At 65.2% G+C, this 52,127-nt stretch carries 41 protein-coding genes, 1 tRNA gene and 3 pseudogenes; 24 read left to right on the plus strand and 21 right to left on the minus strand.

Annotated features, from left to right (window positions below):
* Positions 1-426: ATP-binding protein (locus RWO33_RS05195; protein WP_116806353.1), on the minus strand; the 426-nt coding region annotated here is incomplete at its 3' end.
* 273 nt (positions 427-699) lie between these two features.
* Here RWO33_RS05195 and RWO33_RS05200 point away from each other — a divergent pair.
* Both RWO33_RS05200 and RWO33_RS05205 read left to right on the plus strand, forming a co-directional pair.
* Positions 700-1,752 (plus strand): DNA-binding protein, encoded by a 1,053-nt coding sequence (locus RWO33_RS05200; protein ID WP_043549781.1) that lies wholly within the window; start codon positions 700-702, stop codon positions 1,750-1,752.
* A 45-nt stretch (positions 1,753-1,797) separates the two neighbouring features.
* Positions 1,798-2,424, plus strand: coding sequence for an SEC-C domain-containing protein (locus tag RWO33_RS05205; RefSeq protein WP_052167764.1), 627 nt, complete (start codon positions 1,798-1,800; stop codon positions 2,422-2,424).
* 3 nt (positions 2,425-2,427) lie between these two features.
* Here the strand turns inward: RWO33_RS05205 and RWO33_RS05210 are convergent.
* The 6 genes and pseudogenes from RWO33_RS05210 to RWO33_RS05235 all read right to left on the minus strand — a co-directional run bounded on the left by RWO33_RS05210 (position 2,428) and on the right by RWO33_RS05235 (position 7,651).
* A tRNA-Ile gene (locus tag RWO33_RS05210) sits at positions 2,428-2,530 on the minus strand.
* Positions 2,531-2,622: 92 nt separating this feature from the next.
* Positions 2,623-3,174, minus strand: coding sequence for a 3'-5' exoribonuclease (locus tag RWO33_RS05215; RefSeq protein ID WP_043549779.1), 552 nt, complete (start codon positions 3,172-3,174; stop codon positions 2,623-2,625).
* Positions 3,175-3,358: 184 nt separating this feature from the next.
* Positions 3,359-3,673: a DUF736 domain-containing protein gene (locus RWO33_RS05220; RefSeq protein ID WP_043212069.1), complete on the minus strand. Its 315-nt coding sequence runs from the start codon at positions 3,671-3,673 to the stop codon at positions 3,359-3,361.
* A 759-nt stretch (positions 3,674-4,432) separates the two neighbouring features.
* Positions 4,433-4,642 (minus strand): hypothetical protein, encoded by a 210-nt coding sequence (locus tag RWO33_RS05225; protein ID WP_043549776.1) that lies wholly within the window; start codon positions 4,640-4,642, stop codon positions 4,433-4,435.
* A gap of 62 nt (positions 4,643-4,704) precedes the next feature.
* A pseudogene (locus RWO33_RS05230) lies at positions 4,705-6,745 on the minus strand (ParB/RepB/Spo0J family partition protein).
* A gap of 78 nt (positions 6,746-6,823) precedes the next feature.
* Complete coding sequence (locus tag RWO33_RS05235) at positions 6,824-7,651, minus strand: DUF932 domain-containing protein (protein ID WP_043549772.1); 828 nt, start codon at positions 7,649-7,651, stop codon at positions 6,824-6,826.
* 713 nt (positions 7,652-8,364) lie between these two features.
* On the opposite strand from RWO33_RS05235, the gene RWO33_RS05240 reads away from it, so the two are divergent.
* Entirely contained in the window at positions 8,365-8,742 is a 378-nt protein-coding gene (locus tag RWO33_RS05240; RefSeq protein ID WP_237761594.1) for a hypothetical protein, read from the plus strand.
* Positions 8,743-8,865: 123 nt separating this feature from the next.
* On the opposite strand, the pseudogene RWO33_RS05245 reads toward RWO33_RS05240, so the two are convergent.
* A pseudogene (locus RWO33_RS05245) lies at positions 8,866-8,952 on the minus strand (DUF2958 domain-containing protein); the annotation flags it as partial.
* A 151-nt stretch (positions 8,953-9,103) separates the two neighbouring features.
* Between RWO33_RS05245 and RWO33_RS05250 the strand changes: the two are divergent.
* The 7 genes from RWO33_RS05250 to RWO33_RS05280 all read left to right on the plus strand — a co-directional run bounded on the left by RWO33_RS05250 (position 9,104) and on the right by RWO33_RS05280 (position 19,768).
* Entirely contained in the window at positions 9,104-10,258 is a 1,155-nt protein-coding gene (locus RWO33_RS05250; protein WP_314102787.1) for an ATP-binding protein, read from the plus strand.
* On the plus strand, positions 10,255-12,480 hold the full coding sequence (locus RWO33_RS05255; protein ID WP_314102790.1) for a S8 family peptidase: 2,226 nt from the start codon (positions 10,255-10,257) through the stop codon (positions 12,478-12,480). The genes RWO33_RS05250 and RWO33_RS05255 overlap by 4 nt, the downstream gene beginning before the upstream one ends.
* Before the next feature lie 54 nt (positions 12,481-12,534).
* Positions 12,535-13,314, plus strand: a complete 780-nt coding sequence (locus tag RWO33_RS05260) for an RNA polymerase subunit sigma-24 (RefSeq protein WP_019184003.1) — start codon at positions 12,535-12,537, stop codon at positions 13,312-13,314.
* Positions 13,311-13,904 (plus strand): hypothetical protein, encoded by a 594-nt coding sequence (locus RWO33_RS05265; protein WP_043549764.1) that lies wholly within the window; start codon positions 13,311-13,313, stop codon positions 13,902-13,904. Before RWO33_RS05260 ends, RWO33_RS05265 begins: the two co-directional genes overlap by 4 nt.
* 3 nt (positions 13,905-13,907) lie before the next feature.
* Positions 13,908-17,336 carry a UvrD-helicase domain-containing protein gene (locus RWO33_RS05270; RefSeq protein WP_043549761.1) on the plus strand — a complete coding sequence of 1,143 codons (3,429 nt, stop codon included), beginning with the start codon at positions 13,908-13,910 and terminating at the stop codon, positions 17,334-17,336.
* Positions 17,337-17,432: 96 nt separating this feature from the next.
* On the plus strand, positions 17,433-18,362 hold the full coding sequence (locus tag RWO33_RS05275) for a multiubiquitin domain-containing protein (RefSeq protein WP_043549759.1): 930 nt from the start codon (positions 17,433-17,435) through the stop codon (positions 18,360-18,362).
* A complete protein-coding gene (locus RWO33_RS05280) occupies positions 18,362-19,768 on the plus strand; it encodes a ThiF family adenylyltransferase (protein ID WP_043549756.1) in 1,407 nt (468 codons plus the stop codon). Before RWO33_RS05275 ends, RWO33_RS05280 begins: the two co-directional genes overlap by 1 nt.
* Positions 19,769-20,308: 540 nt before the next feature.
* Here the strand turns inward: RWO33_RS05280 and RWO33_RS05285 are convergent.
* From RWO33_RS05285 to RWO33_RS05300, 4 genes are all read right to left on the minus strand, one after another.
* Positions 20,309-20,734 carry a DUF1016 N-terminal domain-containing protein gene (locus tag RWO33_RS05285; protein ID WP_058343302.1) on the minus strand — a complete coding sequence of 142 codons (426 nt, stop codon included), beginning with the start codon at positions 20,732-20,734 and terminating at the stop codon, positions 20,309-20,311.
* Positions 20,735-20,809: 75 nt separating this feature from the next.
* On the minus strand, positions 20,810-22,009 hold the full coding sequence (locus RWO33_RS05290) for a site-specific integrase (protein WP_053463563.1): 1,200 nt from the start codon (positions 22,007-22,009) through the stop codon (positions 20,810-20,812).
* A 229-nt stretch (positions 22,010-22,238) separates the two neighbouring features.
* Complete coding sequence (locus RWO33_RS05295) at positions 22,239-24,248, minus strand: M13 family metallopeptidase (protein ID WP_145479832.1); 2,010 nt, start codon at positions 24,246-24,248, stop codon at positions 22,239-22,241.
* A 179-nt stretch (positions 24,249-24,427) separates the two neighbouring features.
* On the minus strand, positions 24,428-26,542 hold the full coding sequence (locus tag RWO33_RS05300) for a M13-type metalloendopeptidase (protein ID WP_314102869.1): 2,115 nt from the start codon (positions 26,540-26,542) through the stop codon (positions 24,428-24,430).
* Between the two features lie 183 nt (positions 26,543-26,725).
* Here RWO33_RS05300 and RWO33_RS05305 point away from each other — a divergent pair, with 183 nt between their 5' ends.
* Positions 26,726-28,321, plus strand: a complete 1,596-nt coding sequence (locus RWO33_RS05305) for an NAD(P)/FAD-dependent oxidoreductase (protein ID WP_314102816.1) — start codon at positions 26,726-26,728, stop codon at positions 28,319-28,321.
* 53 nt (positions 28,322-28,374) lie between these two features.
* Here the strand turns inward: RWO33_RS05305 and RWO33_RS05310 are convergent, their stop codons facing one another.
* Both RWO33_RS05310 and RWO33_RS05315 read right to left on the minus strand, forming a co-directional pair.
* On the minus strand, positions 28,375-30,417 hold the full coding sequence (locus RWO33_RS05310; RefSeq protein ID WP_314102818.1) for a prolyl oligopeptidase family serine peptidase: 2,043 nt from the start codon (positions 30,415-30,417) through the stop codon (positions 28,375-28,377).
* Between the two features lie 77 nt (positions 30,418-30,494).
* Positions 30,495-33,443, minus strand: a complete 2,949-nt coding sequence (locus tag RWO33_RS05315; RefSeq protein WP_260844163.1) for a TonB-dependent receptor — start codon at positions 33,441-33,443, stop codon at positions 30,495-30,497.
* A 433-nt stretch (positions 33,444-33,876) separates the two neighbouring features.
* Here RWO33_RS05315 and apbC point away from each other — a divergent pair, with 433 nt between their 5' ends.
* Entirely contained in the window at positions 33,877-34,773 is an 897-nt protein-coding gene (gene apbC / locus RWO33_RS05320) for an iron-sulfur cluster carrier protein ApbC (RefSeq protein WP_314102822.1), read from the plus strand.
* 39 nt (positions 34,774-34,812) lie between these two features.
* The gene (gene dcd / locus RWO33_RS05325; protein ID WP_145479842.1) at positions 34,813-35,385 is read left to right on the plus strand and encodes a dCTP deaminase; all 573 of its coding nucleotides are present in this window, start codon (positions 34,813-34,815) and stop codon (positions 35,383-35,385) included.
* A 132-nt stretch (positions 35,386-35,517) separates the two neighbouring features.
* Here dcd and RWO33_RS05330 read toward each other — a convergent pair whose 3' ends face one another.
* From RWO33_RS05330 to RWO33_RS05340, 3 genes are read right to left on the minus strand one after another with little or no spacing between them, the layout of a single operon-like run.
* A complete protein-coding gene (locus RWO33_RS05330; RefSeq protein ID WP_186308918.1) occupies positions 35,518-35,685 on the minus strand; it encodes a DUF5668 domain-containing protein in 168 nt (55 codons plus the stop codon).
* 16 nt (positions 35,686-35,701) lie between these two features.
* Positions 35,702-36,124, minus strand: coding sequence for an HIT family protein (locus RWO33_RS05335; protein WP_314102826.1), 423 nt, complete (start codon positions 36,122-36,124; stop codon positions 35,702-35,704).
* Positions 36,121-36,792, minus strand: coding sequence for a dienelactone hydrolase family protein (locus tag RWO33_RS05340; RefSeq protein ID WP_314102829.1), 672 nt, complete (start codon positions 36,790-36,792; stop codon positions 36,121-36,123). Before RWO33_RS05340 ends, RWO33_RS05335 begins: the two co-directional genes overlap by 4 nt.
* Positions 36,793-37,002: 210 nt before the next feature.
* On the opposite strand from RWO33_RS05340, the gene rimO reads away from it, so the two are divergent.
* Together rimO and RWO33_RS05350 are read left to right on the plus strand one after the other, a co-directional pair.
* A complete protein-coding gene (rimO, locus tag RWO33_RS05345) occupies positions 37,003-38,370 on the plus strand; it encodes a 30S ribosomal protein S12 methylthiotransferase RimO (protein ID WP_314102832.1) in 1,368 nt (455 codons plus the stop codon).
* Positions 38,367-39,209 carry a DUF3025 domain-containing protein gene (locus RWO33_RS05350; protein ID WP_314102835.1) on the plus strand — a complete coding sequence of 281 codons (843 nt, stop codon included), beginning with the start codon at positions 38,367-38,369 and terminating at the stop codon, positions 39,207-39,209. Before rimO ends, RWO33_RS05350 begins: the two co-directional genes overlap by 4 nt.
* Positions 39,210-39,369: 160 nt before the next feature.
* On the opposite strand, the gene greB is transcribed toward RWO33_RS05350, so the two are convergent.
* Both greB and RWO33_RS05360 read right to left on the minus strand, forming a co-directional pair.
* Complete coding sequence (gene greB, locus RWO33_RS05355; protein ID WP_314102838.1) at positions 39,370-39,873, minus strand: transcription elongation factor GreB; 504 nt, start codon at positions 39,871-39,873, stop codon at positions 39,370-39,372.
* A gap of 8 nt (positions 39,874-39,881) precedes the next feature.
* Positions 39,882-41,387, minus strand: a complete 1,506-nt coding sequence (locus RWO33_RS05360) for a helicase HerA-like domain-containing protein (RefSeq protein ID WP_314102841.1) — start codon at positions 41,385-41,387, stop codon at positions 39,882-39,884.
* 135 nt (positions 41,388-41,522) lie between these two features.
* On the opposite strand from RWO33_RS05360, the gene RWO33_RS05365 reads away from it, so the two are divergent.
* From RWO33_RS05365 to RWO33_RS05380, 4 genes are all read left to right on the plus strand, one after another.
* Positions 41,523-43,133, plus strand: a complete 1,611-nt coding sequence (locus RWO33_RS05365) for a transglycosylase SLT domain-containing protein (protein ID WP_314102844.1) — start codon at positions 41,523-41,525, stop codon at positions 43,131-43,133.
* Positions 43,134-43,149: 16 nt separating this feature from the next.
* Positions 43,150-43,512 (plus strand): ribonuclease E inhibitor RraB, encoded by a 363-nt coding sequence (locus RWO33_RS05370; RefSeq protein ID WP_314102847.1) that lies wholly within the window; start codon positions 43,150-43,152, stop codon positions 43,510-43,512.
* 494 nt (positions 43,513-44,006) lie between these two features.
* Complete coding sequence (locus tag RWO33_RS05375) at positions 44,007-44,702, plus strand: RHS repeat-associated core domain-containing protein (RefSeq protein WP_314102851.1); 696 nt, start codon at positions 44,007-44,009, stop codon at positions 44,700-44,702.
* Complete coding sequence (locus RWO33_RS05380; RefSeq protein ID WP_314102854.1) at positions 44,686-45,543, plus strand: hypothetical protein; 858 nt, start codon at positions 44,686-44,688, stop codon at positions 45,541-45,543. The genes RWO33_RS05375 and RWO33_RS05380 overlap by 17 nt, the downstream gene beginning before the upstream one ends.
* Before the next feature lie 157 nt (positions 45,544-45,700).
* Here the strand turns inward: RWO33_RS05380 and asd are convergent, their stop codons facing one another.
* Together asd and RWO33_RS05390 are read right to left on the minus strand one after the other, a co-directional pair.
* Positions 45,701-46,543, minus strand: coding sequence for an archaetidylserine decarboxylase (gene asd / locus RWO33_RS05385; RefSeq protein WP_314102857.1), 843 nt, complete (start codon positions 46,541-46,543; stop codon positions 45,701-45,703).
* Positions 46,540-47,190: an SCO family protein gene (locus tag RWO33_RS05390; protein WP_314102860.1), complete on the minus strand. Its 651-nt coding sequence runs from the start codon at positions 47,188-47,190 to the stop codon at positions 46,540-46,542. The genes asd and RWO33_RS05390 overlap by 4 nt, the downstream gene beginning before the upstream one ends.
* Positions 47,191-47,319: 129 nt before the next feature.
* Between RWO33_RS05390 and prmB the strand changes: the two genes are divergently transcribed.
* The 5 genes and pseudogenes from prmB to RWO33_RS05415 all read left to right on the plus strand — a co-directional run.
* Positions 47,320-48,249, plus strand: coding sequence for a 50S ribosomal protein L3 N(5)-glutamine methyltransferase (gene prmB, locus RWO33_RS05395; protein WP_145479865.1), 930 nt, complete (start codon positions 47,320-47,322; stop codon positions 48,247-48,249).
* A complete protein-coding gene (gene aroC, locus RWO33_RS05400) occupies positions 48,246-49,349 on the plus strand; it encodes a chorismate synthase (protein ID WP_145479868.1) in 1,104 nt (367 codons plus the stop codon). Before prmB ends, aroC begins: the two co-directional genes overlap by 4 nt.
* Positions 49,342-50,367 (plus strand): D-glycerate dehydrogenase, encoded by a 1,026-nt coding sequence (locus RWO33_RS05405; protein WP_314102865.1) that lies wholly within the window; start codon positions 49,342-49,344, stop codon positions 50,365-50,367. Before aroC ends, RWO33_RS05405 begins: the two co-directional genes overlap by 8 nt.
* Before the next feature lie 112 nt (positions 50,368-50,479).
* Complete coding sequence (locus RWO33_RS05410; protein ID WP_145479872.1) at positions 50,480-51,505, plus strand: aspartate-semialdehyde dehydrogenase; 1,026 nt, start codon at positions 50,480-50,482, stop codon at positions 51,503-51,505.
* Positions 51,506-51,594: 89 nt separating this feature from the next.
* Positions 51,595-52,127: pseudogene (locus tag RWO33_RS05415) on the plus strand (fimbrial protein FimV); the annotation flags it as partial.

Here is a 52,127-nt window from a genome sequence, read left to right on the forward strand (position 1 = left end):
AAGACCAGAAGTTCTCAGCCCTTTTACAACCGTCCGTGATTTCGGGGTAGAACCCTTGAGCTCAACCAGCAACCGGATGCCGGCGGTGTCTTGGCGCAGCGAGTTGTTGGTGCCGCGCAACGAGGCCAGTGCGGCGTCGCCGCCCAGATAGGCTTCGAGGGAGATCCGCGGCGGCGATGCCGGCGTCCCTGCAGCAAGCGTCGCCAAGTACTCCCGCACTGTGGGCTGGTGAAACAGGTGAGGCGTTAGCTCGTAGGCAAGATTGCGCCCATGCAACTGCCCGGTGACCACCGCGTGGATGGCCTCCAGCAGGGTGGACTTGCCGACCTCGTTGTCGCCCACCACCAGGTTCATGTGGGCGTTGAGCGGCAGGTCCAGATGCCGAAACGACTTGAAGTTTTCGATGACGATACGTTCGATCGGCATGCACAGTCCTTTGATGACCAACGGGCTCGGTGGCGGAGCCTGGCCGCACCCTGGCTGGCCTCCTTTCCGCTCTGGGCCAGACTACCCAGCGATCGCCGGCCTTGGGCGGTTTCGTACTATTTGGGGCGCTGGGAAGGGCATGAATCGGCCTTACGCGGGATAATTCAATATTATCCCGCGTGCGATAAGACCGCCGATTCAATCTGTCGGACCGTTGAATAGTACGTAATTACATGGTATGTAATACATTACGAAATACACGGGAGAGGACGAATGGCTCGTTCCGGCTTGTACAAAAGCGATGTGCAACGGGCCCGAGACAGTCTTCGGGCCGAAGGCAGGAACCCCTCGGTGGACGCGGTACGCGTGGCACTGGGCAATACCGGGTCCAAAACCACCATCCACCGCTACCTGAAGGAGCTGGAAGAGGAGGACGGGCAAGGCGTGGGCGCCAAGATTGCCGTCAGCGACGCCCTGCAGGACTTGGTCAGTCGTCTGGCCGAACGGCTGCATGGCGAGGCCGAAACGATGGTCGCGCAGGCACAGGAACGGTTCCAGGCCGAGCTGCACAAGCGCACCCAAGCCTTGGAACAGGCCCAGCAAGAGGCCGGGAACCTCAGCGCGCAGCTTCAGCGCACCGAGACAGCTCTGCAGACAGAACGCGAGGCGAGCGAAGCCGCCAGGGGCGAGGTGGCGAGCCGAACCACCGAGCTGGCACAACTGCAGGAACGCGTTGCGGGCCTCACGGCGCGGCTGGCAGAGCACGAAAGCCACGCCCGTTCCCTGGAGCAGAAGCACGAGCATGCCAGGGAAGCCCTTGAGCACTACCGCACATCGGTCAAAGACCAGCGAGAGCAGGAGCAACGCCGGCACGAGCACCAGGTGCAGGAACTACAGGTCGGCTTGCGCCAGGCCAACGAGGCGTTGACCGCCAAGAACCATGATCTGGTGCAGCTCAACCGGGAAAACGGCCAGTGGCTGGAGCGTCACACTCGACTGGAAAAGGAGGTGGCGCAGCTGCGCCAGACCATCCAGACGCAACAGGGCGAGCTCGATACGCTGCGCCTGACGGCGGCCGAACACCAGGCGCTGCAGGTGCGCTGGGGCCAAGACGCTCAGAGTTTGGACACCGCTCGGCAAGACCTCGCACAAGCCAGAACCGAGCTGGCCCAGGAGCGCGAACGACGCGAGCAGGCCGAGGCGGAAACGCTGCGCGCCACCGTGCGCCTGAGCACCTTGGAGCCGCTGTTGGCCCAGCTACAGCCGGCCAGTGCCGGCGGCAAAGGCGCCAAGCGGATCTCATCGGAAGAGACGCCGGCGCCATAGCCTGCGAAGAGAACACCCGGCGCAACGATCACAAGGAGCTTTGGCATGAGCGTAGTTACCACCACACCCCCGGAAATCACCCGTGCCGTGCGGCGCTTGACCGAATCCGTCGTGCGCGGCGCAGAGCCGGTCTATCTTGATGTACAGCCGGAAGCCGACGCGATCGTGCACGAGTGCTTTCCCAACGTGCAGGCCAAGGTCGCGCGCGACGGTGGTCAGATGCGGTGCGGGTGGCAGCTGTGGGAATGGCCGCACGTGCTGGTTGAGGCAGAATTCCATGCGGTGTGGGTCAGTCCAGCCGGAGAACTGGTCGACATCACGCCAAAGCCTGAAGGTGAGACACGCATTCTTTTCGTGCCGGATCCGCGAAGACGCTACGAGGGCCTGGCCATCGACAATGTCCGCATGCCATTACGCGATGACCTGCTGATCAAGCACTTCATCCAGATGTCCGAAGCGATTGTCCAGGTGATGAACCGCGGCGAGCGATCATCCCAGTATGGCGAGGTGAGCGTTCCGGCCAATGAAATCCAGCCTCTTCTGCAGGCCAGGGACTTTCTGGGTCAGTCACTCGGTGCGGGACTGCGCGAACATACGCCGTGCCTGTGTGGCAGCGGCAGCAAGTACAAGCGCTGCCATGGCGCGCAAGTAGAAGCATTCTTCCGTCGTTGACGGTGGTGCCCCTGGTCGGAATCGAACCGACGTGTACGCGCTTATCTGGCGCGTGCTCTCACCGGGGTATAAGGCCGGCGCTCTGACCAACATGAGCAACAGGGGCGTGATCGATCGATGCGATCACGCCGGTATTCGAGGGTCGAGCTGGCTCAGGCGGTTCATGGGGCAAGCATACCGGGGATGGACGCCATGCCGCTATCCCCGGGCGCGACGGTAGGAGTGGGCCCACGCCGGAGCAGGAATGCGGTCGGTCGCCACCAGCCAAGCCATCCGCAAGGCCTGCGCATCCACCAAGGCATGGTGGCGCCTGGCCCTATGTTCCGGATGGGCCGCGAACCAATCTTCCACCAGCAATCCCGGAAGGCCTTCCTTGGACATGCGTGTCATGACCGGGGCCGGCCGGGGCCCGCACGCGGCAACCTGGTCATCGGGTAACTCAAACCCATCCAGGGCGTACCGCAGCAGCTGGAGATCGTTCTGGAAATCCGCCATCACTGCCGGCGCGTCGACCTCGCTGAGGAAGGCGCGCAGCTCGGTCGTCAGGGCGGCATCAGGCAGGGCTGCGTCGCCGCGGTCTAGCAGCGGGTAGACGCTTTGACGAACGAAGTCGGTGGGAGCCTCGGGCAGGCTGGCTCGCTCAGCGTAGAAAAGGCGGTCTCCACCTTCGCTCACCAGCGCCAGACTCACCAGCTCGCTGCCCGTTACATCGGCCCACTCGGTGTCCAAGAAGTAGTACGCGGTGGCCATGATTGAATGGTGCCACAGCTCCCTGGGGAAGGGCCGAGTCTGGAAGCGCGGCCGAGGGTAGAATTCAGCGATCCATCAACCGGTTAGCGAAGATCTGGCCGTGTTCGTAACGATTCCCTGCCAACCCTCTAGGCTGTCAGCGAAAGGCGCCCCGCCGCAATGGGCGGGGCGCGGTGGGCGGCCGTCAGGCTGCCTTGGGCTTGCTGCGCGACCAGATCAGGTCGTGCGTGCCGTCCTCGTTCTCGATCAGGCGGGCATAGACCGTCGCCGGGAACGAAGGGTCGTCGATGCTCACGGACAGGTAATCCCGCCCGGCCTCACTGGTCTTCTTCCACGCCGCGCCGATCTCGTGGCCGGCCGCCTGAAGGTGGAAGTCGGGGGCGTTCTCGCTATCGCCCTTGTCGTTGGGAACCAGCTTGACCTTGACGTTGAGGGTCAGGGTGCGGAGCTGGCCGGTGAAGCCGTCTTTCTCTGCGGTGAAGGTGCCGATGTTAGCCATGATGTTTCTCCTTTCGGGTTGAACAAGGTCGCGCCAGTGCGTCCTTGTTGTGATCCGGCCGGCGGGGGATGGGCTGGCCGCACCGCGCAGCGGTCGCAACACCGTGGAGAGCCTGGAAGCGAAAAGAATTTGTCCCGCGAGGAATGCGCGCAGCGCAGGGGAAATTGTTTTCGCTGGAAGGTTGCGGCCATGAAGCCCAAGGCGCAGCCGCTCCCTCGCCAGGATTCACGACAAGCCAAGGACGCACGGGCCGCCCGCTCCCGAATGGAGACGTGGCCGACTCGGCATCCCCGCGTGACGGCTTCACCGGCTTGCGCCCTGACACTGGCAAGGCCAACACCCCAACGACGAGCGAGAACGCTTCTTGCCGCAGATTGCGACGACGTGGTTGAGGCGTGGCGTGGATGCTCCATAGCGAAGCCGGGGGGCGTGTCGGTGAACCGTCCTTCGTGGCGTACAAGCGCGAACCGCCAGCGTCGAGGACGGCACGCTTTGGCACAACCTGCCGCAGCAAGCGGGGGCGTAGCCCCACAAGCCCCGCCCATTGCGGCGGAGCGCCATCGAAACCTTGCCCGCGCCAGCGGGCGCCGATCGCTGTACCGCGTGCAAGGCACTTGCACGTCCACCACGTCGCCGCCTGGTCGAAGGCGGCGACGTGGCGATTGTGCTTTGGACGCTGGAACCGGGCGCGGCCACCGCCGCGCCCGGATTTCCGACCACCGGCCCCAAGGCGGAACGGCTTGGGGCCGGTGCTGCTCGTTATTCCTTGGTTTCGATAATCCACCACATGGCACGCGGCAAGGCGCGGCCTGTGATGGGATGCAAGTCGGTCAGGTCGGCGCAGGCTGTCCAGCCGGGGGGCGGACGGTAGCCGCGCACGTCGCCTTCGCCGTGCCAGCGGCGGGCGCGTACTGCGCCGGGCGCATAGATCGCCGCCATGCGTGGGCGGCTGGTGGTGGTGCGGGTCATGGGGGCTTCTCCTTCAAGCGAAGCGCCCCGATCGAGGCCGGGGCGCTTGCCTTCGGCGCGGGTCAAGCGGCCAGTGCTTCGGCGGGTTCATCCTCCATTGCCTCGGCATCCTCCGGGGCGTCCTGCGCCTGCGTTTCCTCCGGCGCAGCTTCCGGGCCTTCGGTCTTGAAGATGGCGGGCATCCAGCCCGTACCATCGGCCAGCCGTTCCGCCTCGCTGGCAATGTCGGCCTTCTTCAACTTCGCCAGCCGGGCAGCGTGCGACGGTGCGAACTCGCCCACGGCTTCCAGAATCGCGGCCTTCGGCACATGCTGGAAATACCCGTCTGCGGTGGGCTGCCACCATGCGGCCATGTCCAGCCCCACGGCCTGCGCCAGTTCCGCGCCCGGCTGGTGCGCCGTGGCGCGAGGCGTCACCACGTCCACGGTCGCATACCGCCAGCAGCCGCACCAGTTCGCCTTGCTCCATCGCCAGCAGCGCGACGAACAGTTCGGCGCTGTCCTGCGGCAGCGCTTCGCCCGCGACCTGCTGCAACTCGCGCAGGGCGACGGCGGCGGGCGACTCGGGCCAGTCGGGGGCCATGCCTTCCAGCCGGTCTTGCACTTTCAGGCTCACGCCCAGCGGCAAGTCGTGGCCGTAGTGGTTGTCCTGCAAGACGCTCTGCACCATGCCATGCACCAGCGCGGCCAGCGCGACTTGCGGATGGCGGGCGACTTCGATTTGCAGCGCGGCGGTGCGGTGCGCGCTCAAGCGCTGCGCCAGCCGGTCGGACAGGCTCGCGGCCTTGGGCTGCTCGGTGTCCTCGCCTTCGTCGTCGTTCCCTGCTTCGCCTTCCGCGCTGCCGAAACCCTGCCGCAAGCGTTCCAGCGTGCGCAGCGCCTTGGCTTCGGCTTCGCGCAACAGACCGCGATGAATCACGGCTTCGCCGCTGCGGTCGAGGGTGACGATGGCACCGGCGACGGCGCGCACGTCCGGCGCGTAGCCCTGCAAGGCTTCCTCCACGGCTTGCAGTTCCCCGGCGAGCTGTTCGCGGCGCGGTTCCAGCGCCTCGGTCTTGTCCCCGTCCTCGGCGTCGTAGGCGTCTTCAAGTTCGGCGTCGATCTTGTCGAGGCGGGTTTGCAGCGATGCAATGCGGCGGGCTTCGCGGGCGCTCGGTTCGCGGCGCTGGCGCGGCGCGTTCTGGAATGCCTGCCGCTCGGCGTAGCTCATGTGCGGCACGGCTTCCACCCACGCCCAACCCTCGGCGCGCACGTTCCCGGCCAGCGCATCCAGCTTGTCGCGCACCAGCGCTTCCAGCACTGCGGTATCGGTGAGGTAGGTTCCGGCATCGCCTTCCGCGAACAGGTCGCGGCGGATGCCGCCGCCTGCCTGCCGGTAGGCGTCCAGCCCGACGAAGCGCACCAGCGCGTGCGAGGCGTCGATTTCGCGCTCGGTCAGGCGCTCGCGCAGCTTGGACGGGCTGCGCTGCCATTCCGGCGCACCATAGATCGCGGCTTCCTGCGCGGCGTGGTCGTCGGTGATGGTCAGGGCCATCAACTGTTCCAGCGTGACGGCTCCGGCCCGGTAGTCGGCCAGCAGGCGCGGCGAGACGTTGGCCAGCTTCAAGCGGCGCTGCACCACCAGCGGAGTCACACCGAAGTCGGCGGCAATGTCTTCGATGGGGCGGCCTTCCTTGACCAGTGCGGCGAACGCCTCGAACTGGTCGGCCGGGTGCATCTGCTCGCGCAGCAGGTTTTCCGCGAGGCTGACGGTACGGGCCGAAGCGTCCGGCACCAGCAGGCAAGGAACCTCAAAGCCGGCGGCGATGCGCTTCTTCTTCGCCAGCAGCTTCAACGCAGTCAGTCGGCGGTCGCCGGCCACGACTTCGTATTGCTCGCCATCGGCGGTAAGAATGACGACGAGATTTTGCAGCAGGCCAATGCGGGCGATGCTCGCGGCCAGTTCGGGAATGGACAGGCGCGGGGTCTTGCGTGCGTTGCGCTTGGAGCGGCGCGGCAGCAACTGCGACAGCGGAACCAAAATCAGGTTCTTGGTCGGGTCGGCCACTTCCAGCGGCGCGGCGGTTTCGATGGCGCGGGTTTCGGTTTGGGTAACGGCGTTCATGGTGATAACTCCTAGCGGTTGGGATGCAGCAGCGAGAGAAGCGGCAAGGGCTGCTGCCTGCCCCTGCCGCGTGGGGATTCAGGCTTTCAACTGGCGCATGCCATCGGCCAGCAGCCAAAGCGCACGGTTTAGGCGGATGTTTTGGTCGATGCCCTGCACTGGGCGGGTCTGCTGGTGGCGTCCGTTGGCGCTGCGCCCGCGCAGGCCGCCTTGGGTCAGGTTCTCTTGCGTGCGGTTGAACACGCTCCACAAGTCCGGGCGGCGGTCATCAAAGCGGCGCGGCATCAGGACTTGCGATTCCGTGATGGGAGCGGGTTTGTCGGGGTCGTCGTACTTGAGGGCCAGCGCGGCGCGGGCGAACACTTCGGATTCACCATCGTTCAAGGTGATGGCGCGCATGGCATCGCGGGATTCCTGCACACGGTCGAAGCCGCGCAAGACTTCGTAAGCGCCTTCGATGACGGAACCGGCCACGTCGCCTTTGTGGGGCACTCGCACATCGGCCACGGTGTCGCCGCAGACAAGGCCATTGCTGCACACGAACCGAAATATTCCGGCCAGCATCTGATAGCTGCTGGTGCCGTCATGCGAGTTCAGCAGCACGATTTCGTTAGCCTCCGCGCCGTTGATCTGGCTGGCGTGGCGCAGGCGCAGCATGTGCTTGGTGTAGTCGCGGCGGTCGTCGTGGCGCACGCGGGTCTGTGCTGCCATAAAGGGTTCAAACCCTTCCTTGCGCAGTTCCGCCAGCACGGCAGCGGTCGGGATATAGGCGTACCGTTCGGAACGGCTTTCGTGCGGGGCGTCCGCGAAGATGGACGGGGCCACACGGCGGATTTGGTCATCGGACAGCGGGTAATCGCTGCGCAGCGACGGGGAACGGGAAGCGAATCGGGATGCGAGTTGCATTGCATTTCTCCTGATGAAAAGGGTTTCTGTTCAAACCGCACACCGGATTCCTAGATTCGGAGCCCAGCCTTTCGGCTGTTCGGTGCGGTCGGCACGAGGAACCCGGTTGGCCCTGTTGCCACCGTCTTTCCTGAGTTCATCGCCCGCGGCCAAAGGAGCGCGCGGACGGGGGCCGTCAAGGAGCCAAGCGCAGGGTTGGTGCGGCCCGCAGGCGCAGCCGAGGACACGGCCCTGCGCGCCTTGACGGCACATGGGAGCGGGCTACGGTCGCGGGTAAGGTGATGAAGTCAGGGGAGGCGGCTGGACAAGGCAACGGCCATCCCTGTGTGCCGACCGCACGCAAGCGAAGCGCGCAGGCCCGAAGCTGGAAGCCGGGCCGAAGGCGTCAGCCGAGCGGAGCGAGGGAACGATGGAAGCCCGACAGGGGCGAGACTCGCGCAGCGAGGCTCGATGCGCTACGCGCACGACAGCGCGACCGGCCATTGCTCAGATGGCCGGGGACGCCCGAACGCAAAGGGGCCTTTACGATGACGCCATGCCCGAGACAGAACACGCCGATTCCAACGATCCCCTGGAACACATGCTCCAGCGCTCGGAGGCCTTGCACGAACGGTTCAACGAACTGCTCGACGACGCCGAGTTCGACGGCTCTCCACGCGGCGCGACAGCTCTGGGCATGTGCCTAGTCGTCAACGAACACGCAACAGCCTTGCATGCTATTGATGGCGCTGGGCATGCCGACATCAGCCGTCAGCCTGATGCGGCTGCAGTTCAAAGCGCTGACCCGCGCGATGTGGCTCATCTATGCGGCCCCCGAGACAGCGATCGAGAAACTGTCGGCCCCGCTCACACGGGAAGCCGAACAGGCCGCCAAGAATTTGCCCAGCGCAAAGGGCATGATCGATCAGATCGGCAAGCGCGTCGGACAGGATGCGCCGGCAGCAGCCCATCAGACGCAGGTCCACTTCAAGGGCATCTCCTGGAACGCCATGAACTCGTTTATGCACGGCGGCATCCATCCCCTGCGACGCAATGCTGATGGCTTCCCCGTGCATCTGGCCTGGAGGTGCTGCGCAACTCGAACGGCCTGAGGACCATGATCGCCATGATGATGGCCATCCTCACCGGCGATGAAGCCATCACCATTCCGATGAGCAAGGCCCAGCCGGCGTTCGCCGACTGCCCGCCGGACTTGCTCAAGCCCTGATGGCCGGTCATACGACACCCCGCCCGACCAGGCGCGCCTCGCGCGCATAGGCGCTCAGGCGCTTCTCAGCGTGGAATTGCAGATCACGCTAGACGGCAAACCTGCCAGTCGACGACCGCGCTGTGACCGCCACTGCCGCAGCATCTCTTACCACTTGACCTCGCTTTATGAGATAATTACTTTAGTCCATTGAAGAATGTTTATTTTTCAATATAAATCAATGAGTTATCAAGGTTGCGGGCGAAATGAGAGAAGAGCAGTCAGATTTAGCCCAGATGGTCCGCCTGGCTTTGGCCGAGCAGAGTGAGGATGTGCGCCTGTTCACGGCGCGGCTGGTCCGCAAGTACCGAGGGACGGCGCCCGACTTGGCCGAGCAGCTCGAACTGTTCCTGAAGTCGAAGCCAGCACGCAGTGTCTCTCCCATGCGCAAGCTGTCGCCTCAGCCGTCAACGGCCCACGCCTTGCCGGTTGACGACGAATCCCGTCTCTCTCTCCTGAAGGTGTTCAAGGACGAACCGACGAGAGATGCGCCGCTGCTGTCCAGCGATGTCGAGGATTCACTGGGGCAACTCATCGCCGAGCGCCGGCAGAGCGATCGACTTCAGGCCATGGGGCTGACGCCGACCCGCTCGGCCATCTTTGTGGGGCCGCCCGGGGTCGGCAAGACACTCACGGCCCGCTGGCTGGCCGCGCAATTGAAGGTGCCGCTGTACGTGCTCGACCTGACAGCCGTGATGAGCAGCCTGCTGGGCAAGAGCGGCACCAACCTGCGGGCGGCCATCGATTTCGCCAAGCGCGAGCCTTGCGTGCTGCTGCTGGACGAAATCGACGCTATCGCCAAGCGACGCAGCGATGACAGCGACGTAGGCGAACTCAAGCGCCTGGTCACGGTGATCCTGCAAGAAGTCGACGAATGGCCTGCCAGCAGTGTATTGCTGGCGGCCACCAACCACCCGGAACTGATCGATCCGGCGCTGTGGCGACGCTTCGACCTGGTGGTCCAGTTCAAGACGCCCGATGAACAGGCGGTCAAGGAAGCCATCAAGCGATTCCTGGGGCCGGACTACGCCCTTTTTGCCCGTTGGATCGACATCCTGGTGTTTGCATTCGCCGGCCATTCGTTCAGCGACATCGAGCGCGACGTGCAGCGCTTCCGGCGTGCCGTGGCGCTGGGCACGACCACCGACGCTGATCTGGTCGAAGACTTCATGAAGGCGCGTGCTTTGGCGCTCGATAGGCAGGGCCGCATCGACCTGGCAGTGATGCTGGCCAAGCAGACCCGCCTGTCCCAGCACACTGTTTCCGACATCACCGGGGTGAGCCGGGACACGATCCGAAAGTACACCAATGAGACGTCTGCGGTACGAAAGGCCGCACAACGGAGAAAGGCTGACGCATGAGCCAAACCAATTTCCTGATCGGTCGTGGCGAGCTGCTGACCCATGACATCGTCGGCCCGAAGCGCATGCCAGGCAAGGCCGAGGTCTACACGTTCGCGCAGGCGCGGGAGCGAATGGTTCCTCAGTTCCGCAGTGCAAGCAAGGCGCTGGACGAGCTATCTGCTGACGCTTGCCCGGGCGACTTCGCGGTAGCCCGGATGATGATGAATCCCAGCTTCATCGCGCGCTCGTATTTTCCGACAGGACTGCTGCGTAGTACGGGACTGGAGTCCATCGGGAGCCGTACCGTCAAGGTCAAGCCGCAGGCCTGGACCCGCAAGGGGCAGCCGCATGAAACCACAACGACCGAACTGTTTGTCGCCGGCAAGCGCCAGGCTTTCCGCAACCTCTCCCGATGGACGGAAACCATTGAGGCGGAATCCGACGAGGGCGAAGATCTTGCCCACATCGAACAGTTTGCCGCCTTTGCGCCAGCAGAGCGAATCGTGGGCCTCGGCGGCCCGAAGGATCGCTTTTTCGAAGTAGGCCTACATCTGCTACCGGATGAAGACCCGGGCCTAATCCAGAAGGCTTTCGTGAAGTTCGCGCAGCGGGAAGGCGTGAAGGTCCACAGTGAAGTCGATTTCATCGCCGGCAATCTGTGGTTCGTGCCGGTCGAGGGCAAGCCGCGCGACATTGAGCGGTTGGCCAGCTTCGCCTTCGTGCGGGTGATCCGTCCCGTGCCAAAGCTGCGTGGTATCCGTCCCTTGCAACGCAGCGGTGGGCCCTCAGTGGGATGCAGCCTCCCCACCGAACAGGCCCTTTCATCCGAACCTCGTGTCGCCATCCTGGACGGTGGCCTGCCCAAGCACCATCCGATCGGCCCCTGGCTGCGCTCGTACCGCAAGCTCGACGAAGACGCCGACGATGATCCGGACGGTCCGGAGCATGGCTTGGGCGTGACCTCGGCCGTGCTGTTCGGTCCGATCCAGCCCAACGGTACGGCCGGCAGGCCGTTCGCCCCGGTGGACCATCTGCGCGTGCTGGACCAGGAGGCGGGCGGCGAAGATCCATTGGAGTTGTATCGCACACTCGGTCTCATCGAGCAGGTTCTGCTGTCGAGGTCCTACGAGTTCATCAACCTGAGCCTGGGCCCCGATCTCGAAGTGGAGGACCGGGAAGTCCACGCTTGGACGTCCGTTATCGACGAGTTGCTCAGCGACGGCGACACGCTCATGACGGTGGCCGTTGGCAATAACGGAGACCGGGACCGCGAGCTCGGCTACAACCGTGTGCAGGTTCCATCGGATTGCGTGAATGCGCTCGCGGTCGGCGCGGCCGACGACACCGATGCTGGCTGGGCACGCGCGCCCTACAGCGCGATCGGGCCGGGCCGCAGCCCTGGCGTTATCAAGCCAGACCTGATGGCGTTCGGTGGCAACCCAGCAGCCAAATACTTTCACGTGTTGGCGCCGAACGTGAAGCCGGTGCTGACGCCGCAGTTGGGTACCAGCTTCGCGGCTCCGTACCTGCTGCGTAGCGCGGTCGGCGTACGCGCGATCCTGGGCGGAGATCTGACGCCACTCGCCATCAAGGCCCTTCTGGTTCACGCGGCCGATCCTGGCGAGCATGATCCGGTCGAAGTGGGTTGGGGCAAGATTCCTGAGGACACCCTCGACATTATCACCTGCCCGGATGGTGTGGCCCGCGTGGTCTACCAGGGCGAGCTCAAGCCCAGTAAGTACTTGCGTGCCAGCCTGCCGCTGCCCAAGGAAGGACTGCTCGGCAATGTGCGTCTGAAGGCGACGTTCTGCTATGCCTCACCCACCGATCCGCAGGATGCCGCGGCCTACACCAAGGCCGGCCTCGAAGTCGTCTTCCGGCCCAACGACGAGAAGATCAAGGACGGCAAGAGCAACGCGGATACCAAGGGCTTCTTCGACTTGAAGAAGTTCGCCACCGAGCAGGAGCGGCGTTCGGATCAGGGCAAATGGGAAACTGTGCTGCACGGGGCCAAGACCTTCCGTGGCTCCAGCCTCAAGAACCCCGTTTTCGACATCCACTACAACGCCCGCGACGGCGGCGGCCGGGCCACCACTGGTGCCGAGAAGATCCGCTATGCACTGATCCTCTCGGTCGAGGCCCCGAAGCATGCTGATCTCTACAACGACATCTTGCGTGCCTATGCCAAAACCCTCGTGCCGATCCAGCCGCAGGTGTCCTTGCCGATTCGTGTTCGGTGACGGTGGAAAGGAAAACGCAGGTATAGAGCGGGCTGACGGGCAAGGAGAAGATCGATGCCGAAACCCTTGAGAAGCAAGGACAAAAACGGGGAGCCGTTCGCGCGACCACCGGAGATCGACGCCTGTTTGCAGAGGCTGGAGTCGATCGATGCCGCGACACGCCTGCAGGCCTTCACCGTCGCGTCGAGGAAGAGCGACGGCTATGTGCCGTCGGAAGCACTGACATATTTCCTGCGGCGTGCCCATGCGACGGGCGCAAAGGACGAGTTCAAGCAGCTTTTCGGACTGCTCATGAAGCGCGTCGGGCAGTCTCTGTTTGCATCGATCCCGGACTCTCGTATGGCCGGGGCACAAGACATCCGAGAAGAGGTCATGAGCCGATTCGCTGAGCGAATTGCCAAGGACTGCAGCGGCCGCTTCGCTATGCTGGATTTCTTTGAAGTGCGGTTCGACCTAGCATTCGCCCGGTTCCGCAAGACCGTGCTGAGGCAGATTGGTCCGGCCTCGGTCCTTACAGTGCCGCTGTCCACGGATGACGATGAGGGTCAGGACATTTCACCGGAGGTCGAGGCAGCAGCGGCCGACTTCCTCGGAGGCGACCCTCAAAAAATTGACGACCCGGCTTTCCGGTTGGAGTTGGACGCTGCGATTGACGCATTACCAGACGATCAGAGACGGGTCGTTGGCTTGCTACGGCAAGGCTTCCAGATCGACTCGAAGGACCCGAACATCATGACTATCGCGAAGATGCTCCAGTGCGATGAGAGAACCGTGCGCAATCGCCGCGACCGTGCCTACAAGACCCTCAGGTCTGTTCTGCAGGAGGACGCATGAGTACGTCAAAGCCTTTCGCTGCAGACGAGGAATCTGTGCTGATGGCGTTCTCCATGGAGCCCAACCATGGCCGGGAAACGCTTGAACGCTACATTAGGGAGTACCCGCAGCATGCGACCGCGCTGATCGACTGTTCGATCGATCTGCTTTATGAGGCGCCAGAAGGCGATGTTCCGGCGACCGAAGTGCCGGACAGCGCGATTGATAAGGCCTGGCAGCGATTCGAGCGGGCTGTCCAGCAGCCCGATGCGGAGGTTGCGAATCCGTTCACCAAGCTCAATACGAGCAGCTTCAAGTCGCTCGCACGCAGCCTGGACGTCAGCAATCTCTTCCTCATGCGGGTGCGCGATCGGGCCATTCGTACTGCCACCATTCCTGCCCGATTCGTCGAGAAGCTTGCGTCAGAACTGGGTGTCACCGTTCAAGCTGTGAACGCATACCTGCAGGGGCCACCGGGCATGGTTTCCGGACACGCTTTTCGGTCAAATGTGAAGCCGAGTGTGGGCGAGCAGATCACGTTCGACCAAGCTGTTGCGACTTCACAACTCACGCCGGAACAGCAGGCGACGCTAAAGGCACTGTCGGACTGAACGATGGACGCCACCGAGGCCGCTCGACTGGAAGCAGAACGCCTGCACCGTGCGAACGTCGCGGCCGGCGGAGATCCGACCCGGCCTTTAGTGTTTGCGCTTCAGGAAGCCTCAAATCGCGGTTTGGATGTGTACGCGCTGCGAGAAGGAGACCCACAGCTTAAGGGAGGCAAAGCCACGTTCGACTGTCAGGCTGGAGGCATCCTCTACGAGGATCGTGGATCGGACTTCGAGCGTGCGTTTTTGATTGCACACGAACTCGGCCATGTCGTGCTGGAAGGTGGCACACTCGACGTGGTGACGGTGTATGTCGAGCCCGACCGATCGCTGGAGGACGCGCCGGTGGGCGTCGATCGTGTCCTTGACTACGGGGCGCGCGAGCGACGTGAAGTGAAGATGGACCTCTTCGCGCGAGAGTTCCTGCTGCCGCGCTCCGTGTTGCGCGACTTGCATATCTACGACGGGCTGGGATCCGACGCGATCGCGACGCGCTTCGGCGCACCGCTCGCTGTAGTGCAGCAGCAGCTCCTGGATGCACTGCTGCTGCCACCCGTCGGGGAGCCGCACCCCGCGGGCGTCCGCGCGGCGGCGGGTCCGCTCACCCCAGACCACACGCAGGCTCAGGCGGCCGCACATAGGGGCTTGGCATTCCAGCTGCAGGCAGGGCCGGGCACCGGCAAGACGCGGACGCTTGTTCGCCGCATCGAAGTGTTGCTTGCGGATGGCGTCGATCCCACCACGATCCTGGTACTCACTTTCTCCAACAAGGCGGCCAATGAACTGTGCGAGAGGATTGCTGCGAGAAACCCTGTTGCGGCGGCAGCGATGTGGATTGGCACATTCCACGCATTCGGCCTGGACATCGTTCGCCGTTTCCATGACCGACTCGGACTGCCCGCAGACCCGCGTCTGATTGACCGGACGGAGGCCATTGAACTCCTGGAGGACGAGTTTCCGCGGCTCGACCTGAAGCACTATCGCAATCTCTGGGACCCAGCCCTGGATTTGAGCGACATGCTGAGCGCGATCTCACGCGCCAAGGATGAGGTCATCGATGCTGCGGGTTATCGCGCCCTCGCGCAGTCTATGGCGATCCAGGCGGGGGCCGACCAGGACGCCGCGGTCCGCGCGCAGAAGTGCCAGGAGGTCGCCATGCTCTTCGAGGCGTACGAACGGCTGCTGACCGCGCGCCATCTACTGGACTTCGGTGACCTGGTAGCGCTGCCGGTGCGTCTTGTCGAGGGTAGCGCCGAGGTCAGGGACGCACTACGTGCTCGCCATGAGCATGTGCTGGTAGATGAATACCAAGATGTCAACCGCGCCTCGGTCCGGCTCCTGAAGGCCATCGTCGACGGCGGCCGCAACCTGTGGGTTGTCGGCGATGCACGCCAGTCCATCTACCGCTTCCGCGGCGCCTCCGCGACAAACATCGCACGCTTTGCGATCGATTTTCCCGGCGCGCAGGCCGCGCAGCTTGGCATTAACTATCGCTCCGACGAGCGGATCGTCAATGTGTTCACCGAGTTCTCGCGCGGCATGCAAGCATCCGCCGGTGCGTTGCCGCTGAACCTGCAGGCCGAACGTGGCTCTACAGGAGCAGGGGTTGAGCTTCGCGTTGCCGGATCGCCTGGCGATGAAGTCTCCGCGATTGCAGCGTCGATCACGGCCCTGCACGAGCAGGGTATTGCCTATGGTGACCAAGCGGTGCTGTGCGCATCCAACGCGCGCCTGAACGCCATTGCCGAAGGCCTTGAGGCCAGGGGCATTCCCGCGTTGCACTTGGGTAGCTTGTTTGAGAGGCCGGAAATCAAGGATCTGCTGGCGTTGCTCTCGCTGGTGACCGACCCGCGGGCGGCCGCGATGGTGCGCGTGGCAACCATGGCTCGGCACCAAATGCCCTTGAAGGATGTCATGCGGGTCATTGAGCGGCTGCGGACGACGAATCCAGCTTCGCTGGATTGGTTGGCAATACACGCCGGAGTGGATGGCCTGGCAGACGGCAGTCGAGAAGCGCTCTCTCGCCTGTCCGCGCTCTTTGCAGGTGTGAACGCATCGACCGACCCCTGGCTCTTACTTGCTGGATGGACGATCGATGGTCTCGGACTCGCGAAGACGCTTTATTTAGCTGGTGATCCGCAGAGTCGCATGCAATGTCTGGCTATCTGGCAGTTCTTGAACTTCTGTCGCCGGCAGCCAAGAGGCCAAGGCATGCCAGTGGTTCGCCTGCTTGATCGCGTCAGGCGGTTAGTTCTGCTCTCTGAGGATCGTGGATTGAGCCAGTTGCCCCGCAGTGCCGAGAACATCGAAGCAGTGCGCCTGATGACCATCCACGGAAGCAAGGGGCTGGAGTTCGATGTCGTTCATTTACCTGGCATGGTAACGTCCGGCCTACCGCGCAACAACGTGCCGCCGCGTTGTCTTCCGCCGGACGGTCTGATCCATGGTTCGGAGGGACTGACAGGCATCGAGGCGGTGAAGGCCGGCCACGACGAGGAAGAAGAGTGCTTGTTCTTCGTAGCGCTTTCGCGAGCGCGCGATAGGCTGCAGCTGTATGCCTACGCCAGGCAGGCAGATGGTCGTACGCGTAGCGCCTCCAAGTTTATCGCCCCGATCGACCGACTCCTTGTTCGTCCGGTACCGGTGCCGTTGCAAGCCGGCTCGACATCGACGGGCACGCCGCTCGCCATCACATGGCAAGGGCGTCCCCAATGGACCGACATCCAGGTCAACCTCTTCGAGCGGTGCCCGCGCCGCTTCTTGTACACGCACGTGCTGAGGCTTGGAGGTCGGCGAACTGAAACCGCATTCATGAAGATGCACAACGTCGTGAGCGACGTGTTCGATTGGTTGAAACGGGAGCACGAGACGACAAGTCCCACGGTCGACGAGCTGGCAGCACGCTTCGAGGAGGCCTGGTGCTCCAAGGGTGCGACAGAGCATGGATATGCGGAGGACTACCGCCGCATCGGCAAGCGGCTCGTCGATTTCCTCATCGAGAGCCGGAATCGTGACGTGGCCGCGCCGGCGCCACCGATCTCGCTGGGTTGGGCCGAGGGCGAGATCCTCGTAACCCCGGATGGTGTAGCTCACGGAGCCGGTGGCCGGGTCACGGTGCGGCGCGTCATGACGGGCAAGCAGCGCTCGAACGCCTTCGATGATATTGAGTACACAATTCTCCAACTCGCCGCCGTCCAGGCTTATGGACCACATGCGCAGGTCGAGGTGACCTACCTCACCAGCGAAACCATCCAGCCGATGGAAATCACGTCGCGCAAGCTGGAATCCAGGCGCGAGAAGCTGCAGACCTTCCTTCAGGCAATGCAGGCCGGGCAGTTCCCCTCTAAGCCCGAGGCTCGTAGCTGTCCGCGCTGCCCGCACTTCTTCCTCTGCGGCGAGTTGCCCGGAGGGGGGTGGGTACAAGAAAAACTTTGATCGACCTTTCCGGTCTGGCGCTGGGCTGCGATTGACCAAGTAAGGGGCTAGAAAACCTGCAATCCCGCAGATGACGGCTCCCTATGAGGCAATCAAATGCAAACCCAAACCACCAGCGGTGATGACCGCTTCGATGTCGAAGATGTTGCTGCGGCGATCCGCGAAGGCCGCAGCCTGCGGCCAGCGGCGCTCTACCGGATCATCGTCCTGGACGACCAGCTCCACGAACGTCACGTCGATCTCTCCGATCCGGTGCCCACCGGGCGCCAGATCCTCCAGGCCGCCGGATCGCGCCCGGCCGATGAGTACAGCGTTTATGCGATTTTGACCTCTGGCGAATTCGAGGACCTGCGTCTGGACGAAACCTACGATCTGCGCGGCCGCGGTGCGGAACGTTTCGTCATCTTCCAGACTGATCGCGCGTTCAAGTTCACGATCGATGACCGGCAACTGGAGTGGGGCAAGCCCAGCCTCAGCGGCCGCGTGCTCAAGACGCTGGCCGGTGTCCCGCCAGAGACCTACGACGTCTATCTCGAAGTGCGTGGCGGGGGCCAGGACATTCTGATCCGAGACGGCGACCTGATCGATCTGGGTAAGCCGGGCATCGAGCGCTTCATCACGCTGATCCGTGACACCACTGAGGGGCTGCTCACGCTGCCCGAAGCGGACCAGCGCTATCTGAGCAGCCATGGCGTGGCTTTCGAGATGGTGAGCGACGGTGCGCACACGGGCGTCATCTTCAAGCAGTTGCCGCTGCCCTCCGGAAAGCTCAACCACGCCACGGCCGATGTGCTCGTTCTCCTGCCGCCGGGCTATCCCGATGTTGCGCCGGACATGTTCTATTGCGACCCGTGGCTGACGCTGCAAAGCGTTGGGCGCTACCCGACCTGCGCTGACCAGGCCCACGCGTTCCAGGGCCGCAGCTGGCAGCGCTGGTCGCGCCACAACACAGCGTGGCGCCCGGGCATCGACGGCCTGCACACTATGCTCAAGCGCATCGAGCACGCCCTGGCGGAGGCGAAGTGATGTCGCCGGCCGCTCTGGACATCGTCCTGCTGGAGCCGCACGAGGCGGCCCTGCGCTTGCTGCTGCAAAGGGAAAACGGTGCCGAGGCGTCCGCCTACGTGCTGTTCGGCAAGGCTGACATCTCGGCAGACCCCTGGTCGGGAGTGCCTCGCACCAGATTGATCTCGCACGAAGTCATCCCCGTCGCGGCCGATGAAATGGTCTCCGCATCGCCTGTCCATGTCACATGGTCCACCCGCGGCTTCATGCGCATTCTCGGCATCGCGAAAGAACGGGGCTTGGTTGCGGGCCTGGTACACACGCATCCGAACGCGGCAGCGTTCTTCTCCGACCAGGATGACCGAAACGAGTCGGAGCTGGCCCGGACGACGTTCAACAAGGGCGTTTCCGGCCTAGCCAGCATGGTGTTCGGCCGCGATGACGCCATCGCGGGCAGGCTCTGGACTGCACCCGGCAAGACGGTCATGGCATCCTCGATCTCGCTGGTAGGAAGCCAGATCAAGATCGCGCGCACGGTGGCTGCGGCTGACGAAGATCAATTCCTGGCGCGGCAGGCCGCGCTCTTCGGCCAAGGGTTCAATCCAGTCGTGCGCGGGCTGCGGGTGGGTGTCGTAGGGGGCGGCGGCACGGGCAGTGCTGTCGCGATGCTATTGGCGCGGCTGGGCGTCGGCTTTCTGGGGCTGATGGACAAAGACACCATTGATGTCACCAATCTCAACCGCGTGCATGGCTCGCGCACCGCAGATGTGGACGCCGGCTTGGCCAAGGTGGACATCCTCGCGCGCGAGATTCGCGCCGCGGGTCTCGGCACCCAGGTCGTCACCAAAGAGGAGTGGATCGGCCATCCTGATCTGCGCGATCTGCTGCGCTCCTGCGACGTGCTGTTCGGCTGTACCGACGACCATCAGGGGCGGCTGACGCTCAACCGCCTGGCGCACTACTACGGCATCCCGCTGATCGATGTGGGCCTGCGCATGCGCGCGGCACGCAGCGGCGCGGACTACGACATGACGGGGCGCGTGTCGACGATTGGGCCCGGCAAACCTTGTCTCATGTGTCTGGGAGTAGCCGATCCGCGCCGCGCTGCGGCCGAAGGACTCCGGCGCAGCGACCCGGCCGAGTTCGAACGGCGTAAGGCGGAAGCCTATGTGGACGGCGGCGGCGACCCGGCGCCTGCGGTGGTCACGTTCACCACGGCCATCGCCTGCGCGGCCGTCGATGAACTCATTCAGGGACTGACCGGTTTTCGCGGTCCTGCGGGCATGTCGCACAACAGGATTCGCCGCTTTGACCGCGTAGAGGATCGCACCATGACCTGCCGACCCTTGGCGTCTTGCCCGGTTTGTGCCAGCCAGGCGAGCTGGGGACGCGGCGATGTCAACCCATTTCTTGGCGTTATCGGATGACCATGAAGCGACTTATCGCGCGAGCGCTGCGCCGCCTCGGGTGGCTGCAGTACAACCTGCTCGTTTACCCGGTGGCGCAGCATCCGGGCAATAATGCCGTGCCGCCCGGAGAGCTGTGGCTGGTCATCGACACCGGCGTTAAGAAGTGGGCTTGCATGAGCTGCCCCGGCGGTTGTGGCGTGCAGATATCACTTTCCCTTAACCCGGATCGACGACCCCGGTGGTCTGTCGAAACAGACTTCTGGGGGCGACCAACCATGTCGCCCTCCATCCACCAGCATCGGGCATGTTCCTGTCACTTCTGGGTAAAGAAGGGTTTGATCGAGTGGTGCCGGTAGAGACCCACCCGGCACCATGTCTGGCCGATACGCAATCGACGCTGTCGTCGGCAAAGGTGCAGCCTTTGCCAAGCTCCGGGAGAAATCCACCATCCGCTGGTCGACTGCTGTTTAAGATCAGATTCCGAATATTCGTCCTTGAGGTTCAGTGACTCCAACTCATACGAGCTCTTGATTGCATCGTCAGGCTTTGGCGGTGCGCTCATAGAAGTGGCTGCCGATCTGCCATTCGAGCTGGCGCACCGCGCAGCGCCTCGGCCTCGTAGAACCGACGGGCATGGTCATCCTTGACCGCCAGCAGCCGGACATAGGCCGACCACAGCAACGTGAAGACCAGGGCCAGTTCGGAGAGGTCAAATTTCCGAGACAGCGTCTCGGAAATTGCCTCAAGGGGGTAAGCGGCAAAGAAGCGCCGCATGTTTTCCAGGTTGTCCGGGCTGAACCCGCGCCCAAAGCGCGCCGTCAGACCGGCGGACAACCGCGCCATCAACTGCTCGCCGTAACCGGCCCGCCGCCTGCCTTTCTGCTCGGCTTCGACGATCCGGCGGCCAATCTCCCAATAGCTGGCCGTCATCAGCGCATTGACACTGCGCGCCGCTGCTTGGCGCGCGGCATCCAGCAGTTCCACGATGCCGCCGTGGATGCCAGCATAGCCAGCCCCGGTAAGGCGGCGGGTTCCCTACTGCTGCGGGCGTCTTCCTTGTCATGCTGTCACCTCCATAGAACGGGACGCCCCGGTAATCGCCAGCCGCCGATTCGCCACCAGCTCGGCGGCATCCCGCACCGGCTTGTCCTCGGTATGTACGTAGTGCATAAACATCGCCACGGTCTTGTGACCTGTGAGCTTCATGCCCACTTTGGTTGGCACGCCTGAGTTGGCAATGTCGGTCGTCGCTCGATGGCGGATGCCGTGCGTGCCGACGTGCGGCACGCCGGCGGCCTTGAGCACGCGCTTCCAACCGCCGTAGTGTTCTCCATGCGTCAAATGCCGGGCTGGGTCGTTGGGCGACGGCAGGACGTAGGGGCAGCCCTCCCGGCGCGGCGCCGTCGAAAGCAGCCGATAGGCTTCCTCGCTCATGGGCTTGGAGATACCGCCGGTCTTGCTGTCGCGCCAGACGACGCGGCGCTTCTCCAGGTCAACCCAGCCCCATTCGAGCGGGCAGATTTCGGAGCGGCGGGCGGCGAACTCGAATTGCAGGCGGATCGCCAGCGGGATGACGTAGTTCTCCAACCCTTCCGCCTCCAAGTGTTCCAGGTGGCGGAAGATCCGCACCAGCTCATCGTCCACGATGAGCCGGGTTTCCTTGCCGGGCGGAAACATCGGGACGTGACGGCACGGATTGGTGCCGTCCGGGCGCAGCCCCCACACTTCGGCCAGGTTGAACATCTTGCGCAGCACGCCAAAGGCGCGGTTCGCCTCGGCCGGCTTGTAAGCCAGTTTCTTCATCAGCGCGGCCACGTCCGGGCGCTTGACGTCCTGCACCTTCATCCGGCCCAAGATCGGGATGATGCAGCGGTCGATGACCCCCTGATAGCCGCGCTGCGTGCTGGGCTTGTTGCGCTGCTTGGAGTAGTCCTCCATGAAGATGGTGCAATACTCCTTCATGGTCGGTGCCTTGCGGGCGGCATTCTTGGCCGCGCTAGGGTCACCGCCCCGGCGAACCTCGGCCAGCCACTCCTGCGCCATGACGCGGGCCTGCTCGACGGTTAGTTCCCCGTACTGGCCCAGGGCGGGCTTGCGGCGCTCGCCGGCGTTCGTGCGGTACTGGAGCATGAACACCTTGCGGCCTGCCGGGGTGATCTTGCACAGGAAGCCGGGCACCACGGTGTCCCGGAGTTCGACGGCCTGCGCCTGGGGCTTGGCGGCATCGACGGCGGACTTGGTGAGTTTGATTCTTGCCATGATGACTCCTCGGAAACCCCGGTTTCCAAGAGCCACATGGGAGCCACGCGACCGGAAGCCGGGTCAAGTTTCGGAAAGCACCGGCATATGATGGACGCGCCTAAGTCTTTGATAAACCTGCTGTAGCGGGTTTGGGCGCAGTCCAGCGAAGTACCGGGCTGGAGTCATCGTCAAACAAAAAAAGGGGCGCTCGAAGGAGCGCCCCTTTTTGTTTTCACCAGCGCTGGACTCAGCGCCAAACCTTGATCTGCTCAGCGTCCACGCGCTGCATCGGCTGGCCCGGCTTGCAGGTGTAGGTGGCGCCGAAGGCCGGCAGGTTCGACAGCGGGCCATTGGTGCGCCACTTGCCTGGCGCCATGGTGTCCGAGGTCAGGCGCTGCGCCGCTTCGTTCGGCGACAGCTGCTGTGGCCACAGGCTGGCCCAGGCACGGAAGAAGCCCTGCTGGGTGGCCGGCTTGGCGTCCGGTTCCGCTGCGCGGTAGGCCGCCCAGGCCAGTTCCAGACCGGCCAGGTCGGCCAGGTTCTCTTCGCGGGTCAGCTGGCCGTTGACCTTCGCACCCTTGACGCCGGGGAAGTCGTAGCCGCTGAACTGCGCCGCCACGCGGCTGCCCAGCAGTTCCCACGCGGTCTTGTCGGCCGGCGTCCACCAGCTGCGCAGTTCGCCCTTGGCGTCCACCAGCGAGCCCTTGGCGTCGATCGCGCGGGTCAGCTCATGCGCGACCAGCGCGCCGTAGCTGCCGTACTTGTCGGCGTTGTCGGCCTTGGCATTGAACACCGGGCCCTGCAGCACCGCGGCGGTGACGATCAGGCGGTTCTGCGCGATGTCATAGGCCAGCGCCGGCTGCTGCGGCAACACGTCCCAGCGACGTTCGGCGTTGCCCTTTCCGATCCGCTTCATTTCTTCGCGGTGGCGCCAGGTCGAGGCGATCAGCATGTTGCTGCCGAAGCTGCCACGGCCCATCGGCTGCACGCTGTAATCGAGGTCGCGCAGCGGGGTGCCGATCTCGATCTTCAGCGCGGCCAGCTTGGCCTGCGCTTCGGCCTTGGCTTCGGCGCTCAGCCAGCTGCTGGCCTTGACCGATTCGATCTGGGTTTCGCGGATCTTGTCGGCGATCACCGCCGCCTGGCGGCGGTCCTCGGCCGACAGGTGGCGCGCGGCATACTCGCGACCCAGCATCGGGCCGGCGGCAACGTTGATGGCATTGAGCACCTGCTCCCAGCGTGCCGGGGCCAGGGTCTCGCCACGGATCACGCGACCGCGGAACTCGAACTCGGCATCGCGGTAGGCCTTGGACAGGTAGGGCGCCATCGCGTCGCCCACGCGCCAGCGCAGGTAGGCCTTCCACTGCTCCGGCTTGATCCGGGTGACCATGCCGTCGAGCTGCTTGAACAGTGCCGGGTCGGACAGCGAGACCAGGTCATCGCTGACGCCCTGCGCCTTGAGGAACGCCTCCAGCTGCAGGTTGCGGTAGCGGCTGTTGAGCTCCTTGGTGGAGATCGGCGCGTAGTTGTTGAACGGGTTGTTGATGCCGGCCAGCGACTGCGCGTTGCGCGCCAGCTCGGTTTCCAGCGCGATCACCGCCTGCGACTCGGCGTCCAGGTCGGCCGGCTTGGTGCCGGTCAGCGCCAGGATCTGCTTGACGTACGCACGGTAGCGCCCCATCAGGGCCACCGTGTCGGCGTCGGTGCGGGTGTAGAACGCCGGGTCCGGCAGGCCCATGCCACCCTGCATGAAGTAACCGATGTGGCGGTCCAGTGCCTTCAGGTCGATGTCCGGGGCGAAGTTGAACGCAACCGGGATGCCGACCTGGTGCAGCGCGGCGATCGAGGCCGGCACGTCCTTGGCCTTCTTGATCGCATTGATGCGGGTCAGCAGCGGGGCGATCGGCTTGGAGCCGTCGGCCTCCACGGCCGCTTCGTCCAGGCCGCTGGCCCAGAAGTCGCCCAGCAGCTTCTGCACGTTGCCCTGCGGCGACTGCATCGCACCGTCGAGCAGTTCACGCTGCTGCACGCGGGTACGTTCGGCCAGCTGGCCCAGGGCGGTGGTGGCGCCGGACTGCGGCGCCGGGTTGGCCTTCAACCAAGCGGCATTGGTGGCGTCGTGGAAATCGCTGCACTGCGCGCTGACCGCAGGCGCACGGCTGGCGGCCTTCTTTTTCGGGGCGGCGGAGGCGTCGGTGACGACCAGGGTGGCCAGGCCCAGGCCGAGGGCGATGGCGAGCGGACGAAGGTTGGGCATGCGAAGCGAATCCAGGAGGATTGAAGACCGCGGAACTATAGCAAGCCCGCATGAAAACGCGGCATTCACCGACGCCGACGGTAGCCCCGGTCGTTGGCCGGCAACCGACCAAACACGAAGGCCCGGGCGTTTGCCCGGGCCTTCGTGCGCATTCACGCATCACGCAGGAACGTGATGGATTACCAGATCACCACCTGCTTGTCGCCGGCGCGGACCATCGGCGAACCCGGCTTGCACTCGAACGCCTTCGCGAAGGTCGGCAGGTTCGACGGTGCGCCCATGGCACGGAACGCGGCCGGGGCGTGCGGATCGGTCTTCAAGCGGACCGCCGCGTTTTCCGGGGTGTACTTGGTGCGCCACACGGTCGCCCAGTTGAAGAAGAAGCGCTGGTCGCGGCTGAAGCCGTCGACCTTCGGGTCTTCCTTGCCGGCCGATGCCTTCTGCAGCGCATCGTAGGCCGTGGCCAGGCCACCCAGGTCGGCGATGTTCTCGCCCAGGGTCAGCTTGCCGTTGACCGCCTGGTCGCCGACCTTGTACCCGTCGAACTGGTTGACCAGCTTGCCGGTCAGGCCGCTGAAGTTCCTGGTGTCGGCCTCGCTCCACCAGTTCTCGAAGTTGCCGGTCGGCCCGAAGCGGCTGCCCTGGTCGTCGTAGCCATGGGTCATCTCATGGCCGATCACCGCGCCGATGCCGCCGTAGTTCAGCGCGTCGTCGGCCTTCGGGTCGAAGAACGGCGGCTGCAGGATGGCGGCCGGGAACACGATCTCGTTCTGCAGCGGGTTGTAGTACGCGTTGACCGTCTGCGGGGTCATGCCCCACTCGGTCTTGTCGACCGGCTTGCCGATCTTGGACAGCGCGAACTTGTAGTTGAACTCGTTGGCCGCACGCACGTTGCCGAAGTAGCTGTCACGGCCGGTGGTCAGCCCGCTCCAGTCGCGCCACTTGTCCGGGTAGCCGATCTTCGGGGTGAAGGTTTCCCACTTGGCGATGGCCTTGGCCTTGGTTTCGTCACTCATCCAGGTCAGGCCCTGGATGCGCTCCTTGAGCGCGGCGGCCAGGTTCTTGACCAGCTCTTCCATCTTGGCCTTGGACTCGGGCGAGAAGGCGACCTTGACGTACAGCTGGCCGAACGCTTCGCCGGCATCGTTTTCGATGGTGCCGAGCACGCGCTTCCAACGCGGCTTCATTTCCTTCTGGCCGTTGAGGGTCTTGCCGTAGAACTGGAAGTTCTCATCGGCGAAGGCGTCGGACAGGTACGGCGAGGCGCCGTCGATGGTGCGGAAACGCAGGTACGAACGCCATACCGAAGGATCGGTGTCGGCCAGCGCCTTGCTCACTTCCTGGTGGAAGCTGGGAATGGCGAGCGAGAACTTCTCCGGCGCGGCGATGCCCTGCGCCTTGAAGAACTCGGTCCAGCTGAAGTTCGGGGTGAGCTTGTCGGCGTCGGCGACGCTGACCGGGTTGTAGTACAGCGAGACATCGCGCGACAGCTGTTCGCTGGACTTGGATGCCTTGGCCAGGCGGGTTTCGAACTTGACCACATCGGCGGCCTGCTTGGCCGCCTCGGCGGCTGCGACGCCGGAGAGTTCCAGCACCTTGGCCACGTGGGCCTGGTAGGCCTTCAGCTTGTCGGCGTTCTTGGCGTCGGTGTAATAGGTGGTGTCCGGCAGGCCGAGGCCGCCCTGGCTTGCATAGGCGATGTTCTGCGAGGAATTCTTGAAGTCCGCCTCCGGGCCGAAGCCGAACAGAACGTTCTCGCCCTTGGCGGCGCTGGTGCGCAGGTAGTTGGCGACGGCGTCCTTGTCCTGCAGGCCGTCGATCGCGGCCAAGTCGGCCTTGATCGGCTCGATGCCCTGCGCGTTGATCTTGGCTTCGTCCATGCCGGTGGCCCAGAAGTCGCCGACGATCTTTTCAATGCCGGTCGGGTTCTTCACCGCCGCGACCTGTTCGGCCAGCTGGTGCTGCACGGCGACCGAGCGCTCGTCGAGGATGGTGAAGGCGCCCCAGCTGGTGCGGTCGGCCGGGATTTCGTTGGCGGCCAGCCACTTGCTGTTCACGTAATCGCCGAACGCGGTGCAGGCGTCCAGGCTCGTGTCCAGGTCGGACGGGTGGAACGCGTTGTACGCCGGCAGCTTGGCTTCATCGAGCTTGAACTCGGTCGCGGCCGGGGCAGCGGCGGTCGGGGTGGCGGTGGAGGCCGCGCCGTCCGTAGCCGGGGTTTCGGTCTTGCTGCAGCCGACCAGGGCGGCCGAAACGGCCAGGGTCAGCAGAACCATCTTGGGAGTGCGAGAGATCACGTGTTGGCCTCCGGGCCGAAGAATCTTTCAGGATGGCCCCAGCGGGGCCGTGGGCCAGACGATACGCCGCTGGACCGGCCTGCAAGGGTGTCGAAGGTCATGGCCGAAGGCAAGCCGGTGCCCCGCAAGGCATGCCGCCAGCGCGGGACAAGCCACCGGGTGCCGGTGTATACAGCCTGCATGGGCACTTCCAACACGCACGAGTGGGATGCGGTCATCATCGGCGGCGGGCACAACGGCCTGGTCTGCGCGGCCTACCTGGCCCGGGCCGGGCGGCGGGTGCTGGTGCTGGAACGCCGCAGCGTGATGGGCGGGGCCGCCGTCACCGAAGAGTTCCACCCCGGATTCCGCAATTCGGTGGCTTCCTATACGGTGTCGCTGCTGCAGCCGCGCATCATCCGCGAGCTGGCCCTGGCCGAGCACGGGCTGCGCGTGGTGCCGCGGCGGATCAACAACTTCCTGCCTTTGGACGGCAACTACCTGCTCGCCGGCGCCGGCCTGACCCAGGCCGAAGTGGCGCGTTTTTCCGCGCGCGACGCCGAACGCCTGCCGGCCTTCGAACGGCGCCTGGAAGCGTTTGCCGATGTGCTGCGCGACGTGGCCCTGCAGGCACCCCCGAACCTGGGCGAGGGCCATTGGTTGAGCCAGCTGCCGGCGCTGTGGCAGGCCGGGCAGCTCGGTCGCCGCCTGCATGGGCTGCCAGCGGCGCTGCGCCAGGAACTGCTGGACCTGTTCACCATCTCCGCAGCGGAATACCTGGACCGCTGGTTCGACAGCGCGCCGATCAAGGCACTGTTCGGTTTCGACGGCATTGTCGGCAACTACGCCAGTCCCGAAGCGCCGGGCAGCGCCTATGTCCTGCTGCACCACGCGTTCGGCGAAAGCAACGGGGTCAAGGGAGCGTGGGGCCACGCCATCGGTGGCATGGGCGCGATCACCCAGGCGATGGCGCGTTCTGCGATGGCCGCCGGCGCGACGCTGCGGACCGATGCCGGGGTGCGTCGCGTGCGGGTCGAGCAGGGCCGCGCGGTCGGCGTGGAAACGCTGCAGGGCGAGGTGATCCGTGCACGCGCCGTGGTCGCCAACGTCAACCCCAAACTGCTCTACGAACAGCTGCTGGCGCCGGACCAGGTGCCGATCGCCACGCGCGAGCGCATGGCCAACTGGCGCTGCGGTTCGGGGACGTTCCGGATGAACGTGGCGCTGTCGGCGCTGCCGTCGTTCACGGTGCTGCCCGGGGCAGGGGACCACCTCACCGCCGGCATCATCATCGCGCCGAGCCTGGCCTACATGGAGCGGGCCTACCATGACGCCCGCCAGTTCGGCTGGTCGCGGCAGCCCATCGTGGAACTGCTCATTCCCAGTACCCTGGACGATACGCTGGCGCCGCCCGGCCGGCATGTGGCCAGCCTGTTCTGCCAGCACGTGGCACCGGAACTCCCCGACGGGCGCAGCTGGGACGATCACCGGGAAGAAGTGGCCGACCTGATGATCGCCACCGTGGAGCGGCACGCGCCGGGCTTCAGCGCATTGGTGCTCGGGCGCCAGGCGCTGAGTCCGCTGGACCTGGAACGTACCTTCGGGCTGATCGGTGGCGACATCTTCCATGGCGCGCTGAGCCTCAACCAGCTGTTCAGTGCACGGCCGATGCTGGGCCAGGCGAACTACCGGGGTGCGCTGCCCGGGCTCTACCTGTGCGGGGCGGGAACCCATCCCGGTGGCGGCGTCACCGGCGCGCCGGGACACAACGCGGCCAAGGTCATCCTGGCCGGCTGAAACGGGATCGGCCACCCGAAGGTGGCCGATGCCGGTCAACCTGGCTGCAGCGTTTACAAGCCGCCGCCGCCACATCCCTTGCCGAGGTAGTCGTCGATCAGCCGCAGCTGGTCGCCCATGATCGCCCGCGTCCACGCCGGACCGTGGGCGTAGTCGGCGATGGCGTGGTACTCCACCGGCTGGCCGGAGTTCTTCGCCTTGGCCACGAACCACTCGGACTGTTCGATCGGCACGGTGCGGTCGCGGTCGCCGTGGTAGACCATCAGCGGGATCTTCATCTCGCCGGCCTTGTCCAGCGGGTTCAGGCCATCCACCGTCTTGGCCTGGGCCTGGCGGAAGAACGGATTGTTGTAGAACCGCGACCAGATCTTCTTGATGTCCGACACGCCGGCGCCGGCAATGGCGCACTTGTACAGGCCGTTGGGACGCACCGACGCGGCGAACGCGGAATAGCCGCCGTAGGAGAAGCCGAACATGGCGATATGGCCGGGCTGGGCGATCTTCTGCTCGATCATCCAGCGGGCGCCATCATCCTTGTCGTCCTGCATCTTCTGGCCCCACTCGGCGTCGCCGGCCATCCACAGCCTGCGGCTCCAGTCGGCCGAGCCGCGGAACTGCGGGCGCAGCACGGCCATGCAGCGCGACGCCATCAGCGGCACCCACATCGAGCCGTCGAAGTCCATGCCATCGCGCGACCACGGACCGCCGTGCGGGTGCACCACCGCCTTCCACGGACCGGCACCACACAACTCGGTGTTCGGGGTGGTCAGGAACGCCGGGATGTCCAGGCCGTCGCGCGCCTTGTAATAGACCAGGCGGGTGTTGCCCAGTGCGGCCGGGTCGAGCTTGGGGTAGGTCCTGGCCAGCAGGGTGAGCTGGCCGTTGTTGAACAGGTAGTAGGCCGGCGGATCGGCCGGACCGGACACCGACACCAGGAAGGTTTTCAGGTTGGCGCTGTAGTCCAGCAGGCGGATCGCCTTGCCGGTGTCCAGCGTGGTGGTGGCCTGCTGGCCGGTCGCCGGATCGACCAGGGTCACTTCGCTGGAGGTGATCTGCAGGGCCTGGCGCAGGCCCTGTTCCAGTGCCTTGAAGGTGGGGTCGGTCCACTGGATTTCATTCTGCCGCGGGCCGCTGTAGCCAACCCCGAGCAGCGCGCCGAACGGCACCCCCTCCACGCCTCTGTAGCGGTTCAGCACCACGCTGCCGGCATTGAAGAACTTGTGTTCGAACAGCACTTCCTTCTGCTTGCGCGCGCTGATGTCGTACTCGTAGATGACCGTCTTGTCGCGGCCTACGTTGCTCTGGATGAAGGCGATGTTGGGGTCTTCGGCGAAGCCGACCACCTGGGTGATGTCGCGGTCCTTCACGTGCGAACGGAAGTGCTCTTCCCAGGCGTTGCTGGCCGGGTTGCGGAACTCGGTGGCGATGTACGCGCCGGTGGCGTCCAGGTCTTGGCGCAGGCGTGCGCGCAGTTCGCTGTTCAGATCGGTGACGTACCCGGCCACGCGCTCCTCGGTCTTCTGGATGCGCTGCGCGCTGAACGTACGCAGGTTGACCTTGTACACGTCGCCGGAATTGCTGCCCGAGCCGTTGATCACCAGGATGTTGTCGGGGTCGTTGGGGAGGGTGTCGAGCACGGTGGAATTGGACAGCGCCTGCTCGAGCTCTTCATTGCGGCTGGTGGCGCGTGGCGGGTTGATCGGCTCCTTCCACTGCTTGCCTTCGGTGTCGGTGATGAAGAACTTGCTGATGAAGGTCTTGTTGAGGCGGTCGGTGCGCAGGTCGAACGGCTGCCACAGGGTCACCGCCAGCAGCCCGTTCTTGATGAAGCTGACCCCCTGGAACTTCATGCGGCCGGCACCGATCACGGTCGGCGCGGCGTCCAGCGCATCGGTTTTCCAGACCAGGATCACGCGGTCTTCGCCACGCGCCTGCAGGCCTGCGATCTGCTTGCCGTCAGGCGACAGGGAAAGGCTGGAGACGTCCGGGAACGCGGCCAGCTGTTCGATGCTGGGCACGGCCGGCTTGGCCAGCGCGGGAAGCGGGGACGCCAGTGCGATCGCCAACGCGGCGAGGCCCAAGGTTTTCAAACGCATCAGGTACTCCTTCCTGGAACATTCGGTAGGCAAAAAAAAACCGCCGCCCGAAGCCGGGCGGCGGTCCTGTACTGCTATCAGAAGCTCTTGCTGATGTTCACGAAGTAGGTGCGGCCGATGTAGTCGTAGCCGCTGTAAAGCGGGGCGTTGCCGACCCGGTTGTACGCGCCCGACGAGATCACCGGCGGCTCTTCGTTACGCAGGTTGCGCACGCCACCGATCACCGACCAGGTGTCGGCCTTGTACTCGGCCGACAGCGAGTGCAGGAAGTAGCTGGCCACGTCGAACTTGTACACCGAGGTTGCCGGGTCCAGTTCGTAGTAGTCGTAGCTCTGCATGGCGTTGATCCACTCCATGCCGTAACGGACGCGCCACTTGTCCCAGCTGTAGACCACGTCCAGCGTACCGGTCATGTCCGGGGTGTTGAGCATGCCGTTGTAGTCGATCAGCTCGTCGTCCTGGAACAGCTTGTTGGACTGTTCGAGGAAGCGGGTGACCTGGGCGGTGGCACGCAGGCTGCCCGGACCGATGTCGCGGGTGTAGCGCAGGGTCCAGTCAAGGCCGCGCACGTTGTCGTTGGCCAGGTTGACGTAGCTGTCATACACGGTCAGCGCGTTGTTGACCGGGTTGCGCGGGTCGACCAGGCGGCAGAACCCGCCACCGGCGCGGAAGTCCGGGCTGTTGTAGCACAGGTCCAGGATGTTGGCGCCGCCGGCGCGCGCGACACCGTTCTCGACCTTGATGTCGAAGTAGTCCACCGCCAGCGAGAAGTCGCCGACCGAGGCCGGGGTCTCCGGCTGCAGCACGATGCCACCGGTGAAGTTCTTCGAGGTTTCCGCCTTCAGCCCGCTTGCCGCGCCGCCGGCCTGGATGACCGCGACCGACTGGGTGGCATTGAAGTCCGGTGCCAGGCCTTCCGAGGCGCAGTTGATCGCCAGCGGGGTGCCCGGGTCGTTGCCCCAGGTGTTGCAGGGGTCGATCTGGTTGCTCAGGAAGCCGCTGGTGGCGCCCAGGAACTGTTCGAACAGCGCCGGGGCGCGGTACGACGTGCCGTAGGAGGCGCGGAACGACACCCAGCTGACCGGGGTCCACAGGCCACCGATCTTGTAGGTCTCGTCCGAACCGTACGAGTCATAGTCGGTCCAACGCGCGGAGGCGTTGAAGGTCAGTTCCTCTGCACCGGTCACGCCCGACAGCACCGGGATCTCCAACTCACCGAACACTTCCTTCACCGCGTCCTTGCCGCGGGTCGGGGTCGACGAGGTCAGGTTGTACAGGTTGTTGTTGATCGAATCGATCGACGGGGTGTCGTCGATCTTGGCGCGGCGGTACTCGGCACCGATCGCGGCCTGCACGTCACCGTGCGGCAGCGAGAACACCGGGCCGCTGAAGGACACGTTGGCAGTGGTTTCGGTGTACAGCGTGTTGCCGGTCACCGGGCGGAACACATAGTTCACCCAGTCGCGCGGCAGTTCGCCGCCGATCACGGCGCTGGTCAGTCGCGGTGCGGCAACGCAGCCGTTGGACGGGTCCACGCAGCTGAAGCCGCCGGCGCCGTTGGAGACCACGCGCAGGCTCTGGTTCAGGCGGTCGGTCAGGAACGACTGCTGGGTGTAGTCGGCGTCCGAGCGCGCGTGGCTCAGGTAGAAGTCGTAATCCCAGGTGTTGCTGACGTGGCCGCGCACGCCGGCGGTGCCCTTGAAGAAGTCGACCTTCTGCGAGCTCTTGTCGTTGCCGAAACCGATGAAGGCGCGTACGCCCACGCCGCCGCCGAAGTTCGACGAGGCCAGGTTGGCCGGGATCAGCGGGCTGCCGCGCAGGTAATCCAGCGACAGCTGGCGGTAGCCGGTCTGTTCGGATTCACGGCGGCTGCCGAGCAGTTCGCCGTAGAACTCGGCGTCGCCCATGAAGCCCAGGTCGTAGCCACCCTGCAGGTAGGCGGTGTGGGTTTCGGCACCGGAGATCAGCGAACGGTTCAGCGTGCGCGGGTCGAAGGTATCGCGGATGTTGCTGTTGGTGGTCTGGCCACCGCCCACGCCTTCAAAGCCGACCAGGCCGGTGCTGACCGCCGAGTTCGGGCGCCAGCGGTTGAAGGTGGTGCCACGCGCGCCCGCGGCGGCAACGCCGGTCAGGTTCTGGGTACCGATGGTGTTGATGGTGACGCCGTTGGAGCCGGTGCCGGTGATCGGGTAGCACTTGGGCTGGCCGGTCAGCGGGTCGATGGTGTCGGCACCACCCCAGCCGCCGCCGGTGGGCAGGCGACGGTAATCGGTGTTGCAGCGGGTCCATTCGCGGTCGTTGAGGGTCAGCTCGTCGCGGTTGTAGTACTCATACGAACCGGAGATGTGGCCGCGCGCGCCGGTGGTGCCGGCCACGATCGCGTAGCGGCGCTCTTCGCCGCCACCACCGTCGGTCGCGGTCTGGCGCGCTTCGAAGGTGACGCCGTCGATCTTGTTCTTGGTGATGATGTTGATGACGCCGGCGACGGCGTCAGAGCCGTAGATCGACGAGGCGCCGTCCTTCAGCACTTCCACGCGGTCGACGATGGCGTCGGGCAGCACGTTCAGGTCGGTGGCGCCGACCGAGCCGCGCGAGCCGGCCGGGGCGATGCGGCGGCCGTTCATCAGGATCAGGGTGCGGGTCGGGCCCAGACCACGCAGGCCGACGGTGTTGGCGCCCGGACCGCCGTTGGTCACGTAGCCGCCGTACGCATTGTTGATCTGCGCGGCACCGGCGGTGACGGCGGTGCTCTGCAGCACGCCGGCGGTCGACTGGAAACCGGCCAGGGTGGTCTCTTCACGGGTGATGACCTGGACCGGCGAGACCGAGTTGAACACGTCCCGACTGATGCGCGAGCCGGTGACGGTGACCGTCTCGAGGCTGGTGGCCTTTGCCTTGGCGGCGTCTTCCGCCGACTGGGTCGAGGTGGTGCTGTCCTGCGCGAAGGCAGCGCCCGAAGCACCCAGCACCAGCGCGGTGGCCAGCGCGAAGCTCAGCGGATTCCGGCTGAGCGACTTGCGATTCATCATGTAGATCCCCTTGGAACGATCGATTGCGTCAAACACCGGTGACATGGACCAGCAGGCGTCTCCGTGTGCCCTCGAATCAGGTCTTGGCAGTGACTGCCCCCTGTAACACCAGCTTCACGAGCTGATGACCCGAGGTTAACACGGCCTTAACGAGGCCTGTCAACTGTTCATCAGGAAGTCATAAAGACAAGCTAGGCAAAGCCGCGCTTTCGTTCTCATTTGGCTTGCAAGCTATTGTTCTTAAAGATTGTTTAGATGGTTTTAAGTGAAACGAATTTCTCCATACTGTGACGCACGCACGATTTGGGTTGCTGGCCGCACCCTGCGTCCGAATACGTGGATGTCCGTTCGATGTCCTGTCGGGAGGCGGCCGGACAACGCGACGACAGCGCAGGACAACGCCCCGCGTCCCCGGGCCCGCTGGACTATCATGGGCGGCTTCCCGTGCCGCTTTCCCGGAGTACCTGCAGTGAGTGCCAGCCCGTCCCGACGTCCCCATGCCAGCCAGGTACAGAAGGGCCTGACCCTTCATCCGCGCGTCCGCAACGTGATCGCGGTCGGGTCGGGCAAGGGTGGGGTGGGCAAGTCCACCACGGCGGTCAACCTGTCGGTGGCGCTGGCCCGGCTGGGCGCCCGCGTCGGCCTGCTCGATGCGGACATCTACGGCCCCAGCGTGCCGATGATGCTGGGCCTGAGCGGACGTCCGGAGAGCCCGGACAACAAATCGATCGAACCGCTGCGTGCGTTCGGGGTGGAGACCATGTCGATCGGCTACCTGATCGAGGACGAAACCCCGATGATCTGGCGTGGCCCGATGGCGACCTCGGCCATGACCCAGTTCTTCAACGACACCCTGTGGGACGACCTGGATTACCTGCTGATCGACCTGCCGCCGGGCACCGGCGACATCCAGCTGACCTTGACCCAGAAGATCCCGCTGGCGGGTGCGGTGATCGTCACCACCCCGCAGGACATCGCCACGCTCGACGCGAAGAAGGCGCTGAAGATGTTCGAGAAGGTCGAGGTGCCGGTGCTGGGCATCGTCGAGAACATGGCGGTGCACACCTGCAGCAACTGCGGCCAGGTCGAACACCTGTTCGGCGACGGTGGCGGCGAGCGCATGGCCGCGCAGTACGGCGTGCCGCTGCTGGGCTCGCTGCCGCTGGACATCGGCATCCGCGAACAGGGCGATGCCGGCACCCCGATCACCGCCGCCGCGCCCGATTCGCCGGCCGCGCAGGCCTACCTGCGCGCCGCCGAACGGCTGGTGGAAGAGGTGGCCAAGCGGCCGCGCGCGAGCATTCCGATCCTCTCCTCGCTGCTCTGATCTGTTTAGAATCGCCCGATACCGAACCCAGGACCCCCCATGAGCATCAAGAGTGACCGCTGGATCCGCCGCATGTCCGAGCAGCACGGCATGATCGAGCCGTTCGAAGCCGGCCAGGTCAAGCAGGCCAACGGCCAGCGCATCGTCAGCTACGGCACCTCCAGCTACGGTTACGACGTACGTTGCTCGCGTGAGTTCAAGGTGTTCACCAACATCAACTCGACCATCGTCGATCCGAAGCACTTCGACCCGGGCAGTTTCGTCGACATCGTCGGCGACGAATGCATCATTCCGCCGAACAGCTTCGCACTGGCGCGCACCGTGGAGTACTTCCGCATCCCGCGCGACACCCTGGTGGTGTGCCTGGGCAAGAGCACCTACGCGCGCTGCGGCATCATCGTCAACGTGACCCCGCTGGAACCGGAGTGGGAAGGCCACGTCACCCTGGAATTCAGCAACACCACGCCGCTGCCGGCGCGCATCTACGCCAACGAAGGCGTGGCCCAGATGCTGTTCTTCCAGGCCGACGGCGATGATGTGTGCGAAACCTCGTACAAGGATCGCGGTGGCAAGTACCAGGGCCAGACCGGCGTGACCCTGCCGCGCACCTAGATCGGTAGCGCCGACCGCTGGTCGGCTGCTCCCCACCTAGATGAGGTAGCGCCGACCGTTGGTCGGCTGCTCCTGTCGCACAAATGAAAAAGCGCGGATCACTCCGCGCTTTTTTTGTCGCCGTCGAGCGCGTTATTTCCCGCGACCAAACAGCAGTCCAATCCCCACCGCCACCAGCAGCACCGGCCACCAGGTAAGGATCAGGCGGCCCAGGTTCATGTTGGTCCAGCCCAGGTTGCTGGCGAGCAGGAACAGGCCGACGAGGATCAGGACGATGGCGGCGACTAGGTTGGAGCGCATCAGGGGTAGGGTCCGCTTAGGGCTGGGGCGAATATCCTAGCCGTTCCTTCCACATCGCGACACGCTCCTGCAGCACGGCCTCATCAAACGGATGCGGCTGGCCATGGCCCCACACCGGCGCCGGCCACGCCGGGTCGCCCACGTGCCGGCCGACCACGTGGAAGTGCAGCTGGGGCACGATGTTGCCCAGCGTGGCGAAGTTGATCTTCTCGACCCCGTCGGTGCCCTTGAGCGCCCGGCAGCACCGGTTCAATTCCGTGCGCAGCTGGTCCTGCTGGTGGCCGTCCAATTCCAGCCATTCAGTGATGCCGGTCACACGCGGCACCAGCACCAGCCACGGATACCGTTCGTCGTTCATCAGCCGCACTTGCGACAACGGGCCTTGGTCCACCAGCACACTGTTGGCGGCCAGGCGTGAATCCAGTTCAAAATCGCTCATCCAAGATGCTCCGAAAAGAAGTCCAGGGTGCGTTCCAGCGCCAGCTCGGCGCTGTCCGGATCATACGCATGTCCGACGCTGCGGTTAAAGGCGTGGTCGGCCGGGTAGACGAAGGTGGCCATCTTCGGCAGCTTCTCGCGGTGGGCCTGGATCGCCTCTGGCGGAATGCTTTTGTCCTTCGCGCCGAAATGGAACATGACCGGGGCCTTGGGCGTTTCGTCGAGGAAGTGCACGTTGCGTGCGCCGTAGTAGCTGACCGACGGCAGGCCCAGGCGCAGCGCCGAGAGCAGGGCGATGCTGCCGCCCCAGCAGTAACCCACGGTGCCGACCTTGCCGGCCGGCGCCAACCGCGAGGCGGCCGCGCGGACCACTTCCAGCGCCTTCTCCACGCCCAGCGCGGTGACGTGTTCCAGGCCCTGCTTCACCCCGTCCGGGTCATAGGGCAGGGCATCCGGGTCGGAATCCGCCCCGTCGACCAGGTCGAAGAAGGAGGGGGCCAGCACCGCGTAGCCTTTCGCCGCGAAGCCTTCGGCCACCTCGCGGATATGCGCGTTGGCGCCGAAGATCTCCTGGATGACCACCAGCCCGGCGCGCGGCTTGCCTTCCGGCGTGGCCTGCCAGGCCCGGACCGGACCGTGATGCGTATCAAGCGTGACCCACTCACCCATTGCCAGACTCCTGTTGGTTCAGGCGTTCATTATCGGCGCGGACCGGGTTAGCGGGGTGTCGCGGGCGTGCCCGGGCTGGCGGTTGGCCTTGCCGCAGCAGTCGATGCATTCAGGGCCCGGGGCCCAACGCCGGTATACTTGCCGCCGTTTCCGGCCCCAGGTCCCCGCGCCATTCCGGCGTGGGCCCAGGCCCCCAGAGTCCCGCGATCCATGTCCCAGCTGAACCCCAAAGTCGGCTTCGTCAGCCTTGGCTGCCCGAAGGCCCTTGTCGATTCCGAGCGCATCCTCACCCAGCTGCGGGCCGAGGGCTACGACATCGTCCCCTCCTACGATTCTGCCGACGTGGTGGTGGTCAACACCTGCGGCTTCATCGATTCGGCGGTGACCGAGTCGCTGGACGCGATCGGCGAGGCGATGAATGCCAACGGCAAGGTGATCGTCACCGGCTGCCTGGGCAAGCGCCCGGAGGAGATCCGCAAGGCCTACCCGGACGTGCTGGCCGTCTCCGGTCCGCAGGACTACACCAGCGTGATGGAGGCCGTGCATGCCGCGCTGCCGCCGAAGCACGACCCGTTCGTCGACCTGGTGCCCGATTACGGCATCAAGCTGACCCCGCGGCATTACGCATACCTGAAGATTTCCGAAGGCTGCAACCACCATTGCAGCTTCTGCATCATTCCCTCCATGCGCGGCAAGCTGGTCTCGCGGCCGGTGGACGAGGTGCTGCGCGAAGCCGAGCGGCTGGTGCGCGGCGGGGTGAAGGAGCTGCTGGTGGTGTCGCAGGACACCTCGGCCTATGGCGTGGACGTCAAGTACGCCGAACGCATGTGGCGCGACAAGGCCTACCAGACCCGCATGAAATCGCTGTGCGAAGGCTTGTCCGAGCTCGATGCGTGGACCCGCATGCATTACGTGTACCCGTACCCGCACGTGGATGACGTGGTCCCGCTGATGGCCGAAAACCGGATCCTGCCGTACCTGGACATTCCGTTCCAGCACGCCAGCCCGCGCATCCTCAAGCTGATGAAGCGGCCCGGGGCGGTCGACAAGACCCTGGAACGCGTGCAGCGCTGGCGCCAGCTGTGCCCGGACATCACCGTGCGTTCGACCTTCATCGTCGGCTTCCCGGGCGAGACCGAGGCCGAGTTCGAAGAACTGCTGTCGTTCCTCGATGCGGCGCAGCTGGACCGCGTGGGCGCGTTTGCCTACTCGCCGGTGACCGGCGCCACCGCCAACGACCTGCCCGGCGCGGTGCCGGAGGAGGTGAAGCAGGAGCGCTTGGCCCGCTTCATGGCGCGCCAGGCCGACATTTCCGCGGCGCGCCTGGAAGCGAAGATCGGCACCGTGCAGCAGTGCCTGGTCGATGCGATCGAAGACGGTATCGCGGTGGCCCGTTCCAAGGCCGACGCGCCGGAAATCGACGGCCTCGTGCATATCCAGAACGCCGACGAAGCGCGCCTGCGCGTGGGCCAGTTCGTGGACGTGGAGATCACCGAGAGCGATGAGCACGATCTTTACGGCGATGCGCTCATCGATGAGAGCCCGACGAAGAAGCTGCTCGACCTCAAGGTGCTGTGACCGACGCGGCCGCCCCCGGGGCGGTCGGCCGCCGGCGTTTCATCGCGCCGGCGCGCGCGGTCGTGGATCGGGCGTGCTTCGCCCATCCGCTGTTTGCGTCGTTCGCTGATTACCGGGACCTGATGGTGGCCGCCGACTGGCCGACCCTTTCCGCGCTGAACCAGCGGCTCGCTCTGTCGGGAAGGCAGCTGGTCGAGCAGGATGACGCGCTGCTGGCCGATGGCCTGCACTACGAGCAGCGCATCGCACGCGGCCAGATCGCCACGCGCCCGTGCAACTGGCATGACCTGTTCAATGCTTTGGTGTGGGCGCGCTACCCGGCGTTGAAGGCCGCGCTCAATGCACGCCAGTGCCAGGACATCGAGCGCAGCCCGCCCGGCCAGCGCACCCGTGCGCAGGCCGCGCTGACCCAGTTCGACGAAACCGGTGTGATCGTGCGGGTGCGCGACGCGTCGTTGCTGCACGCATGGAACCGTCACGACTGGCACGCGCTGTTCGTTGACGGCGCAGCGCAGTGGCGCAGCGGCGACATCGCCGTGTCTGCCGTGTTCGGGCATGCGTTGATGGAGCAGGCGCTGTTGCCTTCACGATTGCTGGTGGGCAAATGTGTGGTGGTGCAGGGCGATGATGATGCGCTGGTGTTGCAGCAGGTAGCGCAGGCGATCGCGCGTGCCGACGCGCTCAATGATCCGCTGGAGCTGCGACCCCTCCCGTTGATGGGCATCCCCGGTTGGCATGCCGCGCAGGGCGCGGGCTTCTACCAGCTGGCGGACTATTTCCGGCCCCTCCGGGAGGGTCGGCGGTATCCAGCGCCCCTGCGTCACGACCAACGGTCGTGACCTACCGGTCCCCTGCGTGGGTCGCAATGCCACGAGGCCGGTAGCCCACGACCGTTGGTCGTGGGTCGCAATGCCACGAGGCCGGTAGCCCACGACCGTTGGTCGTGGGTCGCAATGCCCCGAGCCCGGTAGCCCACGACCGTTGGTCGTGGGTGCGTGATCAACCGTGGTACTCCACCGCCAGGATCGCAAACCCCGTGCGCCCGCTCGGCAGCTCCACCTCGAACTCGTCGTCCACGCGCTTCTTCAACAACGCGCGCGCCAGCGGCGAATCGATGCTGATCCAGCCGGCGCCCGCATCGGTCTCATCCGGACCCACGATGCGGTAGCGGCTGACATCGCCGCTGTCCACGTTCTCCAGCTCCACCCACGCGCCGAAGAACACCGCTTGCGGATCGGTCGGCACGGTGTCCACCACCCGCAGTGACTCCAGCCGCTTGGTCAGGTAGCGCACGCGCCGGTCGATCTCACCCAGCTGCTTCTTGCGGTAGGTGTACTCCGCATTCTCCGAGCGGTCGCCTTCGGCGGCGGCCGCGGCGAGCGCCTTGACCACCTCCGGGCGGCGCACGCGCCACAGCTCGTCCAGTTCGGTCTTCAAGCGCTGATGGCCCTGCGCGGTGATCAGGGCCGTACTCTTTTCCGCAGGGGGACGCCAACGCGACATCGATGGCCTCAGCGCTTGCCGCCGAAAATGCCACCCAGGATGCCGCGCACGATCTGGTTGCCCAGCTTGGTGCCCACCGTGCGGGTGGTCTGCTTGGCCATGGTTTCGATCATGCCCTGGCGGCGCTTGGTGCCGAAGATCGCGTCCTTGATCGACTGCCCGAACCCACCTTCCTGCTGCTCGTCCTGCTCACGCGTACGCGCCTTGGGCGCATCGGCCTGCTCCACCGCCTTGGCCGCACGCTGGGCCAGCAGCTCGGCCGCCGACTCCCGGTTCACCGCCGCGTCGTAACGGGTTCCGACCGGGCTGCCGGCGCGCACCTGGGCGCGTTCGGGCTCGGTGATGGCGCCCATCCGGCAGCGCGGCGGGGCGATCCGGGTCTGCTGCACCGGCGAGGGAATACCCTTGTCCTGCAGGGTGGAGACCAGCGCCTCGCCGGTACCCAGCTGCGACAGCGCCGCCACCACGTCCAGCTTCGGATTGGGCACGAAGGTTTCTGCGGCGATCTTCACCGCCTTCTGGTCGCGCGGGGTGAACGCACGCAGCGCATGCTGCACGCGGTTGCCCAGCTGGCCCAGGATGTTGGCCGGCACGTCGTCGGGGAACTGCGAGCAGAAATACACGCCCACGCCCTTGGAGCGGATCAGCCGCACCACCTGCTCGATGCGCTGCACCAGCGCGGCCGGCGCATCGTCGAACAGCAGGTGCGCTTCGTCGAAGATGAAGACCAGCTTCGGCTTCTCCAGGTCACCCACCTCGGGCAGGGTTTCGAACAGCTCTGACAGCAACCACAGCAGGAAGGTCGAGTACAGGCGCGGTTTGAGCACCAGCTGGTCGGCGGCCAGGATGCCGACCACCCCGCGCCCGTCATGGTTGACCCGCATCAGGTCGGCCAGTTCCAGTGCCGGCTCGCCGAAGAAGGCTTCGCCGCCGTCCTGCGACAGGCGCAGCAGGGCACGCTGGATCGCGGCCACGGTCTGCGCGCTGACCAGCCCGTATTCGGTGGAGATGTCCTTGCGCTCGTCGGCGACCAGGCCGAGCAGGGCGCGCAGGTCGTCCAGGTCCAGCAGCAGCAGGCCACGGTCGTCGGCCAGCTTGAATACGATGTCCAGCACGCCGGCCTGGGTGTCGTTGAGTTCCAGGATGCGGGCGAGCAGGGTCGGGCCCATTTCGCTGACCGTGGTCCGCACCGGGTGGCCGAGCTTGCCGTACAGGTCCCAGAACACGGTCGGGCTGCCGGCCGGCGCGTAATCGGCCACGCCGATCTCCTTCGCGCGCTGCAGCAGGGCCTCGCTGCCTGCGCCCGGCACGGCCAGGCCGGAGACATCGCCCTTCACATCGGCCAGGAACACCGGCACGCCGATGCGCGAGAAGCCTTCGGCCAAGGTCATCAGGGTGACCGTCTTGCCGGTGCCGGTGGCGCCGGCCACCAAGCCGTGGCGGTTGCCCAGCGCGGGCAGCAGGGTCACGGGGATGTCGTCGGTGGTGCCTCTGCCGAGCAGGATCGGATCCATGGTCAACTCGCTCTGTGGACGGGCTATGTGAATGGGCAGGATTCTAAACGTCGGCAGGCAGCGGCGGGCAGACCGGGTTGCCCCGATGCAAGCGGCACGGCTACTCTGCCCTGTCTTTCGCCCACAGTGCCAAAAATGCCCGTTCCTGTCCTGCTTTCCCGTGCTTGGCCGTTGTTGGCGCTGTTTCCCCTGCTGTCATTCGTGCCCGATGCGCACGCCCAGCGCGTCTCGGCGCGCGACAAGGCGAAGATCGAGGTGCTGGAGCAGCGCATGGCCGCCGCCGAGAAGCGCTACGCGGACGCGCTGGTGCTGGTCAACAACGCCGACCCCAAGGGCAAGAACGAAAGCGACGCCGCGCTGGAGGACATGGAGGACGTGATCAGCGCCTGCGTGGCGCAGAAGGGCTGCCAGGTCAGCAACCTGCTGGTCACCTACAAGCGGCTGCTGAAGACCAACACGGACGCCCGCGATGCCGACGACAGCGAGGGCATCGCCAGTGATGGCGGCCTGCTCGAGGCCGACCCGGACCACCTGGGCCCGTTGGCCGCCGACGTGCCCGAAGCGGCCCGCGCAGCGGCGCTGCTCAACGACAAGCGCCACGCCTTCGACAACATGGTCGAATACAACCCGGCGGTGCAGGCCGGCATCCGCCGCTGGCTGACCGACATGCGGCCGGCGCTGATGAATACCTACGAGAACTACCAGACCCTGCGCGCGGTGATGTGGCCGGAATGGGAAAAACGCGGCCTGCCGGAGGCGCTGCTGTTCGGGATCATGGCCAAGGAGTCCAACGGCCGCGTGCACGCCTCTTCGCGCGCCGGCGCCGCCGGCTTGATGCAGTTCATGCCGGCCACCGGGCGCCGTTTCGGGCTGGGCCCGGACGGCACCGGCTTCGACACCCGCTTCGATGCACGCAGTGCGGCCGAAGCCAGTGCCAGCTACCTCAACGAGCGCATGCGCGAACTCAACAACAACGTGGAACTGTCGCTGGCCGGCTACAACGGCGGCGAAGGCCGGGCCGGGCGTGTGTATCGGCAGAATGTGGGGCAGAGCTTCTGGGTGGACAACGTCTACAACCAGTTCCCGGCCGAAACCAAGGACTACGTGCCGATGGTGATCGCCGCGGCGTGGATCTACCTGCACCCGCAGCAGTACGGCGTGGACTTCCCCAAGGTCAGTGCGCAGCCGGCCACGATCCGCCTGGCCAAGTCCACCACCATCTACGAGCTGACCATCTGCCTGGGCAGCACCGGCACGCGGGATGGCTACATGCGCGCGCTGCGCAACCTCAACCCGCGCTACGAAGCCGACGGCTGGATTCCGGCGGGCACGATCATCAATGCCACCACCCGCATTGCCGGCCTGTACAACCGCTACTGCGTCAGCGGCCCGCGTGCCGACCTGGCGCGCACGCTGATCACCGCCGACCTCAATGCCGCCATCGTGCGACCCGCAGCCGCCAGCTACACCGGTAACGTCGCGGTCGGCAGCGTGGTGCCGATGGCCGGCGTGCAGTCCAGCACCCCGGTGCCGACCGCCCCGGTCGCGCCGGTGGCCGTGCCTGCCGCCAAGGCCAAGCCAAAGGCGGCGAAGACCCACAAGGTCGGCAAGGGCGAAACGCTCGGCCGGATCGCCGACAAGTTCGACTGCGACGTGCGCGAGCTGGCCAGGGCCAACGGCTTGAAGGCACCGGCGTATGCGCTGCGCCAGGGGCAGTCGCTCAAACTGCAGGGCTGCGGTAAATAACCTCCGAGGACGACCGATGGAAATGACCGAAATCAACGAGATGTTCGCCAACATCCGCGAAAACACCGACTGGGATCTCAACGGCGAGCTGGTCTGGGGCTATTTCTTCGTCAACACCACCGAGGCGCCACTGCACGACTTGGCCAAGGTGCTGGAAGGGCAGGGCTATACCGTGGTCGAAGTGTTCGAACCAGAGCTGGAACCGGACGAGCCGCCGTACCACGTGCTGCACGTGGAGCGGGTGGAAGTGCACAGCGAAGCATCGCTGGATGCGCGCAACCAGGAGCTGCAGGCGCTGGCCAAGGCGAACGGGGTGGAGGATTACGACGGGATGGACGTTGGGCCCGTCGAGTTCGCACACGACCCGGACAACCCTTGACACCAGACGCCCCGCGAATGCGGGGCGTTTTTCATTGGGCGTGGTGTCGCTAGACCCGATAGCAGGTGGCGCATTTGCCACCAGATGCGTTAAGGGGGCGAGCGAAGCCAGGTCCCGTGCTATGAATTCCGCACCATGCTTGAACACTCTTTCGGAGATGTGAAGGATGCGCGGATTCCAGGTTTTACAACGTAACGTGCCAACAAGAGTGCAGGCGGCCCTGCGCCAATCCATGAGGCCTGCTGAACGAGCGTCATGGCTCCTCTGTCTGCTGACCGCATGTCTCTGCTCCATTTCCTCTGCAAACGCACAGACCACGTTCACCTATTTTCACACCGACCCGCTGGGGTCGGTTGTGGCCAAAACTGACGAGAGCGGGAACGTAATTGAGCGCTACGACTATGAACCCTACGGGACGGTAATCGGGGGTCATTATCAGCGACGGGCCCTTGTACACCGGGCATGTAAGTGACGCTGCTACTGGTCTCAGCTACATGCAGCAGCGTTACTACGATCCCGGCATCGGAAGGTTCTTGTCGGTCGATGCGGTGACGGCGTATAGCGGTGATGCGCGGCACTTCAATCGCTATGGCTACTCCTACAACAACCCTTATAAGTTCACTGACCCGGATGGGCGGTGCCCGCAGTGTTTGTGGGGCGCACCGATTGGGGCGGTCGTGAACATTGGGGTGCAAATGGCCATGGCTGACGGGTCCGCAGCGGAACGGTTTTCGCGAATAAGCTGGGGCCAGGTGGGTATTGCCACTGCAGCGGGTGCTTTGAGCGGGGGGGTGAGTGCTATTGCAGGCACTGCTGTCACGACCGGGGGTGCCATTGCCACAAACGTGATTGGAAATGCCGCTGTCGGTGCAGTGGCGACTCAGGCAGGTGCGCAGGTCGAAGGCAGAACGGCCTCCGTGTCCGAAGTCGCGAAGGGGGCAGCGTTGAGTGGAGGGACGGCGGGGTTGGGTGCTGCAATTTCTGCTGCACCCGGCGCAGTCGCAAGAAATGCGAGTTCAGGGATGACGCAGACAGAACGAACCGCTACGGCTAATCTATTGCAAGGAATAAAGGAAGCAACGCCTGGGTTTAGCTACTCCAATCCTGTTCAGACGACTGCCAACGTTGCAGCCTCTGCCGTCAGTTCGTCCGGGGATTTGAAGCCGCTCTTGGATGAGAAGGGTAAATGAGAATGAAGCGGAACGTCGTTATGAAGAGTGTTGCCATGTATTACGCGAAGGCTGCGGTGTTCATGATCGCCAGCTACGGGTTGCTATTGCTTATATATGGGAAAACGAAGTTGTCCTTCTTCGAGTGGGTTCTCATCCTTTTGGCAGCATTTACGATTGCCTACATACCTGTATTGATCAGGTTGCTTCGGCGGAAAGAGATGTGAGAGTGGTGGGTGGCGCCGCCGCTCCGGCGGGGCCTGCCAACACGCGATGGCCGCTCTGGCGCAGCCGCTCAGGAAATGAAGTTATGGTCGATTTTCAGTCAAGCGGCATGGATAGGTATGACATGTCACGCCTCGATGAAGCGGATCTACGCTATCTAGGGAATTACTTGTTGGACACGGATGTACTGATTCGTGACTGGTCAAATCTGCTCGATGGGATTTTCGTGCTGCAGGAAAGTGGCGTCGCGGTGGCTCCTGCGTTGGATGTTGAGCCGCGGCTGGGAGGTATCCTGTTTCTTGTCGACGAATTTGATGAATTCAAGCGGGAGGCAGTTGCATCAGGTGCGAACTCTTTTGCCGTTGTTGAGTACATCGGTCAAAAGGGCTGGGCGGACGACGCTTCGCCCTCCTTCTTCAGGTTTGCGTATCCCGTGGATGTGGCCTGGGAGGAGATGGTGGGGTCATGTGTTATCGCCAAGGACGTTTTTGGGCGCCCTATCAGGGTATTTGCTGTAGTCACCGATAACGGAAAGGTCGGAAAGTTCGCGGACAACGATGCTTTGAGGCCCTACGAGCTCACGTTCGGATACACCTACGAAGATGAGGTGCCTCAGGGAGTGGCGGCCGCAGGATGATCGAGGCGTGCGGTGACGCCGAGATCGAATCGACGAAGTGACACGCCACGCGTGTCATTGCCTCACCGCAACGTACCCGGCGCCGCGCCGCACCGTCCCGGCAATGAGGGCCGATGCGAAGAACGCGTCGCCACCCGCGGGGTGCATGCCGCAGGAATCACCTCAACGTGGCAAGCGCCTGTCCGAGTTTGACTGCATGCTCCGCGTCGAGATGCGGGGCGAAGTCCGCCACGCCCGGCGGCAGCAGCACGATCACGGTGGAGCCATAGTTGAAGCGCGCCATTTCGGCGAAACGCTCCAGGGTGATGCCCTTGCCGCGGTAATCCTTGCGGGTGATCGTATCGCCATAGGCCGGGATCTCTTCCCCACCCCACACCGTCTCCACGCCCGACACCAGCAGCGCGCCGACCATCACCTGCACCATCGGACCGAAATCGGTGTCGAAATGACAGACCAGGCGCTCGTTGCGGGCGAACAGCCCTGGCACGTTGTTGACCGCAGCCGGGCCCACGCTGAACAGCCGGCCTGGCACGTGCACGGTTTCGCGCAGGGTGCCGGTCCACGGCATGTGCACGCGGTGGTAGTCCTTCGGCGACAGATACACCGTGGCGAACAGGCCGTGGTGGAACACTTCGGCATCGGCCGCATCACCGAGCAGCTCGGCAGCGGTGAACGACTGGCCCTTGGCCTGGAAGATGCGCCCATCCTCGATCGCGCCGAGCTGGCTGATGCGCCCGTCGGCCGGCATGACCAGGGTGCGCGCGCCGGCATCGGGCACGCGCGCGCCCGGCTTGAGCGCGCGGGTGAAGAACTGGTTGAAGGTGGCATAGCTGCGCGGGTCCGGATTGGCGGCCTCGGCCAGGTTGACCCCGAACTTTTCGGTCACCGTGTCGATCAGCCAGCGCGAGATCCGCGGGTTGCTGGAATACGCCAGGCGCCGTGCCATCGACGACAGCAGGCGGTGGGGCAGGACGTAGCTCAGCGTGGTGGTCAGGCTCATGGGGCGGATTTCTCGGTCAACAGGTTCAGGTCGCGGGCGATGGCCTGCGCATTGAAGGGAGGGCGGACCAGGCCGGCCAGCCTGCCTTCCGGGTCCAGCACGGCCAGGCCGGCCGAGTGTTCCAGGGTGTAATCCTGGGGCTTTTGCTCGAAGTCCTTGCCCGGCACCTTCTGGAACACGAAGCCCAGTGCGGTTGCGAAGCGTTCCAGCGAGGGGACGTCGGCGGTGGCGGCCAGGGTGTCCTTGTGGAAGGCGTGCACGTACTCGCCGAGCCGCGCAGGGGTGTCGCGTTCCGGGTCCACCGACACGAACACCAGCCGGGGCCGCAGCGTTTCCGGCTGGGCTTCCCACTGCTTCTGGGCCTGGGCGAGGTCGGCCAGGGTGGTCGGGCAGATGTCGGGGCAGGCCAGGAAGCCCAGGAACACCAGGGTCCAGTGGCCCTTGAGCTCGCCGGGAATCAGCCGGGTACCGTCCGACTGGGCCAGGTTGAACTCCGGCAGCGGGCGCGGCTGCGGGTAGAAGGTGATCGACTCCGTGGCCGGGCGGGTACCCGCCGTGGTGGGGGCGAACACTTTCTGGGCGACGACCAGGCCGAGCCCGGCGGCCAGCGCGATGAGCAGGATGATGCCGACATTGCGATTGAACATGTAAGCCCGTTCCCGAAGGGGGCCACCATGATAGGGGATGGGGCGCCGGCCGCACCGTTTCGACTGCAACGGATGCCGTGCTGCGCCGCAGCGCCTATAATCTGGGGCCACTTTGTCTGTTGCCCTGCCATGACCGCCGAAACGGCCGCCGAACTCCATACGATCATCGACCTGATCCGCTACGGCACCAGCCGTTTCAACGCCGCCGGGCTGACCTTCGGGCACAGCTACGACAACGCCCTGGACGAAGCCACCCAGCTGGTCCTGCACGCTTTGCACCTGCCGCACGACCTGGGCCCGGCCTACGGCGCCGCGCGCGTCCTCGGGTCGGAGAAGGCCGAGGTGCTGGCCCTGTTCGAGCGCCGCATCAGCGAGCGCCTGCCGGCCGCCTACCTGACCGGTGAGGCCTGGTTCGCCGGGCTGAGCTTCAAGAGCGACCGCCGCGCCCTGGTGCCGCGTTCGCCGATCGCCGAGCTGATCGAAACCGGCTTCGAACCGTGGCTGGCCGGCCGTGACGTACACCGCGCGCTGGACCTGTGCACCGGTTCGGGCTGCATCGCCATCGCCATGGGCCACTACTACCCGAACTGGGAAGTGGACGGCGTGGACCTCAGCGATGAGGCCCTTTCGCTGGCTGAAGAGAACAAGGAACGCCTGCAGGCGCACAACGTCACCCTGCTCAAGTCGGACCTGTTCAATGGCCTTACCGGCCGGCACTACGACCTGATAGTGACCAACCCGCCGTACGTCACCAACGACGAAACCGACGCGCTGCCGCAGGAATACTCGTACGAGCCCGAGATGGGCCTGCGTGCCGGCGACGACGGCCTGGACCTGGTGCTGAAGATCCTGCGCGACGCCCCGCTGCACCTGAGCGAAGACGGCCTGCTCATCTGCGAAGTGGGCGAATCCGAGCAGCACCTGATCAAGCTGCTGCCGGAAGTCGATTTTGCGTGGGTTGAGTTCAAGGTCGGCCAGATGGGCATCTTCGCGGTCGAGTGCCGCGAGCTGATCGCCCACAGCGCCCGCATCACCGAACTGGCAGCGCAGCGGCCGTGAGTTCCAATACCTTCGGCAAGCTGCTTTCGGTCACCACCTTCGGCGAATCGCACGGTCCGGCGATCGGCTGCGTGATCGACGGCTGCCCGCCGGGGCTGGAGATCAGTGCCGACGAATTCGCCCACGACCTGCAGCGCCGCGCCACCGGCAAGAGCCGGCATACCTCGGCGCGGCGCGAGGCCGACGAGGTCGAGATCCTGTCGGGCGTGTACGAAGGGCGCACCACCGGTACGCCGATCGCGCTGCTGATCCGCAACACCGATCAGCGCAGCAAGGATTACAGCAACATTGCCCAGCAATTCCGCCCGGGCCATGCCGACTACAGTTACTGGCAGAAGTACGGCATCCGCGACCCGCGCGGTGGCGGGCGCTCGTCCGCGCGCGAAACCACCATGCGCGTGGCCGCCGGCGTAATTGCGAAGAAGTGGCTGCTGCAGCGCTTCGGGGTGACCGTGCGCGGTTACCTGTCGCAGCTGGGCGAGATCACCCCGACCGGGCATGACTGGTCGGCGGTGGAAGACAACCCGTTCTTCTGGCCGGTGGCCGAACAGGTCCCCGCGCTGGAAAGCTACATGGACGCGCTGCGCAAGTCCGGCGATTCGGTCGGCGCGCGCGTCAACGTGGTGGCCGATGGCGTGCCCCCGGGATGGGGTGAGCCGATCTACGGCAAGCTCGATGGCGAACTCGCCTCGGCGTTGATGAGCATCAACGCGGTCAAGGGCGTGGAGATCGGCGACGGCTTTGCCAGCGCCGCGCAGAAGGGCACCGAACACCGTGACCTGATCACCCCTGAAGGCTTCGCCAGCAACCATGCCGGCGGCATCCTCGGCGGCATCTCCACCGGCCAGCAGGTCACTGCCTCGATCGTGCTCAAGCCCACCTCGAGCCTGCGCCTGCCGGGGGCGACGGTGGACGCCAGCGGTGCTGCGGTCGATGTGATCACCACCGGTCGCCACGACCCGTGCGTAGGCATCCGCGCCACCCCCATCGCCGAAGCGATGATGGCGCTGGTGTTGATGGACCAGGCGCTGCGCCACCGCGCCCAGTGCGGTGACGTGGGCGAAATCACGCCGCGCATCCCCGGATCCATCGATGGCTGACATGCGCCCCCGCGTCTGGGTCAGCCAACCCCTGTTCGATGATGTGATCGAACAGCTCGGGCAGCATGTCGAGCTCGCGATGACCCGCGAGGTGACCCGCTATACGCCCGCGATGCTGGCCGGAGAGCTGGCCCAGGTCGATGGCGCGCTGATCACCCTCAACGAACGCATCGGCGCGGCCGAGATCGCCAACGCGCCGAAGCTGCGCGCGATTGCCAATGTCGGCGTGGGTTACAACAACCTGGACATCGGCGCGCTGAGCGCGGCCGGCATCCTGGCCAGCAACACCCCGGACGTGCTGACCGAAACCACCGCCGACCTCGGCTTCGCGCTGCTGATGGCGACCGCGCGGCGGATCACCGAAGCCGAGCGCTGGCTGCGAGAGGGGCAGTGGGGGCAGTGGTCGTTCCAGACCATGCTCGGCGCCGACATCCATGGCAGCACGCTGGGCATCCTCGGCATGGGCCGCATCGGCCAGGGCATCGCCCGCCGTGGTGCGCTGGGGTTCGGCATGCGCGTGCTCTACCACAACCGTTCGCGCCTGCCCGAGGCGACCGAAGCCGAAGTCGGCGCGCAATACGTCGACCTGGACACGCTGCTCGCCCAGGCCGACCACCTGGTGCTGGTGCTGCCCTACGGCGCGGCCTCGCACCACATCATCGACGCCGCCGCACTGGCGAAAATGAAGCCCACCGCGACCCTGGTGAACATCGCCCGTGGCGGCATCGTCGACGAAGCGGCGCTCGCCGATGCACTGGCGAACGGCCGGCTGGCGGCCGCCGGGCTGGACGTATTCGAGGGCGAGCCGAGCGTGCGCCCGGAGCTGCTGGCCCTGCGCAACATCGTGCTGACCCCGCATATCGGCAGCGCCAGCCTGGCCACCCGCCGCGCCATGGTGCAGCTGGCGGTGGACAACCTGCTGGCCGCGCTCGGCCTGGGCGCGCATGCCGGCAACCCGCCCAGCGCCATCAACGCCGACGCCGTGGCCGCCAAAAAAATCGACGACGCAAAACGATAGGGAATCTCCGCGCCTGTTGCGCGAGGTTCCCCGAGCCCAATCCGCGTTCCCGAATATTCCGGTAGGTACCGACCGTTGGTCGGTACTCCCCATCACGGTTGAAGAGGTTCCCATGAGCAATCAAGATCGTCGTTTCCACGTCGCCGTCGTCGGTGCCACCGGCGCCGTTGGCGAAACCATGCTCGCCATCCTGGCCGAGCGCAATTTCCCGATCGCCACGCTCAGCCTGCTCGCGTCCTCGCGTTCGGCGGGCGGCGAGATTGAATTCGAAGGCAACAAGGTCAAGGTCCAGGACCTGGCCACGTTCGACCCGAGCGGCGTGGACATCGCGCTGTTCTCCGCAGGCGGCAGCGTGTCCAAGGAATATGGCCCGAAGTTCGCCGCCGCCGGCGCGGTGGTGATCGACAACTCCTCGGCTTTCCGCTACGACGACGATGTGCCGCTGGTGGTCTCCGAAGTGAACCCCGAAGCGCTGAAGAACCGCCCGCGCGGCATCATCGCCAATCCGAACTGCTCGACCATGCAGATGCTGGTCGCGCTGGCCCCGCTGCACCGCCAGTACGGCATCCAGCGCATCAACGTGGCCACCTACCAGTCGGTCTCCGGCGGCGGTCGCTCGGCACTGGAAGAACTGGGCAAGCAGACCGGCCAGCTGCTCAGCTTCCAGGACATCGACCCGCAGCGCTTCCCGGTGCAGATCGCCTTCAACCTGATCCCGCACATCGACGACTTCCAGGACAATGGCTTCACCAAGGAAGAAATGAAGCTGGTCTGGGAAACCCGCAAGATCCTCGGCGACGACAGCATCCTGGTGAACCCCACCGCCGTGCGCGTGCCGGTGTTCTACGGGCACTCCGAAGCGGTCAGCATCGAAACCCGCGACAAGGTCACCCCGGATGCGGCGCGCGAGCTGCTGTCGCGTTCGCCGGGCGTGGAAGTGGTCGACCGGCATGAAGCGGGTGGGTACCCGACCCCGGTGACCCATGCCTCGGGCACCGATGCGGTGTACGTGGGGCGCATCCGCGAGGATCTGTCGCACCCGCGCGGCCTGAACCTGTGGATCGTGTCGGACAACATCCGCAAGGGTGCAGCGCTCAACGCGGTGCAGCTGGCCGAGCTGGTCGCCGCCGAAGGTTGAGCGATGCCTGCGCGCGTGCATGGCGCCACGCCCTGCGTGGCTGAAATGCTGCGTGGCTGGATTGGTCGGGAATCGCTATATTGCCTGCCATGAAGAACCGGGTTACGGGCGCGTTGCGCCCGCTCAAGTATGCGTCGACCCTGCTGCTGGCCCTGGCCAGCAGCTCCGCCATGGCCCTCGGCCTCGGCGACATCCGGGTGCTGTCCAAGCCCGGCCAGCCGCTGCTGGCTGAAATCCCGGTCATTTCCGCCGACCCGTCCGAACTGGAAAACCTGCGCGTGGCGCTGGCCTCGCCGGTCACCTTCGCCCGGGTCGGGCTGGAGCGCCCGACCGGCCTGGTCAGCGAACTGCAGTTCGAACTCTCCCGCGACAGCAACGGCCGTGCCGTGGTGCGGGTCACGTCGCAGGCCCCGGTCACCACGCCGTCGCTGAACTTCCTGGTCGAAGCCGACTGGGGCCAGGGCCGCCTGGTCCGCGAATACTCGGCGCTGGTCGATGCGCCCGACAGCGCGCTCGCCGTGGCCGAACCGGAGATCGTCGCGCCGGCCGGGGCCATGTCCAATGCCATCGCGCGCGAAGCGGCCGCGATGCAGGCGCCGGCACCGGTGGCTGCCGCAGCACC

The sequence above is a fragment of the uncultured Stenotrophomonas sp. genome (assembly GCF_963519925.1).
GTDB classification, from domain to species: domain Bacteria; phylum Pseudomonadota; class Gammaproteobacteria; order Xanthomonadales; family Xanthomonadaceae; genus Stenotrophomonas; species Stenotrophomonas maltophilia_AE.

Coding starts and splice junctions, on each gene's coding strand:
- RWO33_RS05380 (WP_314102854.1), top strand. CDS start 44,686: ATGAGAAGGGTAAATGAGAATGAAGCGGAACGTCGTTATGAAGAGTGT.
- RWO33_RS05370 (WP_314102847.1), top strand. CDS start 43,150: ATGGAAATGACCGAAATCAACGAGATGTTCGCCAACATCCGCGAAAAC.
- RWO33_RS05335 (WP_314102826.1), bottom strand. CDS start 36,124: ATGAGCGATTTTGAACTGGATTCACGCCTGGCCGCCAACAGTGTGCTG.
- rimO (WP_314102832.1), top strand. CDS start 37,003: ATGTCCCAGCTGAACCCCAAAGTCGGCTTCGTCAGCCTTGGCTGCCCG.
- dcd (WP_145479842.1), top strand. CDS start 34,813: ATGAGCATCAAGAGTGACCGCTGGATCCGCCGCATGTCCGAGCAGCAC.
- RWO33_RS05280 (WP_043549756.1), top strand. CDS start 18,362: ATGTCGCCGGCCGCTCTGGACATCGTCCTGCTGGAGCCGCACGAGGCG.
- RWO33_RS05270 (WP_043549761.1), top strand. CDS start 13,908: ATGGACGCCACCGAGGCCGCTCGACTGGAAGCAGAACGCCTGCACCGT.
- RWO33_RS05200 (WP_043549781.1), top strand. CDS start 700: ATGGCTCGTTCCGGCTTGTACAAAAGCGATGTGCAACGGGCCCGAGAC.
- RWO33_RS05265 (WP_043549764.1), top strand. CDS start 13,311: ATGAGTACGTCAAAGCCTTTCGCTGCAGACGAGGAATCTGTGCTGATG.
- RWO33_RS05330 (WP_186308918.1), bottom strand. CDS start 35,685: ATGCGCTCCAACCTAGTCGCCGCCATCGTCCTGATCCTCGTCGGCCTG.
- apbC (WP_314102822.1), top strand. CDS start 33,877: ATGGGCGGCTTCCCGTGCCGCTTTCCCGGAGTACCTGCAGTGAGTGCC.
- RWO33_RS05390 (WP_314102860.1), bottom strand. CDS start 47,190: ATGTTCAATCGCAATGTCGGCATCATCCTGCTCATCGCGCTGGCCGCC.
- RWO33_RS05295 (WP_145479832.1), bottom strand. CDS start 24,248: ATGCCCAACCTTCGTCCGCTCGCCATCGCCCTCGGCCTGGGCCTGGCC.
- RWO33_RS05250 (WP_314102787.1), top strand. CDS start 9,104: ATGAGAGAAGAGCAGTCAGATTTAGCCCAGATGGTCCGCCTGGCTTTG.
- RWO33_RS05225 (WP_043549776.1), bottom strand. CDS start 4,642: ATGACCCGCACCACCACCAGCCGCCCACGCATGGCGGCGATCTATGCG.
- RWO33_RS05240 (WP_237761594.1), top strand. CDS start 8,365: ATGCTATTGATGGCGCTGGGCATGCCGACATCAGCCGTCAGCCTGATG.
- RWO33_RS05290 (WP_053463563.1), bottom strand. CDS start 22,009: ATGGCAAGAATCAAACTCACCAAGTCCGCCGTCGATGCCGCCAAGCCC.
- RWO33_RS05275 (WP_043549759.1), top strand. CDS start 17,433: ATGCAAACCCAAACCACCAGCGGTGATGACCGCTTCGATGTCGAAGAT.
- RWO33_RS05305 (WP_314102816.1), top strand. CDS start 26,726: ATGGGCACTTCCAACACGCACGAGTGGGATGCGGTCATCATCGGCGGC.
- greB (WP_314102838.1), bottom strand. CDS start 39,873: ATGTCGCGTTGGCGTCCCCCTGCGGAAAAGAGTACGGCCCTGATCACC.
- RWO33_RS05405 (WP_314102865.1), top strand. CDS start 49,342: ATGGCTGACATGCGCCCCCGCGTCTGGGTCAGCCAACCCCTGTTCGAT.
- RWO33_RS05360 (WP_314102841.1), bottom strand. CDS start 41,387: ATGGATCCGATCCTGCTCGGCAGAGGCACCACCGACGACATCCCCGTG.
- RWO33_RS05365 (WP_314102844.1), top strand. CDS start 41,523: ATGCCCGTTCCTGTCCTGCTTTCCCGTGCTTGGCCGTTGTTGGCGCTG.
- RWO33_RS05215 (WP_043549779.1), bottom strand. CDS start 3,174: ATGGCCACCGCGTACTACTTCTTGGACACCGAGTGGGCCGATGTAACG.
- RWO33_RS05315 (WP_260844163.1), bottom strand. CDS start 33,443: ATGAATCGCAAGTCGCTCAGCCGGAATCCGCTGAGCTTCGCGCTGGCC.
- RWO33_RS05260 (WP_019184003.1), top strand. CDS start 12,535: ATGCCGAAACCCTTGAGAAGCAAGGACAAAAACGGGGAGCCGTTCGCG.
- prmB (WP_145479865.1), top strand. CDS start 47,320: ATGACCGCCGAAACGGCCGCCGAACTCCATACGATCATCGACCTGATC.
- RWO33_RS05340 (WP_314102829.1), bottom strand. CDS start 36,792: ATGGGTGAGTGGGTCACGCTTGATACGCATCACGGTCCGGTCCGGGCC.
- RWO33_RS05220 (WP_043212069.1), bottom strand. CDS start 3,673: ATGGCTAACATCGGCACCTTCACCGCAGAGAAAGACGGCTTCACCGGC.
- RWO33_RS05310 (WP_314102818.1), bottom strand. CDS start 30,417: ATGCGTTTGAAAACCTTGGGCCTCGCCGCGTTGGCGATCGCACTGGCG.
- RWO33_RS05410 (WP_145479872.1), top strand. CDS start 50,480: ATGAGCAATCAAGATCGTCGTTTCCACGTCGCCGTCGTCGGTGCCACC.
- RWO33_RS05375 (WP_314102851.1), top strand. CDS start 44,007: ATGCAGCAGCGTTACTACGATCCCGGCATCGGAAGGTTCTTGTCGGTC.
- asd (WP_314102857.1), bottom strand. CDS start 46,543: ATGAGCCTGACCACCACGCTGAGCTACGTCCTGCCCCACCGCCTGCTG.
- RWO33_RS05205 (WP_052167764.1), top strand. CDS start 1,798: ATGAGCGTAGTTACCACCACACCCCCGGAAATCACCCGTGCCGTGCGG.
- RWO33_RS05235 (WP_043549772.1), bottom strand. CDS start 7,651: ATGCAACTCGCATCCCGATTCGCTTCCCGTTCCCCGTCGCTGCGCAGC.
- RWO33_RS05255 (WP_314102790.1), top strand. CDS start 10,255: ATGAGCCAAACCAATTTCCTGATCGGTCGTGGCGAGCTGCTGACCCAT.